The 57,671-nt window shown below is 61.5% G+C and carries 49 protein-coding genes and 4 pseudogenes (2 of these 53 only partly in view); 29 read left to right on the top strand and 24 right to left on the bottom strand.

Annotated elements, in window-relative coordinates; genetic code table 11:
• The 7 genes from BB934_RS35575 to BB934_RS35605 all read right to left on the bottom strand — a co-directional run.
• A protein-coding gene (locus BB934_RS35575; protein WP_099514857.1) for a Gfo/Idh/MocA family protein crosses the window boundary here: on the bottom strand, positions 1-518 show its 5' portion. The gene continues 511 nt to the left of window position 1, outside the view; 518 of the gene's 1,029 nt are visible here — the first part of the coding sequence; it begins with the start codon at positions 516-518; its stop codon lies off the left edge, out of view.
• The gene (locus BB934_RS35580) at positions 518-1,585 is read right to left on the bottom strand and encodes an ABC transporter permease (RefSeq protein ID WP_099514858.1); all 1,068 of its coding nucleotides are present in this window, start codon (positions 1,583-1,585) and stop codon (positions 518-520) included. The genes BB934_RS35575 and BB934_RS35580 overlap by 1 nt, the downstream gene beginning before the upstream one ends.
• A 5-nt stretch (positions 1,586-1,590) precedes the next feature.
• Entirely contained in the window at positions 1,591-3,144 is a 1,554-nt protein-coding gene (locus BB934_RS35585; RefSeq protein WP_099514504.1) for a sugar ABC transporter ATP-binding protein, read from the bottom strand.
• Entirely contained in the window at positions 3,141-3,806 is a 666-nt protein-coding gene (locus BB934_RS35590; protein WP_099514505.1) for a DUF2291 family protein, read from the bottom strand. The genes BB934_RS35585 and BB934_RS35590 overlap by 4 nt, the downstream gene beginning before the upstream one ends.
• 72 nt (positions 3,807-3,878) lie before the next feature.
• A complete protein-coding gene (locus BB934_RS35595; protein WP_099514506.1) occupies positions 3,879-4,817 on the bottom strand; it encodes a D-ribose ABC transporter substrate-binding protein in 939 nt (312 codons plus the stop codon).
• 566 nt (positions 4,818-5,383) lie between these two features.
• The gene (locus BB934_RS35600) at positions 5,384-5,632 is read right to left on the bottom strand and encodes a group II intron maturase-specific domain-containing protein (RefSeq protein WP_099514507.1); all 249 of its coding nucleotides are present in this window, start codon (positions 5,630-5,632) and stop codon (positions 5,384-5,386) included.
• 603 nt (positions 5,633-6,235) lie between these two features.
• Positions 6,236-7,129 carry a LysR family transcriptional regulator gene (locus BB934_RS35605; RefSeq protein WP_099514508.1) on the bottom strand — a complete coding sequence of 298 codons (894 nt, stop codon included), beginning with the start codon at positions 7,127-7,129 and terminating at the stop codon, positions 6,236-6,238.
• A gap of 201 nt (positions 7,130-7,330) precedes the next feature.
• On the opposite strand from BB934_RS35605, the gene BB934_RS35610 reads away from it, so the two are divergent.
• The 9 genes from BB934_RS35610 to BB934_RS35645 all read left to right on the top strand — a co-directional run bounded on the left by BB934_RS35610 (position 7,331) and on the right by BB934_RS35645 (position 15,080).
• Positions 7,331-8,239 (top strand): MBL fold metallo-hydrolase, encoded by a 909-nt coding sequence (locus tag BB934_RS35610; protein WP_418294815.1) that lies wholly within the window; start codon positions 7,331-7,333, stop codon positions 8,237-8,239.
• Positions 8,240-8,273: 34 nt separating this feature from the next.
• Complete coding sequence (locus BB934_RS35615; RefSeq protein ID WP_099514510.1) at positions 8,274-8,933, top strand: pyridoxamine 5'-phosphate oxidase family protein; 660 nt, start codon at positions 8,274-8,276, stop codon at positions 8,931-8,933.
• A gap of 265 nt (positions 8,934-9,198) precedes the next feature.
• Positions 9,199-10,170, top strand: coding sequence for a zinc-binding dehydrogenase (locus tag BB934_RS35620; RefSeq protein ID WP_099514511.1), 972 nt, complete (start codon positions 9,199-9,201; stop codon positions 10,168-10,170).
• Positions 10,171-10,564: 394 nt separating this feature from the next.
• On the top strand, positions 10,565-10,735 hold the full coding sequence (locus BB934_RS47805; protein ID WP_157934520.1) for a hypothetical protein: 171 nt from the start codon (positions 10,565-10,567) through the stop codon (positions 10,733-10,735).
• 469 nt (positions 10,736-11,204) lie between these two features.
• A complete protein-coding gene (locus BB934_RS35625; protein ID WP_237050592.1) occupies positions 11,205-11,729 on the top strand; it encodes a hypothetical protein in 525 nt (174 codons plus the stop codon).
• Positions 11,730-11,762: 33 nt separating this feature from the next.
• Positions 11,763-12,101 (top strand): hypothetical protein, encoded by a 339-nt coding sequence (locus tag BB934_RS35630; protein ID WP_099514512.1) that lies wholly within the window; start codon positions 11,763-11,765, stop codon positions 12,099-12,101.
• A gap of 223 nt (positions 12,102-12,324) precedes the next feature.
• A complete protein-coding gene (locus BB934_RS35635; protein WP_099508970.1) occupies positions 12,325-13,779 on the top strand; it encodes an IS4 family transposase in 1,455 nt (484 codons plus the stop codon).
• 209 nt (positions 13,780-13,988) lie between these two features.
• On the top strand, positions 13,989-14,687 hold the full coding sequence (locus tag BB934_RS35640; RefSeq protein WP_099514513.1) for an IS6 family transposase: 699 nt from the start codon (positions 13,989-13,991) through the stop codon (positions 14,685-14,687).
• A gap of 21 nt (positions 14,688-14,708) precedes the next feature.
• Complete coding sequence (locus BB934_RS35645; RefSeq protein ID WP_099514514.1) at positions 14,709-15,080, top strand: alpha/beta hydrolase; 372 nt, start codon at positions 14,709-14,711, stop codon at positions 15,078-15,080.
• Between the two features lie 372 nt (positions 15,081-15,452).
• Here BB934_RS35645 and BB934_RS35650 read toward each other — a convergent pair whose 3' ends face one another.
• The 3 genes from BB934_RS35650 to BB934_RS35660 are packed head-to-tail and all read right to left on the bottom strand — an operon-like array spanning position 15,453 to position 16,770.
• Positions 15,453-15,782: a zinc-binding dehydrogenase gene (locus BB934_RS35650; RefSeq protein ID WP_418294813.1), complete on the bottom strand. Its 330-nt coding sequence runs from the start codon at positions 15,780-15,782 to the stop codon at positions 15,453-15,455.
• A 26-nt stretch (positions 15,783-15,808) separates the two neighbouring features.
• Positions 15,809-16,459 carry an IS630 family transposase gene (locus BB934_RS35655; protein WP_237050355.1) on the bottom strand — a complete coding sequence of 217 codons (651 nt, stop codon included), beginning with the start codon at positions 16,457-16,459 and terminating at the stop codon, positions 15,809-15,811.
• The gene (locus tag BB934_RS35660) at positions 16,348-16,770 is read right to left on the bottom strand and encodes a helix-turn-helix domain-containing protein (RefSeq protein WP_099510510.1); all 423 of its coding nucleotides are present in this window, start codon (positions 16,768-16,770) and stop codon (positions 16,348-16,350) included. Before BB934_RS35660 ends, BB934_RS35655 begins: the two co-directional genes overlap by 112 nt.
• A 109-nt stretch (positions 16,771-16,879) precedes the next feature.
• Between BB934_RS35660 and BB934_RS35665 the strand changes: the two are divergent.
• Positions 16,880-17,293: pseudogene (locus tag BB934_RS35665) on the top strand (DDE-type integrase/transposase/recombinase); the annotation flags it as partial.
• Between the two features lie 112 nt (positions 17,294-17,405).
• Here BB934_RS35665 and BB934_RS35670 read toward each other — a convergent pair.
• The 3 genes from BB934_RS35670 to BB934_RS35680 all read right to left on the bottom strand — a co-directional run bounded on the left by BB934_RS35670 (position 17,406) and on the right by BB934_RS35680 (position 22,860).
• The gene (locus tag BB934_RS35670; RefSeq protein ID WP_099514516.1) at positions 17,406-19,136 is read right to left on the bottom strand and encodes an adenylate/guanylate cyclase domain-containing protein; all 1,731 of its coding nucleotides are present in this window, start codon (positions 19,134-19,136) and stop codon (positions 17,406-17,408) included.
• A 34-nt stretch (positions 19,137-19,170) separates the two neighbouring features.
• Positions 19,171-20,937 carry an adenylate/guanylate cyclase domain-containing protein gene (locus tag BB934_RS35675; RefSeq protein ID WP_099514517.1) on the bottom strand — a complete coding sequence of 589 codons (1,767 nt, stop codon included), beginning with the start codon at positions 20,935-20,937 and terminating at the stop codon, positions 19,171-19,173.
• 141 nt (positions 20,938-21,078) lie between these two features.
• Entirely contained in the window at positions 21,079-22,860 is a 1,782-nt protein-coding gene (locus BB934_RS35680) for an adenylate/guanylate cyclase domain-containing protein (RefSeq protein ID WP_099514518.1), read from the bottom strand.
• A gap of 898 nt (positions 22,861-23,758) precedes the next feature.
• On the opposite strand from BB934_RS35680, the gene BB934_RS35690 reads away from it, so the two are divergent.
• Both BB934_RS35690 and BB934_RS35695 read left to right on the top strand, forming a co-directional pair.
• A complete protein-coding gene (locus BB934_RS35690; protein WP_099514520.1) occupies positions 23,759-25,522 on the top strand; it encodes an adenylate/guanylate cyclase domain-containing protein in 1,764 nt (587 codons plus the stop codon).
• Complete coding sequence (locus tag BB934_RS35695) at positions 25,519-27,273, top strand: adenylate/guanylate cyclase domain-containing protein (protein WP_099514521.1); 1,755 nt, start codon at positions 25,519-25,521, stop codon at positions 27,271-27,273. The genes BB934_RS35690 and BB934_RS35695 overlap by 4 nt, the downstream gene beginning before the upstream one ends.
• 1,237 nt (positions 27,274-28,510) lie before the next feature.
• Here BB934_RS35695 and BB934_RS35700 read toward each other — a convergent pair.
• On the bottom strand, positions 28,511-29,536 hold the full coding sequence (locus BB934_RS35700; RefSeq protein WP_099514522.1) for an IS110 family RNA-guided transposase: 1,026 nt from the start codon (positions 29,534-29,536) through the stop codon (positions 28,511-28,513).
• A gap of 113 nt (positions 29,537-29,649) precedes the next feature.
• On the bottom strand, positions 29,650-30,789 hold the full coding sequence (locus BB934_RS35705; protein WP_099508981.1) for an IS630 family transposase: 1,140 nt from the start codon (positions 30,787-30,789) through the stop codon (positions 29,650-29,652).
• Positions 30,790-30,847: 58 nt separating this feature from the next.
• Here BB934_RS35705 and BB934_RS35710 point away from each other — a divergent pair, with 58 nt between their 5' ends.
• The 3 genes from BB934_RS35710 (at position 30,848) to BB934_RS35720 (ending at position 35,136) form a co-directional block, all read left to right on the top strand.
• A complete protein-coding gene (locus tag BB934_RS35710; RefSeq protein ID WP_099508982.1) occupies positions 30,848-31,126 on the top strand; it encodes a LexA family protein in 279 nt (92 codons plus the stop codon).
• 197 nt (positions 31,127-31,323) lie between these two features.
• Entirely contained in the window at positions 31,324-31,722 is a 399-nt protein-coding gene (locus tag BB934_RS35715) for a YybH family protein (protein WP_099514523.1), read from the top strand.
• A gap of 42 nt (positions 31,723-31,764) precedes the next feature.
• Positions 31,765-35,136 carry an adenylate/guanylate cyclase domain-containing protein gene (locus BB934_RS35720; protein ID WP_099514524.1) on the top strand — a complete coding sequence of 1,124 codons (3,372 nt, stop codon included), beginning with the start codon at positions 31,765-31,767 and terminating at the stop codon, positions 35,134-35,136.
• A gap of 700 nt (positions 35,137-35,836) precedes the next feature.
• Here the strand turns inward: BB934_RS35720 and BB934_RS47810 are convergent.
• Together BB934_RS47810 and BB934_RS47815 are read right to left on the bottom strand one after the other, a co-directional pair.
• Positions 35,837-37,048, bottom strand: coding sequence for a S8 family serine peptidase (locus BB934_RS47810; RefSeq protein WP_157934521.1), 1,212 nt, complete (start codon positions 37,046-37,048; stop codon positions 35,837-35,839).
• A gap of 518 nt (positions 37,049-37,566) precedes the next feature.
• On the bottom strand, positions 37,567-37,932 hold the full coding sequence (locus BB934_RS47815; protein ID WP_157934522.1) for a hypothetical protein: 366 nt from the start codon (positions 37,930-37,932) through the stop codon (positions 37,567-37,569).
• Positions 37,933-38,170: 238 nt separating this feature from the next.
• Here BB934_RS47815 and BB934_RS47820 point away from each other — a divergent pair, with 238 nt between their 5' ends.
• The 5 genes from BB934_RS47820 to BB934_RS51220 all read left to right on the top strand — a co-directional run bounded on the left by BB934_RS47820 (position 38,171) and on the right by BB934_RS51220 (position 43,696).
• Positions 38,171-38,401: a hypothetical protein gene (locus BB934_RS47820; RefSeq protein WP_157934523.1), complete on the top strand. Its 231-nt coding sequence runs from the start codon at positions 38,171-38,173 to the stop codon at positions 38,399-38,401.
• An 816-nt stretch (positions 38,402-39,217) separates the two neighbouring features.
• Positions 39,218-39,883: a hypothetical protein gene (locus tag BB934_RS35730; RefSeq protein ID WP_157934524.1), complete on the top strand. Its 666-nt coding sequence runs from the start codon at positions 39,218-39,220 to the stop codon at positions 39,881-39,883.
• Between the two features lie 771 nt (positions 39,884-40,654).
• On the top strand, positions 40,655-42,301 hold the full coding sequence (locus BB934_RS35735; protein ID WP_157934385.1) for a coiled-coil domain-containing protein: 1,647 nt from the start codon (positions 40,655-40,657) through the stop codon (positions 42,299-42,301).
• Positions 42,302-42,462: 161 nt separating this feature from the next.
• On the top strand, positions 42,463-42,636 hold the full coding sequence (locus BB934_RS47825) for a hypothetical protein (protein ID WP_157934525.1): 174 nt from the start codon (positions 42,463-42,465) through the stop codon (positions 42,634-42,636).
• Positions 42,637-42,919: 283 nt separating this feature from the next.
• Positions 42,920-43,696, top strand: coding sequence for a transglycosylase SLT domain-containing protein (locus tag BB934_RS51220; RefSeq protein ID WP_099514527.1), 777 nt, complete (start codon positions 42,920-42,922; stop codon positions 43,694-43,696).
• 75 nt (positions 43,697-43,771) lie between these two features.
• Here the strand turns inward: BB934_RS51220 and BB934_RS35745 are convergent, their stop codons facing one another.
• Positions 43,772-44,473 carry an IS6 family transposase gene (locus tag BB934_RS35745; protein ID WP_099514528.1) on the bottom strand — a complete coding sequence of 234 codons (702 nt, stop codon included), beginning with the start codon at positions 44,471-44,473 and terminating at the stop codon, positions 43,772-43,774.
• 121 nt (positions 44,474-44,594) lie between these two features.
• Here BB934_RS35745 and BB934_RS35750 point away from each other — a divergent pair, with 121 nt between their 5' ends.
• Positions 44,595-45,644, top strand: coding sequence for an IS110 family RNA-guided transposase (locus BB934_RS35750; RefSeq protein WP_099514529.1), 1,050 nt, complete (start codon positions 44,595-44,597; stop codon positions 45,642-45,644).
• Between the two features lie 484 nt (positions 45,645-46,128).
• Here BB934_RS35750 and BB934_RS47830 read toward each other — a convergent pair whose 3' ends face one another.
• The gene (locus tag BB934_RS47830; protein ID WP_157934526.1) at positions 46,129-46,512 is read right to left on the bottom strand and encodes a hypothetical protein; all 384 of its coding nucleotides are present in this window, start codon (positions 46,510-46,512) and stop codon (positions 46,129-46,131) included.
• Positions 46,513-46,632: 120 nt separating this feature from the next.
• Here BB934_RS47830 and BB934_RS35765 point away from each other — a divergent pair, with 120 nt between their 5' ends.
• Entirely contained in the window at positions 46,633-48,705 is a 2,073-nt protein-coding gene (locus BB934_RS35765; RefSeq protein WP_157934527.1) for an adenylate/guanylate cyclase domain-containing protein, read from the top strand.
• Between the two features lie 154 nt (positions 48,706-48,859).
• On the opposite strand, the gene BB934_RS35770 is transcribed toward BB934_RS35765, so the two are convergent.
• Both BB934_RS35770 and BB934_RS35775 read right to left on the bottom strand, forming a co-directional pair.
• Positions 48,860-49,054: a DUF6494 family protein gene (locus BB934_RS35770; protein WP_099514533.1), complete on the bottom strand. Its 195-nt coding sequence runs from the start codon at positions 49,052-49,054 to the stop codon at positions 48,860-48,862.
• 45 nt (positions 49,055-49,099) lie between these two features.
• Positions 49,100-49,912: an SDR family oxidoreductase gene (locus BB934_RS35775; protein ID WP_099514534.1), complete on the bottom strand. Its 813-nt coding sequence runs from the start codon at positions 49,910-49,912 to the stop codon at positions 49,100-49,102.
• A gap of 418 nt (positions 49,913-50,330) precedes the next feature.
• Here BB934_RS35775 and BB934_RS35780 point away from each other — a divergent pair, with 418 nt between their 5' ends.
• From BB934_RS35780 to BB934_RS35785, 3 genes are all read left to right on the top strand, one after another.
• The gene (locus BB934_RS35780) at positions 50,331-50,636 is read left to right on the top strand and encodes a hypothetical protein (RefSeq protein ID WP_099514535.1); all 306 of its coding nucleotides are present in this window, start codon (positions 50,331-50,333) and stop codon (positions 50,634-50,636) included.
• Between the two features lie 252 nt (positions 50,637-50,888).
• Complete coding sequence (locus BB934_RS47835) at positions 50,889-51,047, top strand: hypothetical protein (RefSeq protein ID WP_157934528.1); 159 nt, start codon at positions 50,889-50,891, stop codon at positions 51,045-51,047.
• 164 nt (positions 51,048-51,211) lie between these two features.
• On the top strand, positions 51,212-51,427 hold the full coding sequence (locus tag BB934_RS35785) for a dodecin family protein (protein WP_099514536.1): 216 nt from the start codon (positions 51,212-51,214) through the stop codon (positions 51,425-51,427).
• A gap of 77 nt (positions 51,428-51,504) precedes the next feature.
• On the opposite strand, the gene BB934_RS35790 is transcribed toward BB934_RS35785, so the two are convergent.
• On the bottom strand, positions 51,505-51,741 hold the full coding sequence (locus BB934_RS35790; protein WP_099514537.1) for a DUF6455 family protein: 237 nt from the start codon (positions 51,739-51,741) through the stop codon (positions 51,505-51,507).
• 91 nt (positions 51,742-51,832) lie between these two features.
• Positions 51,833-53,287 (bottom strand): IS4 family transposase, encoded by a 1,455-nt coding sequence (locus BB934_RS35795; RefSeq protein ID WP_099508970.1) that lies wholly within the window; start codon positions 53,285-53,287, stop codon positions 51,833-51,835.
• Between the two features lie 583 nt (positions 53,288-53,870).
• On the opposite strand from BB934_RS35795, the gene BB934_RS35800 reads away from it, so the two are divergent.
• From BB934_RS35800 to BB934_RS35815, 4 genes and pseudogenes are all read left to right on the top strand, one after another.
• A complete protein-coding gene (locus tag BB934_RS35800) occupies positions 53,871-54,515 on the top strand; it encodes a DUF47 domain-containing protein (protein WP_099514538.1) in 645 nt (214 codons plus the stop codon).
• Positions 54,516-54,528: 13 nt separating this feature from the next.
• Positions 54,529-54,870, top strand: a pseudogene (locus tag BB934_RS35805) (inorganic phosphate transporter); the annotation flags it as partial.
• Between the two features lie 70 nt (positions 54,871-54,940).
• Positions 54,941-55,892 (top strand): annotated as a pseudogene (locus BB934_RS35810) (IS630 family transposase).
• A gap of 11 nt (positions 55,893-55,903) precedes the next feature.
• A pseudogene (locus tag BB934_RS35815) lies at positions 55,904-56,596 on the top strand (inorganic phosphate transporter); the annotation flags it as partial.
• A gap of 370 nt (positions 56,597-56,966) precedes the next feature.
• On the opposite strand, the gene BB934_RS35820 reads toward BB934_RS35815, so the two are convergent.
• Positions 56,967-57,671: the 3' portion of an IS6 family transposase gene (locus BB934_RS35820; RefSeq protein WP_099514539.1), read on the bottom strand. The gene runs 6 nt beyond the window's last position; only the last 705 of its 711 coding nucleotides appear in the window; the start codon falls outside the window, past its right edge — the gene reads right to left on this strand; its stop codon occupies positions 56,967-56,969.

The raw sequence follows: 57,671 nt of genomic DNA on the forward strand, positions 1-57,671 counted from the left end.
ATGAACCGTTCACCCTCCGCGAGGTAAGGTTGACCGGAGAAGACGTCGTAGGCCGACCGGAACGAGACCCGCGCAAAGAAAGGTCTCCCGATCCGTCCTGATCTGATCACGTCCGCGACCGCTTGGATGGGGGTCTGCCACCGGAAGTTTTCGTGGACCATCAGCGGGATCCCCGCCGCCTCGCAGGCACGAACCATGGCGCGCGCATCGTCCATGGAAGGGGCGAACGGCTTCTGGCAAATGGCAGGAACCCGGTGCTGCGCCGCCATCTCAACCAGCACCCGGTGGGTCCCCACTGTCGTGGCGATATCGACGAAGTCAAGCTTCTCGCGCGCAAAGAGATCGGCCGCATCCGTGTACCGGGACTGAATTCCAAATCTGTCGCCATAGTCGGCCAAGCGGGCCGAGTCACGGTCGCAGATGGCTATGATCGTCGCCCCGGGGGCATCTTGCCAGGCATGAAGATGGTTGGCGGCAAAAAAGCCACAGCCGATGAGAGCGCCACGCAATTCCATGATCACACCGTCCGGGCCAGTTGAAGGGAGGCAACGCGCTGCTGGAGTCGATGCTGGGCCTGGTCGACGACCACGGCCGCCACGATCACCAGGCCTTTGATCACAGTCTGCCAGAAGGAGCTTACGCCCATCATGACGAGGCCGTCCGACAGAACACCGATCACGAACGCTCCTATGATCGTGCCCCCGACGCTGCCACGGCCGCCCGACATGGATGTGCCGCCAAGGACGGCGGCCGCGATCGCATTGAGCTCAAACGTCTCGCCGGTCGCCGGGTGGGACGCCATGAGTTCCGACGAGATGATGAGTCCGACGGTCGCTGCGCAAAAGCCAGAGAACATATAGACGAGCATTTTGACACGCCGTACCCGGATACCCGACAAGGCTGCCGCCCGCTCGTTCCCGCCCACGGCGAAGATGTGCCGACCCAGTGGCATCTTCCGGGCGACGTAGCTCGCCATTGCGCCAATCGCGACCAGGATCCAGATGGAAAGCGGCAAGCCCAGCAGCGTGCCGGATCCGAGGATACCAAAGCCTGTGGTGCCCAGTTCCGGTTTGCCAACGAGGTTTGGAAACGTCCGCCCGTCAGAGGACAAAAGAGCAATGCCACGAGCCATGTAGAGGGTACCTAGGGTTGCTATGAATGGCGCTACGTTCAACCGTGTGATCAGCAAGCCATTGATGGCGCCGATCAGGACGCCCACGGCCAAAGTAATAAGAATGACCTCGACAACATTGAAGTAGATGGTCCAGCCGATCTGCAGATCTATGCCGTACAGGAGCAAGCCGCCGGCGACCATGCCGCACAGGCCCACAATTGAACCGATGGACAGGTCGATGCCCCCCGTCACGATGACGAAGGTCATGCCAATCGCCAGGATCGCATTTAGTGCGACATGCTTTGACATCAGCACCAGGTTGGCTGTGCTCAAAAAGTTTGGCGCGGCAACCGAGAAAAAGATCAGCACCGCGAACAGTGCGATGAAGGTACGAAGCTTCATTAAGCCCAAGGCAACGGCACTGCCGTTCCAGGCGGTTCGCGAGTTGCCGATGGTCTGTGTGGCGGCCATGCGGATCACCCTTGGGTTGGCTGCAATAAAGGTTGGGGCCTGTGGCCGACGGCGGACGCCTCGACAATCTGATCCTGAGTTGCGGTCGCCCGATCAAAGACATCGATGAGACGGCCATTGCTCAAGACGGCGATCCGGTCGGAAAGTGCCATGACCTCCTCGAGGTCGGAGGTCACGAAAAGAATGCCGAGCCCCTCCGCCGCGAGCTGCCGCATCGTTTTGAAGACATCGGCCTTGGCCCCTACATCGATCCCTCGGCTGGGCTCGTCCATGAGCAGGACTTTGGGGCCGGTCATCAGGGCTTTGCCGATGACGACCTTTTGCTGGTTCCCGCCGCTGAGGGCGGAGACTTCAATGGCAGGATCGGATACCTTGATCGTCAAATCGCCGATGGCCTTGCGGACCGCTCCCGTCTCGGCCTTGCTTTGGATCTGAAAGCCGCGCAGGAACTTGTGAAGGCTCGCCATGGTAAGATTGTTGGCGACTGACTGAATGGGCACGAGACCTTCCCGCTGCCGGTCCTCTGGAATCAAGGAAATGCCATGCCGGATCCGGCTGGTCACATCTTTGGTTTCGAGCTTGGTCCCTTCGACAAAAATGCTTCCGGATGCCCGCTCATGATCGCCGATGATGCATTCGAGGAACTCGCTTCGCCCGGCCCCCAGCAAACCATAGATCCCAACAATCTCCCCTGCCCTCACCGAGAGTGACACGTGATCGACGAGGTACCCTCCTGTGTCTCGTGGAAGGCACACCTCTTCTGCCCGAAACACTTCAGGGCCGATGACGTGATGATCGGGCTTGGCAAAGGGCTTAGTGTCGGACCCGATCATCTGTCGTACGATCCACGGAACGCCAACGTCGCGAATCCGGCTGCGGGCTGTGACTTGGCCGTCGCGCAGGACGGTGACGAAGTCGCCGATGCGGATCAACTCCTCCAGCCGATGTGAAATATAGACGATCGCAACACCGCGCGCCTTCAAGTCGGCAATGACCCGAAACAGGACCTCCACCTCGGCCGCACTCAGGGCCGAGGTCGGCTCGTCCATGATGAGGATGCGGGCATCCTGCATCACGGCCTTGGCGATCTCGACAAGCTGCTGTTGACCGACGCGCAGCGTCTCGACCAGCGTCCCCGGGTCAATGCGGGCCTGCAGCCGTGCGAGGACCTCTGCCGCCCGCCTCTCCTGCTCCCGATGGTCAATCCCAAGCACGCCATGGGTGATCTCGCGAGCAGCGAATATATTCTCCGCCACGGACAGGTTGCCGAACAGATTAAGCTCCTGGAAGACGATCCCGATGCCCTGCCGCAGTGCGTCGGCGGAGTTTTTGAGCTCCACCGGGATGCCATCGACGAGAATTCGCCCGGTGGTCGGTTGCTCGACCCCGGCGATGATCTTCATCATGGTCGATTTACCAGCTCCGTTTTCCCCCACCAGGACGTTCACGGCACCGCGCCTGACCTCGAAGTCCGCGTGCCGTAGTGCGACAGTGCCGGAGTAGATCTTCGAGATCCCCTCGGCTTTAAGCACCACGTCCTGGTCAACCGGCGAGGTCACGACTTCGGTCCCAGTGTGAGTTCGGCCGGCGTGATGAGCGGTGGCTGGTCAAGCTTTTCCAGCGGAAAGACGCCGAGCACAGACACCTTGCGGCCAACCAACTGATCCCGTGGCAGGCCAGAGAGGAGAACGCGGTCCACCCGCGTATTGAGCGCCTTCCCGAACTGTGCATACTCAATCTGGTTCGTGAACGATGTGAAGGACACGAAGTCGAGGGCATCACGCAGTGCAGTACCCCGGATGGCCGGGCCGATCTGGATGGTGGCATCGGCCTTGCCGTCGCCGTCGACGTCCACGCCTGCCGTGGCCGCACGAGACGTGGTATCCGCGGTGACGACCTGCCCGTTGAATCTTGTAACGACAGTCCAGGGCGATCCGTCCTGCTTCTCACGGTACCCGTACTTGCGCCCGGCCTCGTCCAAGTTCTGGCGTGCCGCGGCCAGGATCTCAGGCAGCGCCCCGGCTTTCCGCCTCAAGTAGGGCATCGCCTTGGAATCCCACATCTCGTCCGCCATCCTGTCAGACGAGAACTCGGCATTTTGAGTGGGACTGCCGTCCGGCGATTTCGGCTGGTCTTTCGCGGCAGTCGCGACGATCTTGCATGCGCCGAGGGTCATGCAAGCTGCCAGAAGTGTCCCGATCTGAAGACTCCGGGTGAGCATCAGTCCTGCGTCCTATCGAGGGACCTGAGGGGTTGGCCACCCCTTGGAAAGATCAGAGATGGCCGAACGCGATCAGTTTGTCAGAGCGAAGGTCTCGAGCTTGCCTGCGTTTTCCGGCGTAATCAGGACGCAATCCATGAGCTGCTTCTCCTGTGCGGGTGCAGTCTTGGTCTTGATGTACTTATCGGCCTGCTCGACAGCGATCTCGGCCTGACGATAGGCCGGCTGAAGCACGGTCGCCTTGATCCCTCCGCTCTTGATCGAGTCGCGCACATCGTTGCTGCCATCAAACCCGACGACGATGACGTCCTTTCGGCCCGCCGCCGCCAAGGCAGCCCACGCACCCATAGCCATGGTATCGTTTCCTGAGATAACGCCCTTGATGTCGGGGTTGGCCTGCAGGATCGATTCCATCTTGCCGTAGGCTTCAGGCTGGCTCCAGTTTGCTGACTGGCGGGCAACCATTTTCATCTCGGGATAGTCATCGATGATGTCGTGATAGCCTTTCGAGCGGATGCCAGCATTGGTATCGGACTCCTTGCCGACCAATTCGACGAAATTGCCCTTCTCTCCCATGAGGCGGACGAATTCCTGGGCTCCCAGCTGAGCGCCCTGATAATTGTTGGAAACGATCTGCGCGACGGCGACGCCGGTGGCGTTAATCTCACGGTCGATGAGGAATGACGGGACGTTAGCGGTTTTGGCTTTTTGCACGGCTGCGACAGTGGCGTCCGCACCTGCATTATCGAGAATGATGGCCTTCGCCCCTCGAGCGATTGCGGTGTCGATAAGCTGCGACTGCTTGTTCGCGTCGTCATTATGGACGAGCACGACCGTCTCATAACCAAGGGCTTCCGCCTTCGCCTTCGCACCGTCGGCTTCCGCCTTGAAGAACGGGTTATCGTGGGAAGGGGTAATAATCGCAATCAGGTCGGCGGCACTCGCGCCACTCACCCCGAGACTTAAACTCGCGGCGACAGCTGCGCCCAGCATCAATCTCGTAGCTCGCATTTGTTTCCTCCTTCTGGTTTCAGGTCGCCCTCTTTTGAGCGGGGCGTTGGTACAATCCTGCGATTGGTAACTCCGCCATGCTTGGGAGCGGCTGGCTCTTGGCAGGCTCTGCCGAATACAGTCCAGGGATGAACAATGCCTCGTTCCCTCCGAAACGGCCAATATGCTTCGCCTTGAGCGCTCTTGCGGCGCTTACATCGGCGATTTTCTCGAATTCCAGAGCTCTTCCCGGACTGAGAGTAAGCTTACTGGTATGATGAGTCAATCAGCACATGAGGGATAGATTAATTTCCGATTCTCCCGATTCCAGAGTCCAGCCCGCGTGGGGTTCGGATCCTTTGCGCTGGTGTCCGAAGGCGCGTACGTCCGAAGTGGGTCGGGAACTGAGATTCCCGGACTCTTTGGAACGTCTGGTTTCCTGAGGATTGCTGCCCATGGGCTTACGTCTCAGATGGTAGAGTCGAGGATGGGCGCGGTAGCTTGGGCCATGCGGCAACGCCCCGTTTCCCATCCCCGCTCATCGAACCGGACGTGCGGCGCTACCGCATCCGGCTCTCCGACCGGCTTCATCGCAAGGCCCACGGCGAGGCAGGTCGGGGCAAGCGTTCCAGAGCCAGCACACCGCGTTCACCATGGATCACGTCAAAGGTGAACTGTCGGTTGCCGCGCCCATGCACCTTATGCCGTCGGGCGAGGAAAGCGCGCACGCGCTCCGTGACGTATTGGTCCATCCTACGGAAGGCTGGCCGAGATGTCCCATAGGCGAAGTCGTTCGACCAGCCGCGCAGAGACCTGTTCAGCCTGTCGCGCGCCAATCATCCTCCCCTCACCATCGTCGAAAGCGCACCAGAAGTCAGGGTCCTTTGCTCCGCCAGCGTTACCCGGCCTCAGCGCTCGTATGACCCTGTCCGACTCCCGCCCTGGCCGGCGTCTGACACCACCGTTGAGGCCGCTACCCTCGCGCAGGACGGGTCTCCCCCGATGACCCGCATCACCCTTCCGACGTGCCGTGCCCACGACCCCGGCGGATCGAGCGGGTGCATGTGTCGATTGCTTCCCCGCTCGCACGGCCTTCCCCAAATGGCAGGAGGGTCGGCATCCGCATTGTCACTTTCGAGGCCTGCTCAGGCCTCACTCACGTTACGGCCCATCGGATTGCTCAGCCGCCTTACAGCGACCTTTGTCACGAGGCTCCGGCCCGTCCGGTCGCCCGGCCGAACCGCTCGTCAGCGACCAGATCAATCGACAACTCTCTGGGTGGAATCTTCCTCCACTGGTGATCCGCGCCTTCGGGGCGCACTGCCAAAGGCGGACCTTCCCAAACTCCTTTGACTTCAGGAACGCTCCGATTGGAAGGTCCACCATTGCAAGGTGAGAGGAAGGCTGACTGGACCGGGGGTGAATTGCAGGGCCCAACGTCATGACAGTCGAACTCGAAGCCGCGGTGCCGCCCAGTCGATGAAGGCCCGAGCCTTGGGTGCGAGCCGACCTCCTTCGGGATAGACAAGGGTCACCGGCATGGGCTCGGGCGCGAACTCTTCGAGGATCGGGAGCAGGGCGCCCGAGCGCAACTCCTGCTCGATTTGATATGACAGGAGACGCACAATCCCCAGACCCGCGACCGCAGCAGCCACAGCAGCTTCCGTCGAGTTCACGGCCAGGCGCGTCCGCGGCTCGGCCGTCCAGGCGGGGCTGTCGCCGCGGTAGCGCCACTCGGGCGCGCGCTCAAAGCCCTGGAACGTGATGCCGTCATACCCCGCAAGGTCACCTGGCGTACTGGGAACTCCGCGTTGGGCGAGGTAGGCAGGGCTGGCGCAGGCAATACGGCGGATCGCGCCAACTTTCGTCGCCCGTAAGCCGCCATCGACCAAATGGCCAATGCGAACGGCAACATCGATGTGGTCCTCGACTAGATTCACCTGGCGGTCGATGAGGAAAAGCCGCAGGTCGATGTCGGGGTGCTCCTTCAGGAAGTCGAGGGCGATCGGCAGGACGTGCGTTCGACCGAACATCGTAGGCGCCGTCACGTGAAGCTCGCCCCTGAGCGCAGTGTACTCGCCCGCCGCCTCGCGCTCTGCTTCCCCGACTTGCTCCAGGATGCGTTTGGCCGCCTCGACATAGGCGCGGCCCGCGTCAGTCAGCTCGACCCGTCGGCTTGTGCGCACCAGAAGCTGGGCGCTCAGGTGCCGCTCCAGGTCCGCAACCTTGCGGCTTACCGTGGCGAGCGGCGCGCGCAGGCGCCGCGAGGCGGCTGACAGACTGCCCTCTTCCACGACAGCGAGCAGAACGGTCATGGCGTCGAAGCGGTCCATCGCGCCTTCCAAAAAATGAGAGGGATCGTCTCGAATTTGCAGGATACCGCTCGAAAAAAAGAGGGTCTAGTGTCAGCTCAGCCTCGGGCATCGACACCAATCAGGTTCAATAGCCCGGCTCACCCAGATCTGGAGCCTGGTCTCATGCCTCTCTCGCTCTCCCGTCGTGCTTTCGCCTTCGGCCTTCCGACTGCCGGTTTCATGGCCGGTGCCCAGACCTTCCCTGTGCGAGCCGCAAGCAGTCAGCCCGCCTCCGCTGTCACGCCGCTTGCGCAAATCAAGGTTGGCCGCTTCACCGTGACGGCCCTGTCGGACGGCTACGCGGATATGCCCTATGGTTACTTCCCGGGCCGCACGCCCGAGCAGGTCGAAACCGCTGCCAAGGCCCAGTTCACGGCACGGTCGAGCGGTGTGCGCTTTCTGTTCAATCAATATCTCGTCGAGGACGGATTGAGCCGCATCCTGATCGATGCCGGACCCGCCGGCACGCTGGGCCAGACCGGGTACCTCTCCCAAGCGCTTGCCGCCCTCGGGTTGAGCCCGGACCAAATCGATGCCGTGATCGTAACCCATATGCACCAGGATCACCTGGGCGGCCTTGTCGCGGGAGGGCGCCGTGTCTTCCCGAAGGCGGAGGTGTATGTCGACCGGCGCGATATCGCGCATTGGACCGATCCGGGCAAGCAGGCCGCCGCGCCCGACTATCTCCAAGCCAGCTTCCGCCTCTCGTCCGACCTCGTGCGCCTGTATCCGAAGCTCCAGGCCACCCAAGGCGACCACCAGATCGCACGCGGCGTGTCACTTGTTGACCTCGCGGGGCATACCCCAGGCCACATCGGAGTGCGGATCGAAGATGGAGGACAAAGCCTGATCATGGTCTCCGACATGCTCTTCCCTGTGGTGCACCCGGCCATGGGCACCGACGTGAATTTCCTGTTGGAGCAGGATCGGCCGGCGGCACAAGCCATGCGGGCCCGCTTCTTCCCCCGGGCGGCCGAGGAGGGTGCGCTCATTGCAGCAACGCACATGCCTTTCCCTGGTCTTGGCCGGATCGTGTCCGACCAAGGCCGTTTGGCTTGGCATGCCGCGGACTGGGCCTACCAGGACTGATGCCGCGATCCTCCTGTTTTCCACGAGGTTGACCATGCTACACAGATGGCTCGAGATCGCATCGACCCCTTCAGTGAAGGCCGTGCGTGAGCGCTACGGAAGCGCGGCCCAGTACGCGCGCCTGGATGGCACGCTGGACAGGGCTGGGCCGGTCCGCAACGACCGGCTCGGCGACGCAGAAGCGGCTTTCATTGAAGGACGCGACGGGTTCTATCTCGCCTCTGTCTCCGAAACCGGCTGGCCTTATGTGCAGTACCGGGGTGGCCCGGCGGGATTTCTGCGCGTCCTGGACGATCACACGCTTGGCTTCGCGGATTTTCGGGGCAATCGGCAATATGTGACGACCGGCAACGTCGCGGAGAATGACCGGGTCTCGCTGTTCCTGATGGACTACGCTCATCAGCGGCGGCTCAAGATCTTCGGGCACTTGCGGATGATCGATGTGAGCGCGGCCCCCGAACAGGTCGCAACCCTTGCCGTGCCAGACTACGCAGCTCGTTCCGAGCGCGCGGCCCTGATTCAGGTTGTGGCCTTCGACTGGAACTGCCCTCAGCACATCACCCCTCGCTTCACGCACGGGGAACTGGACCAGGTGCTCACCCCGGTGCGTGAGGAGATCGAGAGCCTGCGCGCCGAGAACCAACGCCTGCGTCATCGGCTGGTCCGAGAGGCGGGAACGGCCAGTCAAGATTGATGTCACCAGGCGCACCGCGCGCATCATTGTACGCAAGCAATACCTTCGGCGCCCTCGAATTGCCCTTCGAAGATGTCAATGAGGACCATAACCTTGGGAACACGTGCGGTCTGCATTGGGTCAGGCAGTGAAGTTCGCTCACTGACAGGAACGTCCGATATCTTTGTCCGAAGCGGAAGTTCGGCTTTCGTCAGCCTCGTGCCAAATCTTGCCCTCAGGACCACCCAACCTAATTGAAGAACCTCTTTCGACAAAGGGATTGCTCATGCACAGCATTGTATTCGAACGGTTCGGCGATCCGGCCGTGGTGTTGACCCTTGCCGAGCGTGAGCCGCCAGCGCCCGGGCCGGGGCAGGCGCTGCTCCGGATGATCCTGTCCCCCATCCACAATCATGACCTGATGACCGTGGCTGGCACCTATGGCGTCAAGCCCCCGCTGCCGGCGATCGGCGGTACGGAGGCGCTCGGCGTGGTGGAGGAACTCGGCGCCGGGGTCGAGAACCTCCAAGTCGGGCAGCGCGTGATCGGCGGCGCCCAGCAGACCTGGACCGACTATTACTTGGTCGATGCAAGGTACGCACGCCCCGTGCCCGATGGCGTTGATGATGAGACAGCTTGTCAGCTCATCGCCATGCCACTCAGCGCCAAGATGGTGCTGGCCGACCTTGGCCTTCAGCGCGGCGACTGGCTCGTGCAGAACAGTGCCAATGGCGCGGTCGGACGCCTTCTGTCGCGCTTTGGCGCGGAAAAGGGCGTCAACGTGCTCAGCCTTGTTCGGCGTGACGCGGCGGTCGCCGAACTTGCCGCCGCCGGCATCACCAACGTCGTGTCAACCGGGCAGCCCGGCTGGGAAGCGCGCGCCCGCGATCTTGTCGGTGATGGATCGATCCGCGCCGGGCTCGACTCCGTGGGCGGGGACGGCCCCGCGCAACTTGCTCGCCTGGTGGCTGACGGCGGCGAGATCGTCATCTTCGGCGCCCTGAGCGGCCAGCCAATCTGCATCGAGCCGTCTGTCGCGATCTTCCAACAGATCACCATTCGGGGTTTCTGGGGTGCCAAACCGCGCCTCGCACCCGACGTGATCGGCCGTCTGCTCGAGGAAGTCGTCGCCGAGGCTGCCAGTGGCAAGCTTACGCTCCCGGTCGACGCCGCCTTCCCGCTTGATCGAATCGCCGACGCCGTGCGCGCCAGCACTGAACCTGGTCGCAAGGGCAAGGTTGTCCTACGCGGGCGGTGATCAGGCTTGCAGAAGCAAGGCAAGGGTAGCGTAGCAAGGGCACTAGCCCGATGGCGAAGCGCATCGACCAGCAAAGCGAAAGGCGCCGAGGATTGTCGGAGGCTCGAGTAGTGGCGGTGGCACCCCATCTGCCGGCCTTCTGTGCGAAGCACGGAATCGTTGCCGACATCGAGATGATCCGGGCGGTCTGTGCTACTTCGAGGCCTGGAGCAACCTGCGCAGGCGTTCAGGGTTTCACGACGGCACGCCGCATTTCCGCCATACCACTTCTCTGAACATTGTGCGGAGTTACCTTCGCATACGGGCTATGTCCCAGGCATCCTTGTGACCATGGCTCGGTGGGCCATCTGCCCTTCGGAGCTGTATTGAGCTGAAGACCTTGTGGAGGCAGCGAATGTCGAAAGCACCAAAAGCTGAAACCGAGCTTGAAGCTCTCGACAGGGAGCTGGACTTCAAGCTGGAAGGCACGTTTCCCGCAAGTGATCCTCCCAAGATCACTCTTGGAATGTCTAAAGTTTGCGCCCAGCAAGGACGTGATACAAGCGAAAAGCACAAGTTGGGGTGATCGCGCGATCGTTTGCGACAATTCTTAAAGCTGAGGATCGAGAGTCCCCACGGGCCGGTCTTTGCCTGCTGCTAGCCCAAAACTGTCAAAGCTTTGTCTCATCCTGTCAAGCACAGGGGCATCACGAATACTAACATCGGACATAGCGATCGACGATTCTCTTGGAGCGTGCGGTCTGATGGCTCCAGGATTAGCCCGATGCCGAGCCGGGCCTGGCTTCGGCTGTGCCCGGCAATGTCGGCGCAAGACTATCCAAATGCTTTGACGTGAAGGCTCTGTGACGGCCATCATCGCGTTACCTCCTTGCCGTCAGCTGAGTTGAGTGCGGGTTCCATCGCTGGAAGGCAGACGCATACAAGAATGCGACAAATGCAATGGATCAGAAAATCGCCGACCACCTCACAGAGCCTGTGAGACGCCTCTGCGAGGGGCACGACAAAAGAACGCTCTGATTGACTGGAGAACTGCCATGACACGATCATCCATCATCGTCGCATCAGTACTCACCCTCATCACCTTGCCTCCCCTGTTCTCCGCAATCGCCACGCCAGCGGTCGCCGGGGAGCAGGAATGGAGCAGCAGCGACATGAGCGACGGAAACCTGCGTGATCTCCTGAGGGATTGGGTGGGCGACAATCCGGACCGACGCGACCTGCTCATGGACCTGCTCCAGAATCGCCGGGACCGTCGCGCCGAGGTGATGGATCGGATGCACGACCGCATGGACCGGCGCGACCGGTTGCGCGACCGAATCGCAAACAGAGGGGACGATGACGAGGATGGGAGTTGGCGTGATCGCGGGGATCGGCGCGATCGCTTGCGGGAGCGGATCTCAAGCCGGGGGGATGACGAGGAGGACGGGAGCCGGCGCGGACGCCTGCGCGAGCGCCTGGCAGAGAGACGTGGCGGGGATTGCTACTTCCTCACCAGAAGCCTCCGGGACGAGGATAGAACTCTCCTCGTTATCGTTCGCAGACGCGTTTGCCCTGACTAGCCTCTGCTGCATCATTCAAAATGGAGGTGTGAGATGAAGAAGGCTCTTCTGATCGCGGCGGGTCTGACGCTGATCGCCCTACCTGCCTTGGGCCAGAGCTCGAATGACACGGAAGACCGTGGTCGGTCCTATGATCGACGGGATCGTGATGATCTCGAAGAGCTCCTGCGCGGCATCGGCGATGATGGAGTGGGAAGCCGTCTCCGTCGCGGCGCCGGGTTCCTGCTGCGCAGCGGCGATGCAACCGTGGCTGTCCGATGTGATCCGCAAGAGAACATGAGGGCATGTGTGGACGCGACCACCACGTTACTGGAACGGGCTCGTTCCGCGCTGCCGCCGGGAGGTGCTCCCGCAACGCCGCCGCCTCGGTAAGGGCGGGTTGCCGCTTTCAATTACCCACATTTCTGACTTAGCAGCAGTGCTTGCCTGACCAGCACCAAGCGTGATTCCTTGGTGAGCATCTCCTCATCTGTGAGAGGTGTCCCATGGACAGGGCTCTGTCTCGGCTTTCCCGTGATCTCGCTGATCTCTGCGCGCCGGGCATACGCCGGACGGCCTCCTATTCGCTCCCACGAGGCGGCGCGGGAGCTGGGCCATGACAAAGACGTCTCTTCCGACGCATCCTCTGGGAGAGGCAGCCAATGTTATTTCCTGGGTCGATCAGGAACTCGCTGGGTGCCGCTTTCGGGACAATCGTCTCGGCCAGCGCCTGCGCAAGCTCCTGACCCACATGGCCGGTGCCATTGGCGGCAGCCTTCCGCTGGCCTGCCAGGATTGGGCTAACACCAAAGCGGCCTACCGCTTCCTGTCCAATCCCAAAGTTTCCGACCATGAGATCCTTCAGGGCCATTTCCAAGCCACCCGAACCCGCTTTGCCGCCTTCGGTGGCCCTATCTTGGTCATTCAGGACACAACCGAACTGTCCTACGAAAGAGCACAGCCTGAACGGATTGGTGCGACCCGCCGGGTCAACAGCGGCCGGGACAAGGAAGGTCGCTCCAGGATGCACACGGTCTGCGGGCTGCTCATGCACTCTTGCCTGGCTGTGACCGCGGATGGGCTGCCGCTGGGGCTTTCGGCGATCAAGTTTTGGACGAGGCCTCAGTTCAAGGGCGCCCGGACGCTCAAACGCAAGATCAACCCGACCCGGGTGCCCATCGATCAGAAGGAGAGTATCCGCTGGCTGGAGTGCATGAGGCAGTCCGTGGCGCTGTTCGGTGCTCCTGAGCGCTGCATCCATATCGGCGACCGGGAGAACGACATCGACGAGTTCTTCTGCACGGCTCAGGCTCTGAGCACGCACTTCCTGGTCCGAACCTGCGTGGATCGGTTGGCGGGCGATGGCCAGCACACCATCGCGGACGAGATGGCAGAGGTGAAGGTCAAAGGACGGCATCAGGTCGAAGTTCGCAGCCCGAAAGGCGATGTGAGCCTTGCCACCGTAGAGCTCAAATACCGCCGGATCCACATCCTGCCTCCGATCGGCAAGCAGAAGCGCTATCCAGCCCTGAGCCTGACGGTGATCCACGCACAGGAGCGTCATCCACCCAAAGACCGGGCGCGGATCGACTGGAAGCTGATCACGGATCTGCCGGTACGATCCCGCGCGGACGCGATCCAGATGCTCGACTGGTACGCCATGCGCTGGAAGGTCGAGCTGTTCCACAAGATCCTCAAGTCCGGGTGCCGAGCGGAGGAGACCAAGCTGAGAACGGCCGAGCGCCTGGTGAACCTGCTCAGCATCTACTGCATCCTGAGCTGGCGGATCTTCTGGATGACGATGCTCAATCGTGTTGTTCCGGACGTGCCGCCGCGGCTGGCCTTGACGGACTTGGAAATGGACCTGCTCGACGAGCTGGTGCGAGACAAGGGCCAGGTGCTGCTGCGGAGCAAGACGCTCGCCTACTATTTAACTAAGATCGCCCGCATGGGCGGCTACCTTGCCCGTGGCCATGATCCTCCGCCAGGAAACACCGTCATGTGGAGAGGACTATCCCGCCTGATGGATATCGAACTCGGCGCTAGGATTGGGGCGCAAATCTATGGGTAATTGAAAGGGGTTGCCGCAGGTTACAACTCGGGCCCTACACGGCCTTGCGCCAGTTCTCGAGGTTCACTCCATAGGGTTCCTGCGATGGCACCCCTCGGGACCGGCACGTCCGGTCATTGCCCCAGCCCAGAAGGATAGGCGCCTTGGGCGGCACTGTTGCATTAACCTTGGCGGTATAGCGAGGAGCGGTTCATCAAGGATCCGCTCCCGTGTCTCTGTTCAAGCGCCGTCGCTTCCCGGTTGAGATCATCTTGCTGTGCGTGCGCTGGTACTGCAAGTACGGGATCAGCTATCGCGATCTGGCTGAAATGATGTCCGAGCGCGGTGTCAGCGTCAGTCCAAGCACGATCTTCCGTTGGGTTCAGCGCTATGCCCCGGAGATCGAGAAGCGGGTGCGACCATACCAGGGACATCGTTCAGGCTCATGGCGGGTGGATGAGACCTATGTAAGAGTGGGCGGACGCTGGCGGTACTTGTTTCGAGCGGTCGATAAACATGGTCGGCTGATTGCCTCCATGCTGTCCGGCCGGCGTGATACCGGAGCGGCTTATCGCTTCCTGCGCAAAGCCCAGCGGGCGGTGAGCGACTATCCTCCTTCATCCATCACGACCGACAAACTGGCGTCGTATCCCAAGGCAATCCTGCGCCTGCAGGACGAAGGGCTTCTGCCGAACGATGTGGTACACCGCACCTCGAAATATCTGAATAACATCCTTGAAGCGGATCATGGCGCGCTCAAGCGCGTGATCCGTCCGACGCGCGGCTTCCAGAGCATGAAAACCGCCGGCGCAACGTTGAAGGGTTTTGAGGTGATGCGGATGGTCCGCCGAGGTCACTGCATGCTGAGGCATGCGGGCGTGACAGGCGAAGTTCGTCTGGTGAACCAGTTGTTCGGTCTCGCCGCATGAGGAAGGCGCACCGGTAGGCTCATGATGACTTATTGCAGTTTATGCAACAGAGCCGAAGGCGAGGCGCTCGTGAGGTTGGGTGGGGAGCCCTTCATTATCAGGCGGACCTTCGTTGAAGATCTGCGCGATCAAGATCAGAGACATCGGATTGCCCATCTCGACCGTCCGTTGCTGATCTTGCATTCGCCGCAAGACAAGGTCGTCAGCATCGATAACGCTGCCGCGATCTTCCAGGGCGCACGCCATCCGAAGAGCTTTGTCTCGCTCGACCCGGCTGACCACCTTCTGACCCAAGCCGTGGACGCCGAGTATGCCGCAACGATGATTGTGGCATGGGTTTCGCGCTTCTTTCCTGTGGTTGAGTCAGCATCGGTTGTGCACCGGCGCTGTTGAACGACTCCACATCGGCATTTGGCGTGACCCCACCGTTGTTGCCCGAAGCGCTATCATTTCGGTGACTTGCAACATGATGTACAGGGTCTGGCATCGACGCTGATCAGCGGCCAAACGATGCCCGATTCACACTACTCGGTTTGCCTGGAAGGGGCAGGTTCCTTGAGATGTGTTGCAAGGCCTGAAACCGGTTGAAAAAACTCGTAAGCGCGTCCATTTCAGAGCGCGACGCCGAACAGGGTCGTGATGTGGCATGTGGAACAGCGAGGCATCTGACCATTCGAGAGGAACGTCGGTCCCGTGGATGCCGAGCGGAACAAACTTTTGGTAAGCGTCTTCCCTTCCCATTTGTGGCCGACCCGCCGCGTTCGCTCAGCTCGGCATCTCGATCTGCACCTTCACGGAGGATGGCGGCATTGCCTTGGCGAAGTCGAAGGCCTCAATGCTGTCCTTGAAGGCGAAGCGGTCGGTGATGAGCGGCTTCACGTCGATCTTGCCCGAAGCAATCATCGCCACCGCACGCGGATAGACATGCGCATAACGGAAGACGTTCTCGACCGTCGCCTCCTTGATCTGCGCCTTGCTGACATCGAACGGAAACGGTTCAAGCGGAATACCAACCAGCGCGACCTTCCCGCCTGGACAGATGAGGTCGAATATCTCCGCCATGGCGGGCGGATACCCTGAGCATTCGAACACCACATCCGCACCCTAAAGCGCTTTTGGGATCAGTGTAGGGCATAGCCGGCATGCCTGATCCAGCCTCGGGCATCCTTTGCGGTGATGGTGTCGAGGGCGGGTTTGAGTTCCGCTTCCAAAGCTTCAAGAGTGCGAGGCGCTTTCGCCTTGAGCCGCTCTTTCATCTTGGCCCAGGCGGGCTCGATCGGGTTGAACTCCGGGGAATAGCGCGGCAGGTACAAAAGCCCGATCCCGGCCTGCGCGAGCAGGTCTCGCACTTCTGTGGCCCGATGCGGGCGCAGGTTGTCCAACACCAGAATGGCATCCGGCTTGGTGCGTTTGAGGGCCGGTACCAGGATTTGCTCGAGATAGGCCAAAAGCACGGAGGTCGAGGTCGAGGCCTCGATGCTCATCGTAGCGACCAGGCCCTCACAGGCGAGTGCGCCCAAGACCGTCAGCCGCTGCCACGAGCCGAGCGGGATGGAGCCATAGGCGCGTTGCCCACGTGGCGCTCGCGCATGAGTGCGGGCCATCTTGGTCGTCACTCCGCTCTCATCGAGGAACACCAGGCGTTCCACGGGAAGCTCGCTCATCTGCTGGCGATAGGCCTCGCGCTCGGCGGCAATCTCGGGCCGCTCCTGCTCGGCCGCCCGAAGGGTCTTTTTTTCGGACGCAGCTTGAGCCGCTTGAGCGCCTCGCAGATCACCGCCAGACACACCGTCACGCCCGTTCGCTCGGCCAGGCGCTCGCGGTACTCGCGCAGCAGCGCGTCATTGTCTTCGGCCACGAGCTGACGCAGCACCTCCAGAGCTGCTGCATCCAGGCGCGAGGGCACGCCGCCGCTGTGCGGCTTGGGACAGCGTCGGCCCTCCTCGCGCTCTTGGCGGCGCCAGTTCGAGACGGTGGCGGGGCAGACCTGGAAGCGGCGGGCAATCTCAACCTGAGGAAGGTCGCCACGCGCACAGGCGACAAGAACACGCTCACGCAGATCAGGAGAATAGGGCTGGGGCATGGTTTGCCTCCCGGGCCATATCCCAGTCAACGCACAGACCACCCGAAGCGATTCAAGTCCAGATCAAAAGCGCTTTAGCCGTCAGTCTCGCGCTTGATCACGTCCGTGAGCCTCTGGCGAGGTCCTCGAGGTGCTGGTTCAAGCGAAGCGCGACAAGCGAGCCGCCCTGAAGCTCATTCGCAAGCTCCTGAAGAAGCACGGCACCGCTCCAACAGAGTGGGTCACGGACAAGTGTCCCGCCTATGGAGCTGCGCTTCGAGGCCTGAAGATCCAGAGGGCCGTTCATACCCAGGCCAAGCGGGCCAACAACCGAGCGGAGAGTTCGCACGTGCCGGTGCGACGACGAGAGTGGAAGCTGCAGGGGTTCAAGTCACCCGGCTCGGCCCAGCGGTTCCTCACAATGCATGCAGCGATCTACAACGCGTTCACCGTTCCTCGCCATCTCACGACCGCCCGAACGCACCGGCTCCTCCGAGCCGAGGCGTTCGCCACGTGGCGCGAAGCTGCGAGTGTAGTGGCATAGCGAGGGACATGTGGCAGATCCCATGCCGGTCAGACCCCGCAATGTGACAAGCGCTTCTTGTGGGCGCGGGCGGTCACGGAAGAGTAAGAAAGAGGTGCTGAAGCCGAGAGTGTCACTCTGGAAGACCAGCCGCGCGTAGGCCACCAAACAAGGCATCCTGAAAGGATCGGCTCGGGGGCATTGAGGCTTGCTTGATCGCAGCAATCGTGATCCCTGGATGCGCCTGAACAAGGCGGGCAAGCGCCTCTCGCGCCTCGTCCAATCTTCCCAGATTGGCGTATGCTGCCGCAACAATCCGCCACGCCCACGTCGCACTTGGCTTTTCGGCAATCCCTTGGCACACCCAAGACGCGGCCTCTGCGAAGCGCTCGGCATGAAAGTGGGCGATGCCAATTCCGATGGCGGCATTGAAGTTGTATGGATCGAGTGGGCTAATGCGGATCGAGCGCTGGAAGTGCTCGATGGCAAGATCCGGCTGGTTGAGAAAGGTTCTGATAAAGCCGCTGTGATGCCATGCCCAGGCTGAGTTCGGATCAAGCTGCACAGCCCTGTCAATGAGCGGGACTGCCTCAGTAAACTCTCTCCCGACCGCATGAGCCGACGCAAGGACTGTCAGCACGAGCGGATCATCGCTATCGAGACGAGCGGCTTCCTTGGCAACCCTGAGAGCCGCCGAACGCTCCTCTTCCGGATGGTTGGTCCACAAGAATGGCACCCGTTGTCCGTGACACCAAGCAGCAAGCGCTTTGGGTAGGGCGTAACTTGGATCAAGAGCCATCGCTTGCTCAAGCAGGCCGAGAGCCTCTTCATTCGTCGCACGTTCCACCGCCCAGATCGACGGCAGAGCCCGCATAACGTAGTCATAGGCATGGAGGTTGCCGGGTCTCTTGCGCCGAGCACGCTCGATCTCGGAAGAGCGGATAGTGGGCTGCAAGGCTCCAATGATGCTCACAGTGATCCGGTCTTGTAAGTCGAACAGATCCGTGATCTCACCGTCGTAGTGGTCCGACCATATATAGCTGCCGCTCTGTCCATCAATGAGTTGCGCTGTAATCCTGACCCGATCACCCGCCCGCCGCATCGTACCTTCCAGCACATAGCGGACCCCAAGTTCTCGGCTGACTCGCTTCACATCCACAGCACGCTCCTTGTAGGCGAGCGTGGAACTTCGCGCGATGACGAACAGAGAGCGAAAGCGCGACAGGGCAGAGGTCACCTCGTCCACGATTGCTTCAGCCAGAAAAGTTTGATCTGGATCTTCGCTCAGGTTTGTGAACGGCAGCACAGCAATGGACGGCTTGTCGGGGAGAGAAAGTGTCCTGACCGAAGTATCTGCCCGAGCGGATTCGATCCCTCCGAACGAATACACCCGCACCGGTCTGGTGATGTTCTTGACCGTCTGCTCGCCCCGGCTCTCGAATGTGCGGTTGATCTTTCCCTCGATCTCATCGAAAACCTTGCCAGAGATCAGGACTCCACCAGGATCACATAGTGCCTCCAGGCGAGCGGCAACATTCACTCCTTCTCCATAAACATCACCGTCTTCCTCGATAATGATATCGCCAAGGTTGATGCCGATCCGAAGTTGGAGGGGACCAGTTGCTGTCTTCTCCTGGATAGAGATGGCGCATCGCACAGCTTCCACCGGGCTGGGGAACTCGATCAGGAATCCATCGCCCGTGGTCTTCACCGTCCGTCCATGGTGCTGCGCCACATACGATTCAACGGTCTCCCGCTGGAGTGCTTTGATCCTTACGAGAGTGCCTTCTTCGTCCTTCTCCATCATGGACGAGAAGCCCACGACATCAGCGGCGAGAATGGCAGCGAGGCGTCGGGTGGTCATTTGGGGAACCTGTCCTCGAAAGAGTGCGACGACGCTAACCTTCGGGAAGACCTAAGCTTCGAAACGCCTCCGCCAACTTCCGCTTGGTTGCATCGCTTCCCGGTGTTCGCTCCAGGATCTTGGAGACGGTCATCTCTGGGAACCGCTCCAGAAACGCCGCAAAAGCTAGCCTCGCATCATCCATTCGTCCCGCGTGGAAGTAGGCGGCGGTGAGGGGGCGGTTCGCCCAAATCGCGTCGGGCTTTTCTCGCAGACCCTTCTCAATCCAGGCCGCCGCGCTGTCGTATTCCGCCTTGTCAAAGTACGCGCGACCAATACCAATGAGGACATTAAACGTGAGTGGGTCTACTGGGCTCAGCCGAAGAGCCCGGTGGAACTGCTCAATAGCTGTGTCTGGCTGCCGAGTGTAGACGTTTAACCAGCCGCTGCGCTGCCATGCCAAGGCAGAGTTCGGGTCGAGCATCAGCGCCTTTCCGATAAGAGTATGCGCCAGAGAGAAATCCCTCACAATGGAATAAGCAGCACCCGCACAGGTGAGGACGAGCGGGTCATTGCTGTCTAAGCGGGCCGCGTCTCGCGCCAAGGCCGTGGCCTTGTTCCGATCCTCCGACAGGTTCGTGGTTCGCAGGTAGGACAAACGGTGCGCGTAGCACCAAGCGGCTACTGCTTTCGGCAGCGCGTATCTCGGGTCAAGCGCAATGGCCCGCTCGGCAAGGCGGAGCCCTTCCTCAATCGTTTCTGTGTCATGGGACCAGATTGCCGGGAGAGCGCGCATCACGCAATCATACGCACCGAGGCTCTCTGGGCGTTTCCGTCTTGCCAGATCAATCTCGTTAACCGTGATGCTTGGTTCGATTGCACCTACAACCGCCTCCGTTACGCGGTCTTGCACGTCGAAGATGTCGGAACCGTCTCCGTCGTAACGCTCGCCGCAAACATGATTGCCAGTTGTGGCATCAATCAACTGCGCCATAATCCGAAGGCGGCTCCCTGATTTTCTGACGCTCCCCTCGACAACATACCGCACTCCGAGTTCGCGGCTCACTTGGCGCACATCGAAAGCTCTGTGCTTGTAGCTGAACGATGAACTGCGCGAGATGACGAAAAATGACCGAAAGCGGGATAATGCGGCTGTTATCTCCTCGACGAGCCCGTCGGCTATATGATCCTGCTCAGGATCGCCGGTCATATTCGTGAACGGCAGGACGGCGATAGAGGGCTTATTTGGCAGCGGCAATGCTCTGGGCTGCTCGCGGTTTGCCGGGAAGCCGGTGCCGACGACTGCATAGCCGTGGATTGGACGCGCGAGGTTCTTTACCTCCCGCTCGCCGCAATCCTCGAACGTGAGCGGCAGCTTGCCCTCTATCTCCTCGTGTGCACGCCCCGAGAGCCACACCCCTCCGGGTTCAGCAAGGCTCTGAAGACGAGCCGCAATGTTCACGCCGTCTCCGAACAGGTCTCCGCCTCTAACTATAACGTCGCCGACATGGACACCGATGCGGAACCGAAGACGGTCTTCCTCCGGGGTGTCGGCGGCTACCTCGCCGAGCTTCTGCTGGATGGTCACGGCGCACTGAACCCCGTCCACGACACTCGGGAACTCCGCCAGGATACTGTCGCCAGCCGTATTGGCGATCCGACCTCCATGCTCTGCAATGAGCCGGTCCATAATCTGACGGTGGGCGGTCAGGATGCGGAGCGTTCCAACTTCGTCTTGGCTCATCAAGCGTGAATAGCCTGCCACGTCAGCCGCGAAGATGGCTGCCAGCCGCCGCTCGACCTTGTGCTCCTGCGGAGCCATTAGACCCTCGGTGCAGTTTTCGGGTCAGATTCTGCTTGGGGAGGGGGCGGGTGTCCAGCCCACATCCAGGTTAAGGTCTCACAGCCGAGTTTTTGCAGGATGGCGGCTGGGCGAATGGCTAAAGCCTTATATGCAGCAACGTTACTCATCCCCCAAGATCTCCTGAGCCGCTCGTTCGATTTGATCAATCCAAGATGGATGGGATGCGGGGACGAGACGCGCGAGACTCCCCTCGGCATCGCTGGTAGATCGTATCTCGGACGCCGCAGAATGAGCCTGACGGGTATCACCGAGCGTCTTGCAGCAAAGGACAACCACCTTCAGCGCTGGAATCCAGTGGGGCCGTAGGGACAGCGCTCGGCGTGCAGCGCTAAGCCCTGGCTCTGCGTTCCCCGAGAAGTAGTAGGCCACAGCAAGCAAAAACAGCCATGCGAAATTCTGTGGATCATAGGGAGAGAGGCGTAATCCGTGCTCCAGAGGCTCAATCGCGTCCTGTGGACGACCCGCATGGAGGAGCGCTGCCCCAAGGATCAAATGGCCGAGAGCGAAGCTGGGGCTGAGGCGAATGGCTCGCTGGGCGGCTGGAGTGGCGATCTCAAACTCGCCCCCGAACACATGCGTCACGGCGACAGCGTAATGGGAATATGGGTTCTTCTCATCAAGCTGCACGGCTTTGAGCCCAGCAGCCATGCCGTTTCGGAGATCTGCCTCAGCATCATCACCCCAACCATACGCTGCAAGACCGGCTTCAACGCGAGCCAACCAGATGTAGCCGTCCGCTGATTCGGGCTCGACCTCGATTGCCTTGAGGAAAAGCTTGCGGGCACGACGATGCGACTCCGGTCTGATCTTGTGGAACTCCCACATGCCGCGACGAACGAGATCCCACGCGGTCAAGCTCTGTGGCCGCTGTGCCCCGCGTTGCCCTTCTTTCTTGAGGAGTTCGGGCTCGATGGCTCCGCAGACTTCTTCGGCAATTTCGTCTTGGAGAACGAGAATGTCCCCGAGGTCGCGGTCGTATCGCTCGGCCCAGAGCGATCCACCCGTTTCAGCTTCCATCAGTTGAACCGAGGCACGGACGTGGGAACCACTCCGACGGATGCTGCCGCTGAGGATGTAACGAACCCCAAGCCGCTGCGCGACCTGTTCAGTTTCGATGGCCTTTCCCTTGAACGGAAAAGAGGAGTTGCGGGGAATGACGTATAGCCATCGTGTCTTCGCGAGGGCTGTGATGATGTCGTCCGTGATACCGTCCGCAAAATACTCCTGCTCGGGATCACCGCTCAAGTTCGTGAAGGGCAGAACGGCAATAGAGGGCTTATCAGCATGGTTTGGGCTTGGTCGTGCCGCCTTGGGCTCGCCGGATGATGTATTCTCACGTTTAAGGGCATAGACATGAATGGGGCGGGCAATGTTCTTGAGGCGGTGCTCACCCCGATCCTCAAAGGGCAGGGCCAACTTGCCCTCAAGTTCGTCGAAGACCTTGGCCGATACGCAGATTCCGCCAGGATCGGCGATGCTCTCAAGGCGAGCCGCCACGTTGACGCTGTCACCGAGGATGTCTCCGTCTTCACCAGCGATGAGGTCACCTAGATTGATCCCTATCCGTAGCAGGACGCCCTGACCGTCAAGCTCGCGCTCGGCCCGGTCGGTGACACCGGCCTGCACCTCGATGGCGCAGAGGACAGCCTCGACTGGGCTGGCGAACTCCAGGAGTGCTCCGTCGCCCATGGTCTTAACAACTCGCCCATAATGCCGTGAAGCGGCTGGCCCAAGAACCTCTGCCAAGATCGTGCGGATAGCCGAAACCGTGCCTTCCTCGTCCTTCTCCATCAGAAGCGAGGAGCCCACCACATCAGCAGCCAGAACGGCAGCGAGCCTTCGCTGTGACCTGGGACGCAGATCGGCCATGGACCTGTCCATATTCGCACGGTAGAGCAGTTTGCGACGACCTTCGACTTGGGTCCAGCACCTTATCCGCTGCCGAAGCTGCGAGGAGTGATGCCCTTGGTAGCGGAGACGGCGGCGGAAGAGCGGGTTGGCTTAGAGATATTTGTCCTATCCCTTCCCGCCCTGAATGACGGTTAGCTGCCGCATTCCTGGCGGGAGGTCCGGGGGAGGGCGGCTGATAGCCTCCAAGTCAGTGAATCTGGCTCTGCACTTTGGATCGTATTGGTCAGGAGACCGCTCCCATGGGAGAGACTTCCTCGGGCAGTCGAGGGCGATCCGGTCGACCAGATCACTTAGCTGGATGTGTGAGACGCTCAGGGTCAGGTCGCGAGCCACCAGCTCAACGAAGGCGCTGTGATCCATTGCGCTTCCCCCTTTCCCCTTCACGTTGGGTTGCCCAGCTTCACCGAAAGCAAGCCGATGAGACATATGGGATTGAGGCTGGGTTAAGGGCACCCATCTGAATTGTCACAGAACTGTCAGATACCGGACAGACGCCATGGGGCCGACTGTGTAGGTGTGGAGTACCGGCCATTTCTGCCCCTATGGGCCGGACCTTAAAGCGTTCCCTTGAGACGATGGGGGCGCTTTCTTTTTGTTTGGACCTTCTGGATCCTATCTGGCCAAAAGTGACCCCAGAGAGCCTGGAGTGGCAGGGGCGACAGTATCCTATTCGCTCAGCAAGGGCTTCCATCCTCGAATCTGATCGTCCCCTCGAAAGGGCAGGCCCTATTGCGACAGAGAAGGCCGTTACCGGAACCGCTGTCGAAGGCCGACTACCGCCCAGTCGGCTTTGTCGCACATTTGCATTGGCTCTGGACGAGTGCCACGCGGGTCGGCACGATCACCTTTGTTCGTGTTAGAACCCCATATGCAATCGAACGAGCAAAAGGTCGAGCGACGTCTCGCGGCCATCTTCGCGGCCGACGTGGAGGGCTACTCGCGTCTCATGGGGGTGGACGAGGTCGGGACGCTGCGGACGCTGACGGCTCATCGGGAGATCATGGACAGGCTCATCGGCGAGCACCAGGGCCGGATTGCCAACACGGCTGGAGACAGCGTCCTGGCAGAGTTCCCGAGCGTCGTAGAGGCCGTTCAGTGCGCCGTGGAGGTTCAGGAGGCACTCACAGCCGCCAATGAGCCGCTCCCCGAGGGCCGTCAGGTCCGCTTCCGCATCGGGGTGCATGTGGGCGACGTGATGGTGAAGGGCGGCGATCTCTTCGGGGACGGCGTCAACATCGCGGCTCGCCTGCAGGCCATCGCCGACCCGGGAGGGGTTTGCCTGTCTGACGCGGCGCATGAGCATGTCCGCAAGGCCTTGCCGCTCGCCTATCAGGACCTCGGATCGCAGCAGGTCAAGAACATCGCCCAGCCGGTGCGTGTCTACGCTCTGCGCGGCCTCAAGCCGAGCGCCGATCCGGACGGCTCGAAGGCCTTCCCGCTGCCGGACAGGCCCTCCATTGTGGTCCTGCCGTTCGACAACATGGGGCACGACCGGGAGGACGAGTATCTGGCGGACGGCATCGTCGAGGACATCACGGCCGCCCTGTCGCGCGTCCGCTCCTTCTTCGTCATCGCCCGCAACTCGACCTTCACGTACAAGGGCCAAGCCGTGACCGTGCAGCAGGTGAGCCGTGAGCTGGGCGTCCGCTATGTCCTCGAAGGCAGCATCCGCCGAGCCAGGGACAAGGTCCGCATCACGGCCCAGCTCGTCGACGCTGCGACGGGAGCGCACCTCTGGGCCGACCGCTACGATGGCACGCTGGAGGACATCTTCGACCTTCAGGACCGGATCACCGCGAGTGTGATCGGAGCCATTCAGCCGTCGATCCGTGCTGCCGAGATCGACCGTGCGAGGCGCAAGCGGCCCGACAGCCTTGACGCGTATGATCTCGTCATGAGGGCTCTGCCTTACGTGTGGTCCTTGGATGCGGCCTCCAACGCGACCGCGACAAAGCTGCTCGATGAGGCGCTCGGCCTCGATCCGACCTATCCCCTCGCCCTGTCGCTCTCCGCGTGGTGCAGCGGTCAGCGGGTCGTGTACAACTGGTCACCCGATCCCGAGGCGGAGAAGCAGGTAGCCATCGAGAAGGCGCAGAGCGCAGTGGACCTCGCGGAAGATGACCCGTTCGTCCTGACGGTGCTGGGAGCGGCGCTCACGATCACGAAGCAGTATCAGGCCGGTCTTCTGATGATCGAGAAGGCCTTGGCTCTCGACCCGAACTCGGCCTGGGCTTGGAACCGCAGCGGCTGGCTCAGGGTCTTTCTGGACGATCCAGAGACGGGCATCGGGCACTTCGAGAAGGCCATTCGCCTCAGCCCATTCGATCCCATGGTCTTCAATGCGTATGTCGGCATCGCTGCCGCCCACTTCGTCGCCGGGCGCTACGAGACCTCTGTCGACTGGTACGAGAAGGCGTGCCTGACCAACCCGAAAGCCGTCTGGATCAACCGGATCCTCGCGCCAGCCTATGTGTTCGCGGGACGCCAGAAAGAGGCTGAAGCGGCAGTCCGGAAACTATTGGCTGCCTATCCTGGCCTGACGGCTCGAGCGGTCCGCTCTGTCCAGTCGTTCAGCGAGCGCGTGCGAGACCAGATGAGCGAGGGCCTCCGCAGAGCGGGCCTCCCCGAATGACAACCCGCCGTCTCGCAGCGATCCTCGCCGCCGACGTCGTCGGCTTTTCCAGCCTCATGGGTAAGGATGACGAAGGGACCCTCGCCCGCATTAAGAGCTTGCGGCGGGAGGTGGTTGAGCCGAAGGTCAATGAGCACCACGGACGGGTCTTTAAAACCACTGGAGATGGGCTCCTGGTTGAGTTTTCTAGCCCCGTGGAAGCCGTTCGCTGCGCTGTAGGAATTCAGCAGGCCCTCGCTGCACAAGCCGCTCAGGAGCCTTCACAGGCCATCCAGCTTCGCATTGGCATCAATCTCGGTGACATCATGATCGAGGAGGATGGCGACGTTTATGGGGATGGTGTGAATACCGCAGCCCGGCTGGAGCAGATCGCGGAGCCCGGCGGCATCTCAATCTCGGGGAAGGTCTATGAGGAGGTCCGGGACAAGCTCCCGTACTCCTTCGAAGACCAGGGGGAGAAGCAGGTCAAGAACATCGCGAGGCCGGTGAGGGTCTATAGCCTTCAGGCCGCTCCTATAGGCACTGATGCCCTCAGTGTGCGGTCGGCTCTGCCCCTTCCTGACAGGCCTTCCTTGGCCGTTTTGCCCTTCACCAACATGAGTGGCGACCCGGAGCAGGAGTACTTTGCCGACGGGGTGGTGGAAGAAATCATAACCGCCCTGTCCCGCGTGCGCTGGTTTTTCGTGATCGCCCGGAACTCGTCCTTCACCTACAAGGGCAGGTCCGTGGACATCCGGCAGGTCGGTCGAGAACTCGGCGTCCGCTATGTCCTGGAGGGCTCGATCCAAAAGTCTGGGAACCGGGTGCGGATCTCAGGGCAGCTCATCGAAGCCGCAAGTGGGCGGCATGTTTGGGCCGACAGGTTCGACAGTGAACTCGCCGACATCTTCGATTTGCAGGACCGCATCACGGAGAGTGTCGTCGGAGCCATCGAGCCGAGCCTCAGGCGAGCGGAAATCGAGCGAGCATCCGCGAAGCGGACCGAGGATCTTGACGCCTACGATCTTTATTTGCGGGCCATGGCAAATCACTTTGCACTCACCAGGCCTGCGAGCGATGAGGCCCTCCGACTACTCGATCGCGCTCTGGAGCTGGATCGGAACTACTCCGCGGCCAAGGCCCTCGCGGCCATCATCCATAACACTCGAGTAGTACAGAACTGGGCGGACCAGACGGAAATCGAGAGAGGCATCCAGTTGGCCCGAGAGGCGTTGGCCGACCATCGCGATGATCCGACGACGTTGAGAGGGGCGGCTGTCGCGCTGGCGTATCTGGCGCATGACTTTGAGCCGGCACTCGCCGCGATTGATCGTGCGCTAACGCTGAACCCGAATTCAGCGACGGCTTACGAGCACAGCGGCTGGATACGCTTGATAGTGAGTGACTGGCGCACGTCGATAGATCACTTTCAGAAGGTGATGCGCTTGAGCCCCCTCGATCCCGCGATGGGTTGGTTCGTCGCGGGATTAAGCTGGGCGCTGCTGGTCGCCGGTCGCCCTGAGGAAGCGTTGCCATGGGCTCGAAAGGCCGCCCAGGAGATGCCGACATGGATGGGAGGTTTGCGACCTCTCATAATGGCCCTGGTGGAGCTTGGCCGCTTAGAGGAGGCGCGAGCCGTCGGGCAGAGGATGCTCGCCTTTGACCCGAAGTATACGATCGCTATCGCGGCGGCCCGCCATAGCTCGCAGCAAGACCCGCAGTTTCGCGAGCGGTTTTTCGCGGCTTTGAGGGCCGCAGGTATCCCGGAATAGCCCCTGCGGCGCTTTCTGGACCCGCCGCACTCCTGTCTTCTTCGCCTGCATCGAGCGCCTGTGCTCGACCGTCACAGGCTTTGATTTTGCGCCTGGTGGCGAGCAGCGTCACCGGCAACCGCCCGAGGCTGAACTGCTTGTCATCTAGGCGCAGCGCTTCGAATTATGCAGCTAAAGCAGGTGCACAGGCGTAAGCTACCCCTGATCCCGAGGAGGGCTTGCCATGCGGTGCCTGCTCTTGGCGGGGTAATCCCGTTCTGTGTGTTCTCAGCCCTAGCCTCCGAGCGCATGGAGGGCGAAATCGCTTTGTCAGCCCCACAATGCACCTTGTTCGTGGTTCAGACCGGCCCCGGCTTCTCGTTGCTGCGGGAAGATAGCTATTTCACCGTACTCGAAGGCGATCAGGTTCGGGGACCGCTCCATGTCCTCGGCTCACACGACGTCGAGATCGTCGGCGAGGTCACATTGGGGTGTGACAATCGAAGACTGGGGCCTCAACCTCAGTCAGGCAAAAGCGATCTTCTACGCTCGTTGCCAACAGTGACCGTTCCATAAACGACATTCCGCGAAATTACGTCTCGGTACGGGCGATGCCGCTACTCAAGTAGATGATCGGCATGTTCTCGGGGCCGGAACAAGATCTGCTCCCAAACACACGCTAATGCAGTACGTAGCAAGAACGTGGACCTGCAAACCGACCGAACGTGCCCTCACAATGGCTAATCCAGCTTTCATCTTGGTGTCTGAGCCATCATCCCGGGACGAATGACTGATAGGGCAGCGTACTTCTCCCCGAGGTCTTGCTTATGAGAGACGGTCGCCGTCGAGATAAGTTCGAAAAAGCAAGTTTATGCAATAGTTTCAAGTGGGTACCCCAATCGACGATAACATCGTCGTGGTCTGCGCTTAGTGGTCAGGTCGCAAGCCTTATCAGAAAGGTTGCCAATCCGTTCTGCCTTAGCGTGTCAATGGGAACATGTGTAGACGCCCCTGGTAACGCAAGAAGAATCTTCGGGTTTGGTGCAGCGCGCGGGTCGGATGCGGACATGTGTGCGGCCTTTGATGCGGCTCACATGCCGCGGGCCCGAATGGGAGTACGCGGATCAGGCCCCAATCAGATCTACGCGCTCGAAGCGCTTGTGCCTAAGCTGGTTTGTCTGATCCCGTCTCGTTGACCGTTGCGCCATTCCTCTCCTTCGACCTTCCTACGCCCCAACAGCCTCACACCTGCGAATGCTCACGCACCCACAGCCGGAGCCCGATACACCTCACCTCTTGCCAGCAGAGCCCATACAATCCGGGCCATCTTGTTGGCGAGCGCCACACGCACCAGCATCGGTGGCTTGCGCGCCAGCATGCGCGAGAGCCACGACCCAGCGGGAACTCCGTTGCGGGCGGCTCCAAGCAAGACGCTGTTGGCCCCGATGATGAGCAGGCGGCGCAGCGTGCGTTCGCCCATCTTCGAGGTCGCCCCCAGCTTCTGCTTGCCACCAGTCGAATGCTGCAGCGGTGTGAGCCCGACCCAGGCGGCAAAGTCCCGGCCGCGTTTGAATGTCTCAGCCGGAGGGGCCAGCGCCGCCAGAGCCACGGCGGTGACCGGGCCGACACCCGGGATCGTCATCAGCCGCCGCGCCGTCTCATCCTCCTTGGCCCGCTGGGCGACCTCACGATCCAACCGGGCGATCTGCTCGTCCAGCCGATGGAGCGTCTCGATCAGCATCTGGAGGATCGGTCGGGCGAGCTCCGGGACCGGTTCGTCCGAGTTCTCGACAGCCTGCGCGAGTTTCGAAACGTGAGCTGGTCCTTTGGCGACCACGATCCCGAACTCGGCCAAGTGCCCCCGTAGGGCATTGATGATCTGGGTGCGCTGCTTGACCAAGAGATCGCGGGCGCGGAACACGAGGGCTGAGGCTTGAGCCCCGTCACTCTTGGGCGCCACGAAACGCATGGTCGGACGCTGGGCGGCCTCGCAGATCGCCTCGGCATCCGCCGCATCATTCTTCTGCCGCTTGACGAAAGGCTTCACGTAAGCGGGTGGGATCAGCCGGACGGCATGCCCGAGCCGGCTGATCTCGCGCGCCCAGTGGTGCGAGCTGGCGCAGGCCTCCATCGCCACCGTGCAGGGTGGCTGGGACGAGAAGAACGCGAGGACCTGGTGCCGCCGCAGCTTCTTGCGGAACAGAACCGCTCCCGATGCATCGGCTCCGTGAGCCTGGAACACGCTTTTCGCCAGATCCAGACCAATCGTGCTAACTTCTCCCATGGACGCCTCCCTTGAGTGGTGCAATCAACACCTCCACTCTGGCACATCAAGGCCGCTGGGGGGCGTCTACCCCATCAGATCTTGCGCTGGCCCCTAGATCCTCGGCACAGTGATCATGACCTTTTGGCGAGTGGCTCGAGAGGGCCGGGTTTGGGATAGGCGCGGCCCATTTTGGCCCGGGCCTTTTCGGTCGTGAACATCCAGGTGATGCGTGCGCCGGCGGCGTTACGCTCGCGCTCCCAGGCAGCGATTTCCCGCTCGAGCTCCTCGCGCGTGTCAATACGCCGATCCAGGCACTGGCCCTTGAGCACCCCAATCTCGATCTCGACCATGTTCAACCAACTCGCATGCTTGGGGGTGTAGTGGAACTCCAGATGCTGCAGGAGGCGATGCGCCTCGTCAGGCGGGAAAGCCTGGTAGAGCGAACCGGGCGTGTGCGTCGACAGGTTGTCCATCACGACCCGGATCCGCTCGGCCTGCGGAAAGTCGACATCTACAAGTTCGCGCATGCACCGGGCGAAGTCGCATGCCGTGCGTTGCTCGCTGACCTTGACCCGGCGCCAGGGCCGATGCGCGTCAAGGACTACGAACAGGTTCACCGTACCACAGCGGCGATACTCATAATCGACCCGCTCGATCTGCCTGGGCGTGGCCGGGAGCGGCTGACGCGTCTCGCCGATGAGCTGGACTGGGCTCTCATCAAAGCAAACCACCGGGTGCTGCGGATCGGACGGCTCGGCGTAGAGATCAAGCACGTCCTCCATGCGGGCGACGTATTCGCCATCAATCTTCGGAACGCACCACATCTTCTGCCGCCAGGGCTTGAGCGCGTTCTCGCAGAGTCGCCGGCGCAGCGTCTCCCGCGACAGGCTCTCATGTTGGGTGAGCCGCACGATCTCGCCGGCCAAGAGTTCCAGCGTCCAGCGGGCCCGGCCCGCGGGCGGCTTTGCGCAGGCGGTTGCCACCAGCAGCGCCTCCTCCGGGCCTGAGAGCTTGCGGGCGGCGCCGGGACGGGGCTCCTCGCTGAGGGCCCGCTCCAGGTTGCCCTCCACGAAGCGGCGCTTGGTCCGATACACGGTCGCGCCGCCGACCGCGATACTTTGGGCAATCGTCTCGTCTGGCACGCCAGCATCGGCCGCCAGCAGGATCTGCGCGCGCTTGAGCGTGCGAGCGGCCTGCTTGCCGCCGCTGAGCATCGCCTGGAGGTTGGCACGCTCGGCCTCGCTCAGCTCAACCCGGTAGCATATGTTCATCTCGGCCTCCCGCATGAGAGACCCAGCTGAATCAGCCGATGAATCGAGCGTGTGGCGAATGTCTGAGAAAAGCTTCACTGACAGGCAGGGCCAGTACCTGGCCTTCATTGATGCCTACACCCGCGTCCATGGCCGTCCCCCGGCCGAAACCGACATGCAGAGCCATTTCCAGGTCACTCCGCCTTCCGTGCACCAGATGATCCTGACCTTGGAACGCGCCGGCTTGATCCGCCGTCAGCCCGGAGTGGCGCGAAGTATCGAGGTGTTGGTCGCCCCCGAATGCCTGCCCCTCCTCCGCCATCCCCAACCCGTCAAATCCTCTGGGCCGAGGATCTAGTGAACAGCGGACCTTCACACGGCCAAGCTGAATACCCGCTCGTGACCCTGAGCCGACTTTCAGGCTCGAGTGTCCCTGGTTAGGCTCCTAGGCTTGGGATTATATCGCCTGCTTTCTTGCACGCTTCCGGATTTCCCACACAGCTCGGCCCGTAGTACGATCAAAGGGTCACGAAGGACAACCTGAGGGAGGGATTCATGACAGACCTGGCCCCCTCGTCCAGTCTCGACATCAGAGCCGAAATCTCTGCGGCTTACTCAGCCTGGGATTCGGCGTTCAATAAGGCTGACGCAAAGGCGGTCGCCTCCGCCTATGTCCCGAACGCCAAAGTGCTGCCGCCAACCCACGAGGTCATATCAGGTCCGGCAGCGATCGAGAACTTCTTCGCTGGGCTGTTTTCGAGCGGATTCACCGATCACAACCTGACAATTATCGACGCGGGTGGAGATGACAATGTCGTCTACAGCACGGCCAACTGGAGTGCCAAGGGCAAGGGAGCTGATGGGGCTCCCCAAACCGCCGGCGGCATCGCCACCCACGTATTCGAGCGTCAGGCCGACGGCTCGCTGAAGCTGAGGTTACACACCTTCAACTAAGCTGGCGGCAATCGTCGCCTGCCGCCTTGCAAGGGACTTCGCGTGGACGTCGCGGAATGGCTTCATAGTCTTGGGCTGGAGCGCTACACACAGGCCTTCCAGGATGCCGAAGTCACGCCCGAGGTCCTGCCGGAGCTGACCGAAGCCGATCTGCGGGAACTCGGCTTGCCTCTCGGCCCGCGTAAGTTGGTGCTGAAGGCGATCCAAGCGCTCGGTCCATCGGCGGCTCCCGGCCCTGTCGACGTTCGATTGCCGGCTGGCCAGACGAGACCGGCAACACCGTCCGAGGCCGAGCGACGGCAGCTCACGGTGATGTTCGTCGATCTGGTCGGCTCAACCGCGCTCGCATCAGGGCGCGACCCTGAGGAGCTCCGTGACCTCATCCAGGACTATCAGAACACCGTGGTGGGCGAGATCACTCGGTTCGAGGGCCACGTTGCGAAGCTTCTGGGTGACGGCGTCCTGGCGTACTTCGGCTGGCCGCGTGCGCATGAGGATGAGGCGGAGCGGGCCGTTCGCGCGGGGCTTCGGGTAACCGAGGCGGTCGCGGGCCTTAGAGAGCGGGGTGGTACAGCGCTGGCTGCTCGCGTCGGCATCGCAACCGGTCTGGTCGTTGTCGGCGAACTGATCGGTGAAGGAGAAGCCCGCGAGCGGGCGGTCATCGGTGAGACTCCGAACCTGGCCGCCCGGCTGCAAGGGCTCGCCGAGCCCGGCAGCGTCGTGATTGCCGAATCGACGCGGCGCCTCCTCGGAGAAGCCTTCGTATACCGCGATCTTGGTACGGTCCACCTCAAGGGTTTTCCTGGACCCGTGCGGGCGTGGCACGTCGTCGGCGAGGGGGCGGCCGAGAGCCGGTTCGACGCCCAGCACGGAGCGTCGACGACGGCGCTGGTCGGGCGCGATCAGGAACTCGCCCTTCTGTTGGACCGCTGGCAGCAGGCGAAGGAGGGCGAGGGCCGGATCGTCCTGCTCGGCGGCGAACCAGGCATCGGCAAATCCCGCCTCGTGCGGGCCCTGCGCGACCAGCTCGCAGGCGTGCCGCACACCCCCCTGAGCCATTTCTGTTCACCGTTCCACACCAACAGCGCTCTGTACCCTGTCGTTGGGCTCCTTGAACGGGCAGCGGGAATTCGGCGGGAGGATTCTCCCGCCGAGCAGCTCGAGAAACTCGAAGCGATGCTCGCTCTGGGGACCGACGACGTGCGTGAGAGTATCCCGCTACTTGCGGACTTGTTGGCGATCCCGACGGGCCAGCGATACCGGCCACTGGAGCTCAGCCCGCACCAGATGAAGGAGGGGACGTTTCGGGCTCTCCTGGGGCAATTAGAAGGTTTGGCCGCAAGACAGCCGGTGCTCGCCATTTACGAGGACGTCCACTGGGCCGATCCTACCACGCTCGAACTGCTCGGCCGCGCCGTTGACGAGGTGCAGCGGCTCCCGGTCCTCATGATCGTCACCTTCCGGCCGGAGTTCATTCCCCGCTGGACGGGGCACGGGCACGTCACAGCGCTCTTTCTGAGCCGGCTGGGACGCAGGCAAGGCGCCGCCGTCGTCGACCAGATAACCGGCGGCAAGCTGCTTCCACAGGAGGTCCTCGAGCAGATCCTGGCCAAGACCGATGGCGTGCCGTTTTTCGTCGAAGAACTCACCAAAGCCGTCCTCGAATCCGGGCTGCTCGAGGACCGAGGGAGTCACTACGAGCTGACAGGTCCCTTGCCGCCGCTGGCGATCCCCACGACGCTCCAGGACTCGCTCATGGCCCGCCTTGACCGGTTGGCACCGGTCAAGGAAGTCGCCCAGATCGCAGCCTGCATCGGACGCGAGTTCGGACACGACCTCCTGAAAGTGGTCACGCCACTCGATGAAGACGCTCTTCAATGTGCTCTCAACGAGCTGTTGGAGGCGGAGCTCGTGTTCCGGCGTGGCGTACCCCCGGAGGTTAGTTACAGCTTCAAACACGCGCTGGTGCAGGACATCGCGCACGAGAGCCTCTTGAGGAGCAAGCGGCAGCAGATCCATGCTCGCATCGCCGCTGCTCTCGAAGAGCATTATCCTGCCGTTGCGGAGATGGAGCCGGAGACGATCGCGCTGCATCTCACGGAGGCCGCGTTGGCGAGCCGGGCGGTCGGCTACTGGCTGCGGGCCGGCCGGAATGCCGCCGGGCGTTCCGCCAATCTCGAGGCGATCAGTCATCTCTCAAGGGGGCTGGAGGCACTGAAGTCATGTCCAGAGGGGCTGGAGCGGGATCGTCAGGAACTGGCGCTCCAGACGGCCATTGGAGGTCCGCTGATCGCCATTCATGGCTACACCGCGCCGCAGCTTGGCACGGCGTTCAACAGGGCGCATGCGCTTTGCTATGAACTTGACGACACCGATGCCTTGTTCGCTGCGCTTAGCGGCAAGTTCATCTTTCATTTTGTGAGAGGTGACTACAGCGCCATGGAAAGCTTGACCGCTGAGGCGGAACGCGCCGCCGAGCGGACCGGGGACATCGCACTTGAGTTGGCTGCGCACCGGCTGGCCGCTCTCACTGCCATGCATGCTGGCGCCTTTGTCAAGGCCCGCTGCGAGTTCGAGACGATCTTGAGCCGCTATGAGCCCGACGCGCATCGACCCCCACCGGTCCATTATGTTCACGATCCGCAGGCCTCCGCGTTACCCTACCTCGCCATTGTGCTTTGGATCTTAGGCTATCCGGAGCAGGCCCAGAGCATGGGTCGCGCGGCGTTTGACTACGCCGCGGAGCTGAACCAGACGAACCTCACCGGGCACGTCGCGGTCTACGGCGGAGCCGGACCTGCCGAGCTGATGGGTGATGTGGCGGCGGTCCATGCGAACGCGGACGCTGTCATCGAGCTCGCCGATCAACACAGTTTGAATTATTGGCGGTTGAGCGGCCTCATCCTGCGGGGTTGGACCCTGGCACAGGAGGGGGCGGTTGAGGATGGCTTGGCGCTCATGCGCCAGAGCCTCATCGATCGGAATCGGCTCGGAGCCAATTGGTACCAGGTCAGGTATTTGTGCATGCTGGCAACGACATACCTTCACCTGGGTCGAGGCGACGAGGGCTTGGCTGCCCTGAGCGAAGCAAAGGACCTCGCTGCGCGCAACGATGAGCACATGTGGGCGGCGGAGCTCGCTCGCATCGAGGGCGAATTGCGGCGCGCTCAGGGCGCTCCGCCGGACGAGGTCGAGGCATATTTGCAAGCCGCGCTCAACGTTGCACATAGCCAGGGTGCGAAGTCGTTCGAGTTGCGTGCTGCCATGAGCCTCGCGCGGCTTTGGCGGGACCACGGTCGGGTGGCCGAAGCGCGACGTCTTCTTGCCCCCATTTACGGGTGGTTCACGGAGGGTCGCGACACGCCGGACGTCTGCGCTGCCAAGGCACTCATGGGAGAATTGGCTGAACCTTAGTGTTCGTTGTCCTGCATGCTTCGTCCTGAATTTCCTGCAAGCAAGATCCGGATCAAGAGCTGGCGCTATGATCTGCTAATTGCACCGGGCCGAAGTAGGCCGAGGGTCCGCAGTTGTGAGGGTGAGCGGACCCTCACACGGCCAACTTTACGGCTCGGTTTGACCCGTTGCAGGCCTTCCGAGAACTGGCTCGTAGACGGCTTGGTTCTGGCTGATCGAGGGTTCGTGACCCAAGTTCCAAGCTGCTATGGCACACGCTGAAGGGGATTACCGCTCGAGGAGCAACACGCGCACCATCCCGGTCAAACCTGAGCAGTATTGTCGCCACAATCGGCAGCGAGGATTCGTCTGCTCTGTTCCAGCCAACGATTGTGAGGGTGCATGACCCGTAAGGATCGCGTTGTGCTCTATGGCCGTCTTGGTCTCGTCCTGATGGCGTTTGCCATGATCGGCGGGGTGGTGGCTGAACCGCTTTTCAGGCCGTTGTGGTCCCCAAAGCTGACGGTTGCCCAACGATAGCGCATCCTGAAGCTAATTTCTCATACACAGTACATATTGAGAACCGTCCAGTCCTCATCGTGAGGAGCAATCTGGCGGGCACGCAGGCGAACGATCGCCATCAAGCCGTGCACGTGCTCTCGTTGCCCTCCGAGCTGGAGGTGCAACGCCAGCTGATGGATCTACGATAGACCTATTGAGATCAAGGCCGTCTCAAGGTCTGCCCCTCGGAGGGGAGGGCAACAGGCTGGGTTTGGGTTGCCGCCACCGGTGCCAGGCCCGCAGGTGGCGCGCACAGGCCGGCCATGTGGATCAGGCCATACCCATAGGTCGGATCCCAGCCAGGCGTGCCGAGATCGCGGGTATGCTGCTCCAGGCGGGCCTGAACCGCTTCAGGATTCAGCTGCGGGTTGGAGGCAAGCAGAAGACCTGCGGCGGCGGACACGAAGGGCACCGCATAGGACGTGCCTGTCTTCAGCGCGCCGCTGCCCTGGCCCGAGGCCGTCCAGACATTCACTCCAGGACCCGCAAGATCGATGTAGGCACCTTGTGTGGCACGCCGGTAGACGTTCAGGTCCTGATCCACCGCGGTGACCGCGATGACCCCGGGATAGGCTGCCGGATACGCCGGCTCGGCGCCGGCGCCGTTGTTGCCCGCAGCGGCAATGATCACAATGCCCTCCGCCTGAGCGGCCGCAATGGCGTTCTGGAGCACCGTGTTGGCAGGGCCCGACAGGCTCAGGTTGATCACCCGCACGCCGCGCTCGGCCAGGGCTTCAATGGCCGACACCAGGGACATCACATCCGTCCGGTCGGCAGTGCCGCCGTCGCGGTAGAACGCGTCCACCGCAATCAGCTTCGCCTCCGGCAGCAGACCCGGCGTTGGGCTCCCGAGGCGGCCCACCAGGAGAGCGGCAATTGCGGTGCCATGCTCCGGCAGGGAGCCGTCGGCGTGGGGCGCAGGACGGGCCACAACCTCGATCGCCTGGCCCTTGAGAGCATCGTGGTCGAGGTCGAGGCCGGTATCGATCAGACCGATCAGAGGCGTCGGGCCGCATTGGGTCGCGCGGGACGCCGACCAGCTCACCAGGGCGATTGCCAGGCACTCGGCCCCGGTGCACGTCCCCAAGCCTTCATCGAGATAGTAGAAATGATCGAAGTCGGTGGTGGCACGCGCATCGACCATCTGGACGGCTTGCCGGGCCTGGGTCAGCGAGGTGCCCTGTGGAATGCGCAGCCTGACGATCTGCGCGGCCATGCGGCCGGGCGTCTGGGCCTCGATCCGAAAGCCTTGGGCGGTGAGCCGGACGAGATCCTCGCGCGACAGGCCTGACACCACGATGGAGTCTGCGGCCTGCCGCGGCTTGGGACGGAGATCGACCGACTCCACCACCAAGGGGACACCGGCCTGCACGGCCGCCGTCGGGCTGGGGGTCGGTGTTGCGGCTGGTGCCGCAGGAGCCGGCTGGGCTTGGCTCGATGCTTGCGGCTTTGAGGTGGGGCTTGCACTTTGGCCTGTGGAGGTTGGAGGAGCACTCACCGACCGCGGAGAGGCCGCCGGGGCCTGGCTTGCTGTTGGTTGGGCCGCTGCGGGGGCGGTGCTCTGGCTCGGTACCGGTGGGTTGGAGGGAGCCACTGCTGGGATGGCCTTCGTCTGCGGTGACACCTGTGCTGTCGCCGGGGCCGGAGGAGGGAGCGGCACCTGGCTTGGGATTGGCCGATTGCCAGGGATCGTGCCCTTGCTCTTCGGGGTTGCGGCGCTGCTTGTCACGGCCTTTGCACCGGCACGTTGACTGTTGCTGGCCTTGCTGGCTTTTGCGGAGCTGCCGATGCTGTTGCCAGCGGTCACCTTGCCGCCAGCCCGCGAGGAGGGGGTGGCACCCTGCGCCCCGGTCTTTCCCTTTTTACCTGCTATCCCGGCCCAGTCGCTGGCTACGGTGCCGCTGTCGTTGCTCCTCTTGCCACCAGCGTTAGTGCTTTTGCCTGCAACCCCACCGCTGCTGCCTCCGGCCCTGGTGCTGCCCTGACTGGTGCCGAGTCCGCCTGTGCCTCCGCCGCCATGACTGTTGCCGCTGCCGCGACCGCTGTTGTTGCCAGCGCTGCCTCCGGGTCCTCCCCCGGCGCCAATGCCACCTCCGACGCTGCCACCGCCACCTGAGCTGTTGCCGCGGCCGCCTCCGTTGCCAAGGCCGCCCCCAACGCTGCCTCCGAGGCCGCCACTTCCACTATTGCCAAGACCACCGCCAACACTGCCGCCGGCGCTGTTGCCATGGCCCGCCCCGCCGAGAGCTCCGCCACCGATGCCTCCAACACCCCCGCTGTTGCCGAGGCCGGCTCCGCCGCCTAGACTGCCATCATTCGAGTTTCCCTTGCTCCCGCCATTGCCGTTGCTGCTGCCGGGGCCGGCACTCCCTCCGGCCGCGCCACTTCCGGCACTGGACCCGCCGCCCGTGGGTCCGCCACCGCCGGGACTGCCATCGCTGCCTTTGCCGCCGCCGTTTCCTTTGCTGCCACCGTCGCTGCCTTTGTCGCCACCATGGCCGTTCCCGCCGCCATTCCCGTTGCCGCCACCGCTACCATTGCCGCCACCGTTGCCGTTCCCGCCGCCATTTCCATCACCACCCTTAGCAAGCGCAGACCCGTTGAGGATGGGAAGCATGGACCCATGGCCGAGATCCAGTTGAACGCGGAGGGGCAGGGCAGCGGCCGTGCCCGCAATCGCAACGAGGATATGCTGCCACCAGCGTGCCATGACGACCTCTCGTGACCGGCGCTTGGGCGCCCGCAAATTGCGCCGCAGCCATGCGTTAGAGCACCGACTAATCCACAGGTGCGCCACACAAAGTACTGACCACACCGCGTGTACCGTATTCGAGATGAACGAAAGCCATCAAATCGCTTATTATGTCGAACCCTAAGCTTGGCAATAAATGGACAATACGCGAAGCGGAAGAGACAGATGCCTCTGCAGGGCTCCGGTCACTGCAACTCATCAAGACAACGGGATGACTGTTAGACGGTAAGACCGTGAGTTCGTGTCGTGAACAAGGGGGGTGGCAAGCCCGGGTCGCGTTCCAATCGAATGCAGCGGGCCGCGTGGTCGAGCTGTTCTCGTGTCAGTGGAGGATTTGTGCCAGCGGTGCTGCTGATGAAGCCGCTGTAGCCAAGGAGTTCCGATTGGGCCCCAACGATCCCTGACCCCATGCCCACGTATGTGAGGACCATGTCTAGGCAAATGGAGGGGCCACGTAGACCCAAGCAGGACTGCTCAAGACGCTCCCTCTGTTAAGGCGTCGAACGGCCTCAAAAGAATCATTCTCCTGAATTGCCAATGAGGATGCATGGGAAAGCCACAATGCAAGTCGGTAATAAATCGATGACTGCGTGGTGCACTCTAGGCGCGATTAGGTCTGTGAGCATGGCGCCTCTGAGACACAGGTCAAACTAGAACCAAGACGCCGAGATTTGCGCAAGCGCGTCTGACCGGCGCAAATCTGAGGAGCAGCCATGCTTCGGGTCTCTCTCGTTTCCATCATCACCATTGCATTGCTGGCAACTCAGCCTGCCTTCGCCAAAGGCGGAGGTGAAGGAGGGAACGGCGGCGGTAATGCCGGTGGCAGTGGTCAGGGCAATGACAACGGTGGCGGTGGCAAGGGCGGAGGCAACGGCAACGGAAACAGTGGCGGTGGTGGAAATGGCGGGGGAAACGGCGGCAGTCAGAGTAATGGCAATAGCGGTGGCCAAGGTAACGGAAACAGCGGAGGTAATGGAGGCGGAAGCAGTGGCGGTGATAGGGGCAGTGGACATGCCGGTGGAGGTAGCAGCCAAGGCGCTGGTCAGGGCGACGGAAGTAGCGGCGGCAAAGGCGGTGGAAGTACCGGAGATGGTGGCAGTCAGGGTGCCGGGAACGGTGGCAGCGGCAGCCAAGGCAATAGAGGCAACGGCGGAAATGCCGGCGGTGGCGGCAAGGGGAATGGGGGAGCCGGGGGTGGCGCCAGCCAAGGGGCTGGGAACAGTAGCGGCAGTAGTGGCGGTGCGAGCGCCGGAGGTGGCGGCAAAGGCGGTGGGAGCGCTGGAAGTGGCAATAATCAGAGTGCCGGGAATAGTGGCAGCGCCAGCCAAGTCAATGGAAGCGGAGGCAGCGCTGGTGCCAAAGGCGCCGGGAGCACTGGAGGCACAAGCAATCAGGCCAGCAACAACAGCAGCGGAAAACCTGGGGGAGTCTCGGCTCCAGCATCCACGTCCGTAGCACCAGATACGGCAGGCACAGCAAGTTCACGAGCAGCGCCAGCCGCTGCAAACTCCCAAGCTGCGTCGACTGCCGTAAGGTCATCAGCAACGCCGACTGCTGCAAGCCCACGAGCAACGCCAGCTGTTTCGGTTCCAACGGCTGTGACAACTGTGATGCCAACATCGACATCGCTCGGGGTCAGAGGAAGCAGTGCCGCATTGGCCCTGCCGCTCTCCCTCGTGCCGCGTCTTGAGACATCGGGCTCTGCAACTGCAGACTTTGTGGAGCCCCTCGTCCGGCGAGCAGGTGTCCCAATTCAGATTGTCCAAGCCTGTCGCACGTCCATTGTGACGGCAGCGCTTCCTTATGGAGCTGTGCAGGTGGATGCAGGCAGTGTCGGGCAAGCGAGCCGCACACCGGACGGAGGACTCACGGCTCCCCTTGAAGTGAGAGTTGTTTACGCTCGGGCGAATGCACGCCAAGTCCGCCAGTCTCGCATTTCATGCCGGCTCAATGCGTCCGGCGCAGTGGTGGCGCTCCGCTGATAGCGGGTCAGCCGCGACAGAGTGAGAGCTGACTTAGCAGCAGCCAACATACAACTCTGCAACATCGTGGACTTTTCAGGACACTTTAGTACTCCGCCGGAATTGCACCTACGAACGACCTTTTTGGAGGGCTCACATGGTGTCACAGAGCATTTGGCCTTCAGGTGCCTCAGCCTACAGCCACCACGTACCGAGGGTGCGACACGGATGGCGGAGCCTTATACCCACTGTCGTTGCTGTAGGTGTGTTTGCGTATTCTTCGCACGGTCTCGCAGGTGACGAGATTGGTGGAGCCACTCCCCATCCGCCTCAGATTGGAGAGGGCCATGCACCAGACGGTACACAACGAACACCTAATTCGGCGGAACAGGACATTGCAATATCCCCTAATGTCGAAGCCCCGCAAAGGAAATGGATCTCGCTTTTCCAGGAGCTTTTAACAGGCCCTGAAAGAACCGAGCTTGCTGCCGATGTTGGAGAATTGCTGCGGCAGAAGGACTTAACCGGAGCACGGCAGAGGCTTGAAGCTGCTGTAAATGCAGGGACACTCGCGATAATCATCAGTGATAGTATGCAAGATCCAGAACTGCAGAAGCTGCTGCAGGCTGTAGCACGTGAGCGGCAAGACACCCGCTTGGCTCAGGGCATCCCAGTCGCTGACCCGGGAGCAAATGGGGGCAAAGTAGGCGCACCGGGCGATGCTGCCGAAAAAGAGAGGGTGCGTGCCGAAGAAGCGTTACAAGAGCTACACGCAGTGCAAGAGCAAGTCGCAGCTTTAAGGGAAAAGGAGGCCAGAGTAGTAGAGCTTGAGCATAAACTGGAGCAGGAAAAAGGGCGGACAGCTTCAGGGATAAATGACTTGAGCCTCGTGCGAAGCCAGCTCGCAGCAATGACGCAGGACGCCATAAGAGCCGCTGACACGAGAGATGAGCATGCCAAAGAGGCGGAACAGGGTAAAGCTGCACTGTTGGAACTGACGGCAAAATTGGCAGAAGCCCAAGAGCAACTTGTGCTTCTCAAGGGGAGTGCCGCAGAAAAAGACGAATTGCGACCGGCTCTTGAGCGGGAAAGAGATGCCGTAAAATCTGCGGGCCGCAAGCTTGAGGCTCTGAGAAGAGAACTCGTCACGCTCCAGACAAGCGCAGTTAGCTCCGCCGCAGCGGTCAGATCAGCCACCCAAGAGAAAGAGCGAGCAGATGCCACATCTCAGCAGTTGACGGCCGTGCAGGAGCAACTCTCTGCTCTCCGAGAGAGCAAGGCCAAGATGCAGGACGAGTTAAAACAAGAGAGAGGGCGCAGCGCTTCGGTCACTCGGCAGTTAGGCGCTTCCGAGCGAGAAATTTTAGCTCTGAAAGCCCAAGCCGAAAGCGCTGCTACAATTCAGGAAGTGCTCCGTCAAGAGAAAGAGAATTCCGCTGCTGCACTCCGTGACGTGCACGCTTTGAAGAAGCAAATCGCGGATGTAGGAGTCCGCACAGAATTCGTACCCGCCGCATTACTTTTCCAAACCACTCCTGTCCTGCTCAAGCCTTCAACCCATACATTCCAGGGAGGCGCGAAGCTGAACAGGGGAGCCGGTACAGACGACGATATCTCGCAACGTAAGGCTCGGCAGGTGTCTCTCCCACCCCAAGTCGAGAGGGAGCGCGAGTTGTCCGATGAAGCAACGGCACAGACCCGTCGCCGCACTCTCCAACTGAAATCCGTAGAGAAATCGGTCAGGCCACCCTCTACAAGCTCGAAGCCAAGCGGAGCGGCAGGCAGAGACACTGTCGTTAAACTGAAGCGCTCTCCTCGGTTTCCAACCCGCGAGAATTCCGCTCCCGAGCCTCTTGCTCCGAACTTGCCCGCGATCCTACTGCCCGTCGACGGGCTTTGGGCGCTCTATTAGATCTGAAAAGTCATTGAGACGTCCTGTCCGCTACCTAATGCTCAGAAGGACGAAAGGGAACTCGCTGACAAAAGCATTCTGGTCATGCGAGGAAAACGCCGAGCAGGAGGCGGATTCAGCCAGAAGATTTCGATTCAGGAATCAAGTGCACCAAGGCGAAGGTGAAAGCGACTCTCCTCGGAGATGAGGATCCGGACGAATGGGATCTGCCGCCTAAGCCGAAGGGGATGCGCTGGGCGACCTATGAACGGTGGGTCGCGAAATACGATGGCGCCGAGGAAATGCTTGATGTGCAACTCGTCATGGCAGTAGCGCGGCTGATGAAGCGGCTGTAGCTAGGAACCTGCCTGACCAGGCATTCGTTGCGGCGGAGATTACTGGCTGTTCTGAGTACCTATGTTGCTCCGTTCTGCGGCTGAGCCTCGCGAGTTACTCTCCTAGACTCAGGTCCAAAATAACCTTGAATGACAGCGGGGGCTCTCATTGTGCAATCCACACCACGCCAGTGTCTGCCTCGTGTTTGGACTTCTGTTCCTTCCTGCTTCGGCTTTAGCACAGGCGCCTTTAGCCGATTTCCCGGATTTCCCACTGCCTCCCGTTATTGAGGGTCTCATCGGGATGCCTCAAGCCTATACACCTGGGCGTAAAGCTCATCTTGAGACAATCAGGCGTGAAGCCGAGCAGGTGGGGCTTCCTCCTGATGTCGCGGATGCGGTAGTGCAGGTCGAGAGTGCTTATGACCCTGGTGCTGTTGGAGGAGTTGGTGAGGTCGGCCTCATGCAGATCCGTCCTACAACGGCGGCCATGCTGGGCTACAGAGGCACGTTGGCCGGATTGTTTGAGCCGGAGACCAACGTCCGTTATGGCATCGCGTATCTTGGTCGCGCGTGGCAGCTTGCTGACGGTGACCTGTGCCGCGCGCTCATGAAGTACCGGGCAGGACACGGCGAGGAGCGCATGACACCACTCTCGGTGGAGTACTGCCGACGTGTTCGAACCCACTTGGCAGCTATCGGATCCCCTATTGCTGCAGGTGGTAACGCACTCAGCATTTCGACTTCAGCCCCATCGAATGCACCCAAGACTGTCCCCAGCGCCGCTGCCGATACAGTAGTCAAAGTTCCCCAGCTTGGCCCATTTCATCGGATAAAAAGCGTGGCGGCGGGGGGCATCCAAGTTCAGCCCCCACAGCGACCTATGAAAGGATTAAGGGTCGCTGCCGTAAGTGCGACGACAAAGCCTTCTGCCGAAACACGTTCCCTCGCTCTCGCACAGGAGAAGGAAAAGAGGCGGAGGGCAAAAATCCGGCAGATGTGGGCTGCCCATGACGCCCGCATGCAATCCGTTTCCGCGAGGTTGAGGCCGGAGAGCCTCCGGATTGCCACTGGAATATGAGAAATACTCGCGTCAAGGTGTTGTCACGTTAACCAGCATCGGGCGCATTGAGACAAATTCGGCCGCATGGCAGCTTCAAGCGGCGACGCTGGCCGCAGATTTCCATTCCGCCATGGCATTGAGGCGGTGGAGATGGGTGGCTAGGGCAGAGCGGTGGGAGTGGGGCGGAACGAAAAGATTGCGGACGGCCGAGAAGACATTCACGAACCGCTGCAGGTACCTGGGTGATTGAAAGCCCTGCATCACCCGCTCTCGTCGCCGGAACGGCAGATGCGAATTCTCCGCCCGGTTATTAAGCCCCTTGTGCGAGCGGTGCTCGACGTCTGGCATGATCTGACGTCGGGCGGCAGCATAAGAGCCGAGCTTATCGGTGATCATTCGCCGGGGTGGGCAGCCCTGCTTGCGCAAGAGACGCCTCAGCAAGCGCTTGGCCGCCTTGGTGTCGCGTCGGGTCTGGATAACCTCATCGAGCACGTAACCATCCTGATCCACCGCCCGCCACAACCAGTGCTTCTGGCCAGAGATCGTGACCACGACCTCATCCAAGTGCCAAACGTCGCGACGGCTCGGCGTCTTGCGCCTGAGACGGCGAGCGTAAGCCGGCCCGAACTTCAGCGCCCATCGGCGGATGGTCTCGTACGAGACAACGACGCCGCGCTCGAGCAGCATCTCCTCGACCAGCCGCAAGCTCAGAGGAAACCGGAAGTACAACCAGACCGCATGGGCGATGATCTCAGGCGGAAAGCGATGGCGTTTGTAGCTGACAGGCTTGCTCATGCCGGATCATCTACACCGCTCGATCTCCTGTCCTGGTTAACGTGATGTCGTGGATGGCGCCCTCCACCAGCGTCAGACATGCCAGAATGGGCATGTTGAAGTACCGGAGAGGATCACTGCCATGCCTGAGATTGCCACGATCGGCCTTGATATCGCAAAGAACGTCTTTCAGCTCCACGGCGTGGACAGGAGTGGAAAGATCGTCCTGCGCAGGACGCTGCGCCGTAGCCAGGTCCCGGGTTTCTTCAGAGCGCTTTCGCCTTGCCTGATCGGGATGGAGGCCTGCGCGACCGCTCACCACTGGGCTCGGACGCTCATGGCTTTCGGGCACGATGTCCGCTTGATCCCTCCCGCCTATGTCAAACCCTATCTACGCCGGCAAAAGAATGACGCCGCGGATGCGGCGGCGATCTGTGAGGCCGTCACGCGGCCGTCGATGCGCTTCGTCCCGGTCAAAAGCCCACAGCAGCAGAGCACCCTCATGCTACACAGAGCCCGCGATCTCCTGATCGGGCAGCGAACCGCCCTGATCAATGCCTTGCGCGGTCACTTTGCAGAGTTGGGCATCGTGGTGGCGCAAGGGTCCCGCAACACGCGCCAGCTGATCGCCTTCCTCCACGAGGAGGCCAATCCAGATTTCCCCGCGGCAGCTCGAACTGCGCTTCAGCCTTTGGCCACGATGCTGCTCGGGATCGAGACGCAGATTGCCAAGCTCGACAAGGCCATTCTGGCCGCCCATCGCAGCGATCCAGTCAGCACGAGGCTCGCCGGCATTCCGGGCATCGGCCCGATTGTGGCCTCTTGTCTTTCGGCCAGCATCCCGGACGCCAGCCTGTTCCAGGGCAGTCGGGAGTTTGCCGCCTATCTCGGCCTCGTGCCACGGCAGCACTCAACCGGCGCCAAGGCGAGGCTGGGCTCCATCTCCAAGATGGGCAACCGGCACCTGCGCAAGCTGCTGGTCGTCGGCGCGCACGCGGCGCTCTACAGCATGAAGTCCGGCAAGACCAGAACGGTCCTGGCTGACTGGGCCCGAAGCCTCCTGGCCAAGAAGCCGTTCAAGGTGGTCGCCGTTGCGCTGGCCAACAAGATGGCCCGGATCGCCTGGGCCGTGATGGCCAGGGGCACGGCGTACGAGCCCGGGAACACGGGAGCTGCCGTGTCGGCGACATAGACGACCAGCTCAAAACCATTCGCCCCTCGGGGCATCTCAGTTGGCACGGTGATGATGAGATGATGTGAAGCTACAGCGGACATGAACCGCCGGATCTGGCAAACCCGTGGCATCGTCTTGCGTCAGTCGAGCGCGATAACCTGAGAGGGACCAGCTTCAGCGTAAAACATCAGGGCCTGGGGTCATGCAGCACCGCGTGCAAAGGCCGGAGACATGACTGCACCCGCCCCGCTAGGCCCAAACGTCATCAACAATCACATTGCCAAACGGGCGCCATCCAGACATGACAACACCCATTCCGGACACCCGTTTCCTACTGAGGACGAACGAGTTCGGGAAATACCGTAAACTCCTCGCGATCAGGTTCGGAGGCTGGAAGACCCCGAAGCCCACCTGATGCGGTAGCTGGGAGCAAAGACCACCGGCCTCGACCTCAGACTTTCCTTTCTGGTCACGCATAGCCGGTCCGTGAAAGGTTGCTCAATTACCTTGTCGGCCCGGGCCGCATTTCATCGGGAATGGCAATTGCCAATCGGCGAGCCGTCGCAAGGTTCACGATCAATTCCAGATGCCGGAGCTGTTCGATCAGGATGTCCTCGGGTTTCTCTTCGCCGGCGTTCAGCTTGCTGACCTCGTTCTTGCAATAGCCATTGGCCTCGTCGACCTTAGAGCCGTCGAACTGGCGACTCCAAAGCGTGATCACGTCCGCGGGATTCCCTTCCGAGGCACGGGATGGACATAACTTGTCCTGGTGGCAAAGAAATTGCCCTTTTGCGCGATCCGCCGACAGTAACCCTATTGCAGGCTGGGTCGATTGTGGTGAGTTGATCTTCCGTCGCGCTGGTGCAGAGTGCTTTGGGCGGCGCATCACGCCGTCTCGCCCATGAAACCAGCAGCCCCGAGCGAGACCGAGGTTGCTCCAAGCGCCAAACCGGATGACACAGGGTAACGCTCCAAGCCATTGGCTCCCGCACCCTGGGCCAAGGCCATGAAACTGAAGATCCGCCTGGTCTTGATTGCCATGACCATTGTCCTCATGGCCACGTCCTTGGGCGCCGTCGCGGCCTTCGTGCTGATCCGGAACAACGCAAGCTCCCGTGTCATCGACCAGTTGCAGATAGATCAGGCCGCAACGGAAGTCGGGTCGAAGATTGCCAATTTCCTCGAGAAGGGTCCGTTGGCGCTGACACGGATGCAGCGGCTCGTCGACGAGCATTTCCTCGATCTGGACGACAGCGAGCGCATGGTCACGTACCTGATCGCGGAGATGAGGGCTGACCGCGACCTGACATGGCTGAGCTACTCGAAAGCCCAAACCGGGGCCTTCATCGGCGTGACGCGCCGGGAAGGGATGCTCGTCCTCAATCGGGCTGCCATTGATGTCGATGGGGGAAAGCCAAGGGAGTGGGAGATCCGCGCCGACGGCACGCGGGTGGCGCTGGCTGCCGTGCTGCAAGTGCCCTATGACCCTCGTACGGCCCCCTGGTTCCTGCTCGGCCTCCAGGCCATCCAGCCTCGCTGGACCGATCTCTACAAGTTTGCCGAGGGCCAATGGGGGGTCTCGACGGTATTGAGGATGCGCTCGCCTTCAAGCGCGGACGGTGGGGGCGTCGCCACGGCGGACTTCCACCTGAGGGTGGTTGACGATTTTCTCAGCGGGCTCCGGATCGGCAGGAGCGGCCGTGCCACCGTCATTGTTCCCCAGCCGCTGGGTGACCCCGTAGTACTGGGGGGAGGCGCATTGCCTCCCGAAACGAAAACCGCCCTCGACGGGATGAAAAATAACATATCAGCGAGAGACAGCAGGGTGGCCAAGGTGGCCACCGGAGTATTCGGCAACCTAGTCGGCAATGCTCCCATTGTGATGGACACCCGTGCCCTGACCACCGCGAGTGGACGACCGTGGTTCCTCGCCGTGATGGTTCCGGCCGAGGAGATCAATGGTCCCATTCAACAAGCGACCCGAGATACCCTGCTCGTGATTTTGGCTTTCCTGGCCCTCGGGGTTGTCGTCGCGGTTGGGATGGCGCGCCTGATCACCCGCCCGATCTGGAAGATCAGCGAGGACATGCGGCGTGTCGGCGAGCTTCATCTCTCAACGACGGCACCGGCCCCTTCATTCATCAACGAGCTGGATATGATGGGGCAGACCCTGGCCGCGATGAAGGCATGTCTGCGGTCCTTCGCCCTTTACGTGCCGCGGGAGCTCGTCCGGGCAACCCTTTCCAGCGGTCGGGATATCGAGCCAGGCGGCGAGATACGAACCCTGACGGTGATGTTCACCGACGTGGCGGACTTCACGAAAATCGCCGAACCCCTTTCGCCTGAGCAGGCCAGCCGTGAACTGGGCAGCTATTTCGACATTCTCGAGGACGCCATCACCGAGTGCGGCGGCCTTCTGGACAAGTTCATGGGCGATGGGACGATGGCTCTCTTCAACGCCCCGAACCTTTTGCCTGATCACGCCGCACGCGCATGTGAGGCAGCCTTGACGGTTCAGGAGCACCTGGTTGCCTTCAACACGCAGCGCCAAGCTGAAGGTATGATGCCGTTTCACACCCGGATCGGCCTTGCCCTCGGGCAAGCAATGGTCGGCAACATCGGCTCGTCACATCGCCTGGCCTACACTGCCATCGGTGACGTGGTGAACCTGTCCAGCCATCTTGAGTCTCTCAGCAAGGTCTACGGCACAGCCATCCTGGCCGATGGCGCCGTGTGGGAGTCCTCCGGCAATCAGTTCGAGTGGCGGCATCTCGACCGGGTAGCCGTCGCAGGCCGCGAGGCCCTGGTCGAACTGTATGAGCTCCTTGGACGCAAAGGCGAAGTGGACTCCGCAAAGCTCAGGACGAGGGACCTGCACGAGGCTGCATTGGGATCACTGATCGAAGGGGACTTCGACAGGGCCGAACTTGGATTCACGGCCATCGTCAGCGCCGATCCGCGCGATCACGCAGCCGGAGTCCTGCTCGCATATACTTTGGAGACGCGGCAAACCCTCGCTGCCGCGCGGGCAAGCGGTTGGAGAGGCGTACACGTCTACACGTCCAAGAGGCCGATTTGATGGGAACGGCCTAGGTCGGCGAGGGCCGCCGAGTCCCGGGACAAGTCGCTGAAGAGGCGCCGCAAAGGAACCCAAGTCACTCAGAACATCGTCGATCGGATCGAAGCCTGACACGCCTGCGACAGCCGAAGGAGCGAGGTGTGTCAGAGATCATCTAGCTGAGGTCGATGGACGTTTCGACCACGTGCTTCAGCTCCGGATCATCATCCGAGGTGAGTGTCATGCGAAGCCTCAGTTGCTTTCCCTTAATGGCTCCCTCCCGCACGACCCGCTCGATCTCGCGCTGCGACGTCACCCCGACTTCCTTCAGGAACTTGCGGATAGCCATGTTGAGTTGGTCGTCATCCATGATGATCTCCTCCTTTGCATCCGCTGACGTCCGCCGCACGGATGCCTATGATGCCCAATTCTCTCTGAAGTCATTGAAAAGGGTCACGCCACCGCAGGCGAATATTGTCTGTCCAGTGATGTAGGATGCGTCATCCGAAGCCAGGAAAGCGAACACCGCAGCCATTTCCTCGGGAGAGCCGGAGCGTCCCATCGGGATGTGCCTGTCGACGTTGCCCCTCGCGGCCGGATCGTCCTTCCAGGCTGCATTGAGATCGGTGTCGATCGCACCGGGGGCGACCGCGTTCACCCTAATCCCTTGATCGGCATATTCGAGAGCCAGTGTCCTCGTCAGGTTCCTGAGTCCGCCATTGCTGATCGAATAGGCGACGAAGCCAGGCTTCGGAATGATCTCGTGGGCACTTGAGCAGTTGATGATAGTCCCTCCGCCGGGGCGCGAGAGGAAGTGTCCGATGGCTTTTTGCGAACATGCCAGCGCACCGGTCAGGTTGACGTCCAGGATGCGTCGATACTCGTCGATCGGGTAGGCGTGGCTCTCCCGCCCGGACTGGATCGCGGCATTGTTGACGAGGATGTCGAGTTGGCTCCAACTCCCGAGCACTTCGTCGAACATGCCCGCTATTGCCGGTTCGCTGCCGATGTCGGCCTGGACGATCATATGATTCCGGGCACCTCCGGCTTCACGGGATGCCTTATGGGCCAGCCTCAGGGTTTCCTCCGCGGCCCCTCTCGAGCCGTTGAAGTTGATGGCGATGGTTGCCCCCTCTCGCGCGAAGCGAACGGCGACCGCCCGACCGATTCCGCGTGAGGCGCCCGTAACCAGGGCATAGCGCCCATCAAGGCGTCCGCAACCTCTCATCGCGCTATCTCCATCAACATGCAGATCATCGGCTGGCATGCCAGCGCCTTGTTTTCGCTTCATGCTACGGTCCGAGTGGCCCTTCCGGCTTTTCCCCGTTCCCGGCCAAGCTCATGATGCGATCAGACCCTGACGATCTGTAGCGTGCGAGGAGATGGTCAAGCACCACCACGCAGAGCCCAATTGTTCGTCGGTGGCTGGGCGCTATCGCAGCTCTGGATGTTCTGGGTGGAGGGACTGTGTGGCCTCGGTCACGGAAGGGTAAGGTATTTGGAGCGATCATGGTGACATCGCAGGAGGTCACCATGACACGATCCTCACGACGCCAGGCCAGACGCTGGGTCATCCAGGAACTGACCCGCAGCATGGAGCAACGCAGCCAGCCTCTCCAGCCATCCAAGCCGACTGAGGGCTGATCATGTTGCAAGCGCAGGCACGGGCGACATCCGACATCATGGACAACCAGATCAGGGCCAAGGCGAAGGCTCTCTGCGTCGAGGACGGCTTCGACCCGGACCAGGACGTGACGCACGCGTATGGCGACGATTTCACTGCCGAGGAGTGGGATTCCAGGTGGACGTCCAATCTGGAAATCCCCTTTCAGTCGGTGGTCAGCCCGATGTGGAGGCTGTATCGGGCCCGCGCGTTCATCGAGCTGCCTCAGCTACAGAAGGTGCTCGAGACCAGCAACAACGTCGTCTTCTTCAGCAGAAGCAACGTTTAGCCTGATACAGCGCGGCCGTCTTATCGGCCGCTTTGGACCTGCGAGAGCCAGGTCAGGGACAACCCAGGATATTGCACTGCTCTTGCTGCTCTGCTGCTTTTCTCAAGGGGCTGCCCAGGTTCAGGTCGAAGAAGCAAAAGACATTCTCGGATCATAGGCGGATGGAATTTCGCGGAACGCCGTTGATGGAACGGTGAACCATGGTCCCTTTGGGCCGTTGGTAGGCGAGGAACTCCGTAGGAGGTATGAATTATGGACGCGTTCAGCCGCGATAATGCGGCCGAGTATCGCCAGCAGGCTGTGCAGATCCGCAGCTTTGCAGAGCAGGTCTCACTCCTCGAAGCCAAGTTTCACCTGTTTGAGGCGGCCCAGCAACTGGAGGAGCTGGCGGCGGACGAGGATCGCCGATAGGCCTGCGCCTCAAACCCCATAGGTGCGAAAACGGACCACGAATTTCCGATGGGCTCGAGTCAGGGCCGCACGGGAAGTTCCGACATTCAGTCCGTCATGAATAAAGGGTGCAGCGGTGCAAGGCGCAGTTGGCGTTTTGCGCTTTCCAGAGAGGGAGGAATTAGATGGCAGAAAGTGTTTACAAGGTCATCGAACTTGTTGGCACAAGCACCGAATCCTGGGAAAAAGCCGCGAGCGCAGCCGTAGAGCGGGCGGCCGAGACATTGCGCGATCTTCGTGTCGCAGAGGTCGTCGAGCAGGACCTCAGCATCAACGACGGAAAAGTGGAATTCTACCGCGTTAAGCTGAAGCTATCGTTCAAATATGAGGCCGCTGACTGAGCTCTTTCGCAGAGCGAACGAGCGATGGCCGAGGCGCGATCGGTTTGGCCAACGCCGTCGCCATTTCAGCCGGCGGATCAGGCCGTGCCCGATGCCCGCACACAGTTCAGGAAGGCGGCATTGGCGCAGAAGAGCGGCGGTTCGTCGGCGCCACCACCCTCAAGCCAGCGTCCGAAGTCGGTCGCGTTCTGGCAGGCCAGGCACCGACGGCACGCGGCCGAGAACCCGCCATCGAACCTATCCCGTGCCGTTGCGCCGGGATCTGCTCCCACCCTCTCCATCATCCGGCCGAACAGGCTGGCTTGCCGCTCCACCCATCGGCTCCTCGGCTATGACCGCGCACGCGGCATCGGCCTCTGCGGCGCTCCCGATCCCATAGACGTATCCTCTCGGTTGGACTTTCAATTACCCATAGATTTGCGCCCCAATCCTAGCGCCGAGTTCGATATCCATCAGGCGGGATAGTCCTCTCCACATGACGGTGTTTCCTGGCGGAGGATCATGGCCACGGGCAAGGTAGCCGCCCATGCGGGCGATCTTAGTTAAATAGTAGGCGAGCGTCTTGCTCCGCAGCAGCACCTGGCCCTTGTCTCGCACCAGCTCGTCGAGCAGGTCCATTTCCAAGTCCGTCAAGGCCAGCCGCGGCGGCACGTCCGGAACAACACGATTGAGCATCGTCATCCAGAAGATCCGCCAGCTCAGGATGCAGTAGATGCTGAGCAGGTTCACCAGGCGCTCGGCCGTTCTCAGCTTGGTCTCCTCCGCTCGGCACCCGGACTTGAGGATCTTGTGGAACAGCTCGACCTTCCAGCGCATGGCGTACCAGTCGAGCATCTGGATCGCGTCCGCGCGGGATCGTACCGGCAGATCCGTGATCAGCTTCCAGTCGATCCGCGCCCGGTCTTTGGGTGGATGACGCTCCTGTGCGTGGATCACCGTCAGGCTCAGGGCTGGATAGCGCTTCTGCTTGCCGATCGGAGGCAGGATGTGGATCCGGCGGTATTTGAGCTCTACGGTGGCAAGGCTCACATCGCCTTTCGGGCTGCGAACTTCGACCTGATGCCGTCCTTTGACCTTCACCTCTGCCATCTCGTCCGCGATGGTGTGCTGGCCATCGCCCGCCAACCGATCCACGCAGGTTCGGACCAGGAAGTGCGTGCTCAGAGCCTGAGCCGTGCAGAAGAACTCGTCGATGTCGTTCTCCCGGTCGCCGATATGGATGCAGCGCTCAGGAGCACCGAACAGCGCCACGGACTGCCTCATGCACTCCAGCCAGCGGATACTCTCCTTCTGATCGATGGGCACCCGGGTCGGGTTGATCTTGCGTTTGAGCGTCCGGGCGCCCTTGAACTGAGGCCTCGTCCAAAACTTGATCGCCGAAAGCCCCAGCGGCAGCCCATCCGCGGTCACAGCCAGGCAAGAGTGCATGAGCAGCCCGCAGACCGTGTGCATCCTGGAGCGACCTTCCTTGTCCCGGCCGCTGTTGACCCGGCGGGTCGCACCAATCCGTTCAGGCTGTGCTCTTTCGTAGGACAGTTCGGTTGTGTCCTGAATGACCAAGATAGGGCCACCGAAGGCGGCAAAGCGGGTTCGGGTGGCTTGGAAATGGCCCTGAAGGATCTCATGGTCGGAAACTTTGGGATTGGACAGGAAGCGGTAGGCCGCTTTGGTGTTAGCCCAATCCTGGCAGGCCAGCGGAAGGCTGCCGCCAATGGCACCGGCCATGTGGGTCAGGAGCTTGCGCAGGCGCTGGCCGAGACGATTGTCCCGAAAGCGGCACCCAGCGAGTTCCTGATCGACCCAGGAAATAACATTGGCTGCCTCTCCCAGAGGATGCGTCGGAAGAGACGTCTTTGTCATGGCCCAGCTCCCGCGCCGCCTCGTGGGAGCGAATAGGAGGCCGTCCGGCGTATGCCCGGCGCGCAGAGATCAGCGAGATCACGGGAAAGCCGAGACAGAGCCCTGTCCATGGGACACCTCTCACAGATGAGGAGATGCTCACCAAGGAATCACGCTTGGTGCTGGTCAGGCAAGCACTGCTGCTAAGTCAGAAATGTGGGTAATTGAAAGTCGGTTGGAACACTTACCACAAGGATAACTCACCTCAGGGCTGCGCTCCTTGTTCAAGCGCAAGGGGCGATCATGAATACCGCCGCTTGAGGCACGGGAAATATCCTGCTTTTGCCGTGAAATGGCCTTGCTCGACCGAGTAGACGCTCCGCAGTTGTGATATTTGCCTGGAACATCCCTTCAACAGCCAAGTTCCTTCGCATATAGCCGGCAACACAGTGGATCCGCTCGGGTTGATAGAGGATGGGCAGAGGTGGAGCACTTGCGGGGTCAACCAAACATCCCCTGCACGAGTTCCTCTGGCGCTCTGGCATTGCCTCCGTGTTTGGACTGGATCGGGAGGTGCGTGCCGTGTCCCACGAGGAGATAACACATGCTTCGATGGTTCCGCGCCCTGATGCCTAAGGAAGATCAGTTCTTCGAGCTGTTCGAGGAACATTCAAGAACGGTCCTGGCCGGCGCAGAAGCCCTTCGGGCTGCCTTGGCGGGCGGACCCGATATCGATCGGCACATCACGACCGTCATGAACCGTGAGGATGACGCGGACAAGATCACAGGCGAGGTGCTTACGGCCATCCGCCGATCCTTCATCACTCCCTTCGACCGGGGCGACATCAAGGATCTCATCACGTCCATGGACGATGCGATCGATCAGATGCGCAAGACGGTCAAATCGGTCGCTCTCTTCAAGGTCACTCGGTTCGAGCCTGAGATGGTCCTGATGGCGGACTGCATCGTCCAAGGTGCGCAGATCGTGCAGGAGGTCATCCCGATGCTGCGCTCGGTCGGCACCAATGCGGGGCGGATCAGTACCCTGTCGGAGCGCATCACGCAGATCGAAGGAGAGACGGATGACCTCCACGACTCTGCCCGCGCCCGCATGTTCCAGGCGATGGGATCCGCTCACGCTCTCGACTTCTGGGTCGCGTCCGAGATCCTTGATCATCTTGAACACGTCATGGATCGCCTGGAGGATGTGGTTCACGAGGTCCACAGCATCGTAATCGAGCACGTCTGAGGAGTGCCGCCGAATGGATGCCGCCTCCGTCTCCCTGCCGCTGCTCGTGGGCCTCGTCATCGTGGCGTTGCTGTTCGACTTCATCAACGGCCTTCACGACGCCGCCAATTCCATCGCGACCATTGTCTCAACCCGGGTCCTGAGGCCGCAATTCGCCGTGGTTTGGGCCGCGTTCTTCAATTTCATCGCTTTCCTGTTCTTCGGGCTTCATGTTGCGAATACCTTGGGCAGTGGCATCGTTTCGGCCGCCATCATCGATGCCGCGGTCATTTTCGGCGCGCTGATGGGGGCGATCATCTGGAACGTCATCACTTGGGCGGGCGGCATTCCCTCTAGAGCATCGGCTGTTCTGATTGAATCGGAGGCTATGCGGCGTGACGGCTTTGTGATTCCCTTATCTCGGCCCTCTTTAGAGGAGATGAGCGATGACCAAGTCCTACTCGCTGGATCTGCGGCAACGGGTGGTGCGCTTTGTTGAGGCGGGGCATTCCTGCCATGAGGCCGCGCGCCATTTTGAGGTGTCGGTCGCGTTTGTGGTGCGGCTCATGGCGGCGTATCGGGCCACCGGCAGCCTGGCGCCCAAACCAGAGGGCGGCTGGCGCTACTCCAAGCTCGACCCGCATCGCGACTTCCTGATCCGTCGCGTCGCCGAGAGGAACGACATCACCATGCCCCAGCTCGCGGCCGAACTGGTGGCCTTGGGCACCAAGATCACGCCGGCGTCCATCGCGCGCTGGTACATCCGCCACGGCTATAGCGTCAAAAAAAACTTTGCGGGCCAGCGAACAAGAACGCTCCGACGTGCGCCAGGCCCGCGAGCATTGGCACACAAAACGCCAGCCGCGCATGCGCCAGGAGCCGCACCGGCTCGTGTTTCTCGATGAGACCGGCACATCCACCAAGATGACGCGCCTGCGCGGCCGCTGCCTCAAAGGGCAGCGTCTGTATGCAAGGGCACCATTCGGCCACTGGCTGACCCAGACCTTTGTCGCCGGGCTGCGCTACTGTGGTCTGACGGCGCCTTGGGTGATCGATGGGCCGATGACCCGTCAGATCTTTGAGACTTATGTGGAGACCCAGCTTGCTCCGACCTTGTCCAAGGGCGACGTGGTGATCCTCGACAACCTGCCGGCGCACAAGAGCGAGACGGCGGCGCAGTGTCTGAAGCAACGCGGCGCCTGGTTCCTGTTCCTGCCTGCTTATTCGCCCGATTTGAACCCAATTGAGCAACTCTTCGCCAAGATCAAAGCACATCTGCGCAAAGCCGAAGCCCGCACCTTTGACGCGCTCTGGCGGGCCATCGGGGACATCTGTGATGGGGTCGAAGCTGAGGAATGCCGCAACTACTTCACTGCCGCAGGTTATGGATTCGTCTGAACAGCCGATGCTCTAGCAGCTCCCATGCCCTGGTTGGCGGCCTCGTGGGCGCGGGCCTGGCCAAAGCGGGCCTTGGATCTGTCGTCTGGAGTGGCCTCGGCCCCACACTTCTGGCGATCGTTCTGTCGCCCCTGATCGGATTTGGCCTTGCGCTGCTTCTGGTGCTCATCACAAGCTGGTCCGCATCCCGGTCCTCCCCTTTTGCGGCGGATCAGACATTTCGCGGTCTCCAGTTCCTGTCGGCAGCCCTCTATTCCCTCGGGCATGGCGGAAATGATGCCCAGAAGACCATGGGCGTCATCGCAGTGCTCCTGTTCTCACAGGGCCATCTCGGCAGTGAGTTCTACGTCCCGTTCTGGGTCGTCATTTCCTGTCAGGCGGCCATGGCATTGGGTACCCTGATGGGCGGCTGGCGGATCGTGCACACGATGGGATCGAAGATCACGCGGCTCACCCCCATGCAGGGCTTCTGTGCCGAGACGGGAGGAGCGATCACATTGTTCATGGCCACTTGGCTCGGCATCCCGGTCTCTACGACCCACACGATCACCGGAGCGATCATTGGGGTCGGAGCCGCCCGAAGAACCTCTGCGGTGCGGTGGGGAGTTGCCAAGGGCATCGTGATGGCCTGGTTCGTGACGATCCCAGCCTCCGCGATCATCTCGGCGTTCTTCTACTGGGTCGCAGCCTCGATCATGTTCTGAGTAAATCCGTGAACTGCACCGGGTAAGTCCGATTTTTTGAGATGGATTTGACCGCGTAGCAGACAAGGTGCGCCCGAGCCGGTGGCAAGCCCCGACCACGGCGCTGAGCGGTTCGTGGGGGAGGTTAACGCACGTCGGTCAGCTTAACGGCAGCCAGCGCTTCAACAGCCGTTGCAGATGCCGCGGGTAATGCTTTTGACTTTCTTTTCCCAGGCCTGCTGCTGCACCTCGTCTTTCCTTCGCACCTCGTCACCGCGGGCAGCCGCCTTCTCGGCCGAATAAGCTTCGGACGACGCTGGTCTCGCAGGCTGTTCCGATGGTACCGTCAATTTAACCAGCTGAAGGCAAAGCGCCTCACTGGGGCGGCAGATCAGAAGCCCACCGCAACGCCCGTCACTTCGGCCCAAGCCGTGAAGGCTCGGGCCCGGGACTGGCGATAATCAGCAGCGTTGGAAGTCGCGGGGCGATGGAAGAGATTTGCAACCTGATCGGGAACGGAAAGAAAGCGCTGGGCCTGCCCGGCTGACTTGAAGCGCTTCATGATCCGCTCCCGTCGTCGCGTCGGCTGATGACTGTTCTCTGCGCGGTTGTTCAAGCCTTTGTGCTGTCGGTGCTCAACGCTTGGCATCACCGTCCGTTTGGCAGCGGCATAGCTGGCCAGTTTATCGGTGATCATCACACGAGGGGCCACTCCCTGCTTCTTAAGCAGCTTGCGCAGCAGGCGCTTGGCTGCTTGTGTATCGCGGCGGCTCTGAACCAGAATGTCGAGCACGGCTCCGTGCTGATCGACGGCACGCCAGAGGCAGTGCTTCCGGCCTGCAATACTGATCACCACCTCGTCCAAATGCCACTTGTCCCCGGGTGCCGGAAGACGTCTGCGGATTTGGGTGGCGAAATTCTGGCCGAACTTCAGCGCCCACTGCCGCACCGGATCATGGCTGACCAGGATACCTCGGGCGGCCAGCATCTCCTCGACCATCCGGAGGCTGAGCGGAAACCGAAAGTACAACCAGACGGCATGGCTGATCACCTCAGCCGGAAAGCGGTGGCGGGCATAACGAGGATGACGGGTCTT

It is taken from the genome of Microvirga ossetica (assembly GCF_002741015.1).
GTDB classification, from domain to species: Bacteria; Pseudomonadota; Alphaproteobacteria; order Rhizobiales; family Beijerinckiaceae; genus Microvirga; species Microvirga ossetica.

Coding starts and splice junctions, on each gene's coding strand:
- BB934_RS35580 (WP_099514858.1), bottom strand. CDS start 1,585: ATGGCCGCCACACAGACCATCGGCAACTCGCGAACCGCCTGGAACGGC.
- BB934_RS35590 (WP_099514505.1), bottom strand. CDS start 3,806: ATGCTCACCCGGAGTCTTCAGATCGGGACACTTCTGGCAGCTTGCATG.
- BB934_RS35595 (WP_099514506.1), bottom strand. CDS start 4,817: ATGCGAGCTACGAGATTGATGCTGGGCGCAGCTGTCGCCGCGAGTTTA.
- BB934_RS35605 (WP_099514508.1), bottom strand. CDS start 7,129: ATGGACCGCTTCGACGCCATGACCGTTCTGCTCGCTGTCGTGGAAGAG.
- BB934_RS35610 (WP_418294815.1), top strand. CDS start 7,331: ATGGCCGGTGCCCAGACCTTCCCTGTGCGAGCCGCAAGCAGTCAGCCC.
- BB934_RS35615 (WP_099514510.1), top strand. CDS start 8,274: ATGCTACACAGATGGCTCGAGATCGCATCGACCCCTTCAGTGAAGGCC.
- BB934_RS35620 (WP_099514511.1), top strand. CDS start 9,199: ATGCACAGCATTGTATTCGAACGGTTCGGCGATCCGGCCGTGGTGTTG.
- BB934_RS47805 (WP_157934520.1), top strand. CDS start 10,565: ATGTCGAAAGCACCAAAAGCTGAAACCGAGCTTGAAGCTCTCGACAGG.
- BB934_RS35625 (WP_237050592.1), top strand. CDS start 11,205: ATGACACGATCATCCATCATCGTCGCATCAGTACTCACCCTCATCACC.
- BB934_RS35630 (WP_099514512.1), top strand. CDS start 11,763: ATGAAGAAGGCTCTTCTGATCGCGGCGGGTCTGACGCTGATCGCCCTA.
- BB934_RS35635 (WP_099508970.1), top strand. CDS start 12,325: ATGACAAAGACGTCTCTTCCGACGCATCCTCTGGGAGAGGCAGCCAAT.
- BB934_RS35645 (WP_099514514.1), top strand. CDS start 14,709: ATGATGACTTATTGCAGTTTATGCAACAGAGCCGAAGGCGAGGCGCTC.
- BB934_RS35660 (WP_099510510.1), bottom strand. CDS start 16,770: ATGCCCCAGCCCTATTCTCCTGATCTGCGTGAGCGTGTTCTTGTCGCC.
- BB934_RS35670 (WP_099514516.1), bottom strand. CDS start 19,136: ATGACCACCCGACGCCTCGCTGCCATTCTCGCCGCTGATGTCGTGGGC.
- BB934_RS35675 (WP_099514517.1), bottom strand. CDS start 20,937: ATGGCTCCGCAGGAGCACAAGGTCGAGCGGCGGCTGGCAGCCATCTTC.
- BB934_RS35680 (WP_099514518.1), bottom strand. CDS start 22,860: ATGGACAGGTCCATGGCCGATCTGCGTCCCAGGTCACAGCGAAGGCTC.
- BB934_RS35690 (WP_099514520.1), top strand. CDS start 23,759: ATGCAATCGAACGAGCAAAAGGTCGAGCGACGTCTCGCGGCCATCTTC.
- BB934_RS35695 (WP_099514521.1), top strand. CDS start 25,519: ATGACAACCCGCCGTCTCGCAGCGATCCTCGCCGCCGACGTCGTCGGC.
- BB934_RS35700 (WP_099514522.1), bottom strand. CDS start 29,536: ATGGGAGAAGTTAGCACGATTGGTCTGGATCTGGCGAAAAGCGTGTTC.
- BB934_RS35705 (WP_099508981.1), bottom strand. CDS start 30,789: ATGAACATATGCTACCGGGTTGAGCTGAGCGAGGCCGAGCGTGCCAAC.
- BB934_RS35710 (WP_099508982.1), top strand. CDS start 30,848: ATGTCTGAGAAAAGCTTCACTGACAGGCAGGGCCAGTACCTGGCCTTC.
- BB934_RS35715 (WP_099514523.1), top strand. CDS start 31,324: ATGACAGACCTGGCCCCCTCGTCCAGTCTCGACATCAGAGCCGAAATC.
- BB934_RS47820 (WP_157934523.1), top strand. CDS start 38,171: ATGGCCGTTCCCGCCGCCATTCCCGTTGCCGCCACCGCTACCATTGCC.
- BB934_RS51220 (WP_099514527.1), top strand. CDS start 42,920: ATGCCTCAAGCCTATACACCTGGGCGTAAAGCTCATCTTGAGACAATC.
- BB934_RS35745 (WP_099514528.1), bottom strand. CDS start 44,473: ATGAGCAAGCCTGTCAGCTACAAACGCCATCGCTTTCCGCCTGAGATC.
- BB934_RS35750 (WP_099514529.1), top strand. CDS start 44,595: ATGCCTGAGATTGCCACGATCGGCCTTGATATCGCAAAGAACGTCTTT.
- BB934_RS47830 (WP_157934526.1), bottom strand. CDS start 46,512: ATGCGCCGCCCAAAGCACTCTGCACCAGCGCGACGGAAGATCAACTCA.
- BB934_RS35765 (WP_157934527.1), top strand. CDS start 46,633: ATGAAACTGAAGATCCGCCTGGTCTTGATTGCCATGACCATTGTCCTC.
- BB934_RS35770 (WP_099514533.1), bottom strand. CDS start 49,054: ATGGATGACGACCAACTCAACATGGCTATCCGCAAGTTCCTGAAGGAA.
- BB934_RS35775 (WP_099514534.1), bottom strand. CDS start 49,912: ATGAGAGGTTGCGGACGCCTTGATGGGCGCTATGCCCTGGTTACGGGC.
- BB934_RS35780 (WP_099514535.1), top strand. CDS start 50,331: ATGTTGCAAGCGCAGGCACGGGCGACATCCGACATCATGGACAACCAG.
- BB934_RS47835 (WP_157934528.1), top strand. CDS start 50,889: ATGGACGCGTTCAGCCGCGATAATGCGGCCGAGTATCGCCAGCAGGCT.
- BB934_RS35785 (WP_099514536.1), top strand. CDS start 51,212: ATGGCAGAAAGTGTTTACAAGGTCATCGAACTTGTTGGCACAAGCACC.
- BB934_RS35795 (WP_099508970.1), bottom strand. CDS start 53,287: ATGACAAAGACGTCTCTTCCGACGCATCCTCTGGGAGAGGCAGCCAAT.
- BB934_RS35800 (WP_099514538.1), top strand. CDS start 53,871: ATGCTTCGATGGTTCCGCGCCCTGATGCCTAAGGAAGATCAGTTCTTC.